This is a genomic window from Rhabdonatronobacter sediminivivens (assembly GCF_013415485.1).
GTDB lineage: Bacteria > Pseudomonadota > Alphaproteobacteria > Rhodobacterales > Rhodobacteraceae > Rhabdonatronobacter > Rhabdonatronobacter sediminivivens.
In genome coordinates, this window is the sequence record NZ_JACBXS010000001.1 from 113098 (window position 1) to 169268 (window position 56171).

General features: G+C 67.0%; 52 protein-coding genes, 1 tRNA gene and 1 pseudogene (2 of these 54 only partly in view). 23 read left to right on the plus strand and 31 right to left on the minus strand.

The window, feature by feature from the left end:
* A protein-coding gene (queA, locus tag HUK65_RS00515) for a tRNA preQ1(34) S-adenosylmethionine ribosyltransferase-isomerase QueA (protein ID WP_179904163.1) crosses the window boundary here: on the minus strand, positions 1-118 show its 5' portion. 953 nt of this gene lie to the left of the window's left edge; 118 of the gene's 1071 nt are visible here — the first part of the coding sequence; its start codon is at positions 116-118; the stop codon falls past the left edge of the window.
* A 96-nt stretch (positions 119-214) separates the two neighbouring features.
* Between queA and HUK65_RS00520 the strand changes: the two genes are divergently transcribed.
* Positions 215-676, plus strand: coding sequence for a peroxiredoxin (locus tag HUK65_RS00520; RefSeq protein WP_179904164.1), 462 nt, complete (start codon positions 215-217; stop codon positions 674-676).
* Between the two features lie 144 nt (positions 677-820).
* Here HUK65_RS00520 and HUK65_RS00525 read toward each other — a convergent pair whose 3' ends face one another.
* Positions 821-1084, minus strand: a complete 264-nt coding sequence (locus HUK65_RS00525) for an FAD assembly factor SdhE (RefSeq protein WP_327787005.1) — start codon at positions 1082-1084, stop codon at positions 821-823.
* Positions 1081-1512, minus strand: coding sequence for a helix-turn-helix domain-containing protein (locus HUK65_RS00530; protein WP_179904240.1), 432 nt, complete (start codon positions 1510-1512; stop codon positions 1081-1083). Before HUK65_RS00530 ends, HUK65_RS00525 begins: the two co-directional genes overlap by 4 nt.
* A 184-nt stretch (positions 1513-1696) precedes the next feature.
* On the opposite strand from HUK65_RS00530, the gene HUK65_RS00535 reads away from it, so the two are divergent.
* Entirely contained in the window at positions 1697-2899 is a 1203-nt protein-coding gene (locus tag HUK65_RS00535) for a pyridoxal phosphate-dependent aminotransferase (protein ID WP_179904165.1), read from the plus strand.
* A 123-nt stretch (positions 2900-3022) separates the two neighbouring features.
* Here HUK65_RS00535 and aroQ read toward each other — a convergent pair whose 3' ends face one another.
* From aroQ to fabG, 4 genes are all read right to left on the minus strand, one after another.
* Complete coding sequence (gene aroQ / locus HUK65_RS00540) at positions 3023-3475, minus strand: type II 3-dehydroquinate dehydratase (protein WP_179904166.1); 453 nt, start codon at positions 3473-3475, stop codon at positions 3023-3025.
* A 162-nt stretch (positions 3476-3637) separates the two neighbouring features.
* Positions 3638-4171, minus strand: coding sequence for a hypothetical protein (locus HUK65_RS00545; protein ID WP_179904167.1), 534 nt, complete (start codon positions 4169-4171; stop codon positions 3638-3640).
* 267 nt (positions 4172-4438) lie between these two features.
* Entirely contained in the window at positions 4439-4672 is a 234-nt protein-coding gene (locus HUK65_RS00550; RefSeq protein WP_179904168.1) for an acyl carrier protein, read from the minus strand.
* A 206-nt stretch (positions 4673-4878) separates the two neighbouring features.
* Positions 4879-5616, minus strand: a complete 738-nt coding sequence (gene fabG / locus HUK65_RS00555; protein WP_179904169.1) for a 3-oxoacyl-[acyl-carrier-protein] reductase — start codon at positions 5614-5616, stop codon at positions 4879-4881.
* 146 nt (positions 5617-5762) lie between these two features.
* Here fabG and HUK65_RS00560 point away from each other — a divergent pair, with 146 nt between their 5' ends.
* Positions 5763-7019, plus strand: a complete 1257-nt coding sequence (locus HUK65_RS00560; RefSeq protein WP_235441674.1) for a glycerate kinase type-2 family protein — start codon at positions 5763-5765, stop codon at positions 7017-7019.
* A 185-nt stretch (positions 7020-7204) separates the two neighbouring features.
* On the opposite strand, the gene HUK65_RS00565 is transcribed toward HUK65_RS00560, so the two are convergent.
* The 10 genes from HUK65_RS00565 to HUK65_RS00610 form a co-directional block, all read right to left on the minus strand.
* Positions 7205-7822 carry an aminotransferase class IV gene (locus tag HUK65_RS00565; RefSeq protein ID WP_407692403.1) on the minus strand — a complete coding sequence of 206 codons (618 nt, stop codon included), beginning with the start codon at positions 7820-7822 and terminating at the stop codon, positions 7205-7207.
* A complete protein-coding gene (locus HUK65_RS00570; RefSeq protein WP_179904171.1) occupies positions 7780-8922 on the minus strand; it encodes an aminodeoxychorismate synthase component I in 1143 nt (380 codons plus the stop codon). Before HUK65_RS00570 ends, HUK65_RS00565 begins: the two co-directional genes overlap by 43 nt.
* A 118-nt stretch (positions 8923-9040) precedes the next feature.
* Positions 9041-11476, minus strand: coding sequence for a GcvT family protein (locus tag HUK65_RS00575; protein WP_179904172.1), 2436 nt, complete (start codon positions 11474-11476; stop codon positions 9041-9043).
* A 10-nt stretch (positions 11477-11486) separates the two neighbouring features.
* Entirely contained in the window at positions 11487-12389 is a 903-nt protein-coding gene (locus HUK65_RS00580) for a homocysteine S-methyltransferase family protein (RefSeq protein WP_179904173.1), read from the minus strand.
* A complete protein-coding gene (locus HUK65_RS00585; RefSeq protein ID WP_179904174.1) occupies positions 12386-14848 on the minus strand; it encodes a GcvT family protein in 2463 nt (820 codons plus the stop codon). The genes HUK65_RS00580 and HUK65_RS00585 overlap by 4 nt, the downstream gene beginning before the upstream one ends.
* A 13-nt stretch (positions 14849-14861) precedes the next feature.
* Positions 14862-15422 (minus strand): helix-turn-helix domain-containing protein, encoded by a 561-nt coding sequence (locus HUK65_RS00590; protein WP_179904175.1) that lies wholly within the window; start codon positions 15420-15422, stop codon positions 14862-14864.
* A gap of 82 nt (positions 15423-15504) precedes the next feature.
* Positions 15505-16491, minus strand: coding sequence for an NAD-dependent epimerase/dehydratase family protein (locus HUK65_RS00595; protein ID WP_179904176.1), 987 nt, complete (start codon positions 16489-16491; stop codon positions 15505-15507).
* A gap of 190 nt (positions 16492-16681) precedes the next feature.
* On the minus strand, positions 16682-18871 hold the full coding sequence (locus HUK65_RS00600) for an ATP-binding protein (RefSeq protein WP_235441675.1): 2190 nt from the start codon (positions 18869-18871) through the stop codon (positions 16682-16684).
* 153 nt (positions 18872-19024) lie between these two features.
* Positions 19025-20182 (minus strand): RsmB/NOP family class I SAM-dependent RNA methyltransferase, encoded by a 1158-nt coding sequence (locus HUK65_RS00605; RefSeq protein WP_179904177.1) that lies wholly within the window; start codon positions 20180-20182, stop codon positions 19025-19027.
* Positions 20179-20604: a PaaI family thioesterase gene (locus HUK65_RS00610; protein WP_179904178.1), complete on the minus strand. Its 426-nt coding sequence runs from the start codon at positions 20602-20604 to the stop codon at positions 20179-20181. The genes HUK65_RS00605 and HUK65_RS00610 overlap by 4 nt, the downstream gene beginning before the upstream one ends.
* A gap of 59 nt (positions 20605-20663) precedes the next feature.
* Between HUK65_RS00610 and HUK65_RS00615 the strand changes: the two genes are divergently transcribed.
* The 7 genes from HUK65_RS00615 to HUK65_RS00645 all read left to right on the plus strand — a co-directional run bounded on the left by HUK65_RS00615 (position 20664) and on the right by HUK65_RS00645 (position 26881).
* On the plus strand, positions 20664-21458 hold the full coding sequence (locus tag HUK65_RS00615) for an enoyl-CoA hydratase (RefSeq protein ID WP_179904179.1): 795 nt from the start codon (positions 20664-20666) through the stop codon (positions 21456-21458).
* An 18-nt stretch (positions 21459-21476) separates the two neighbouring features.
* On the plus strand, positions 21477-22031 hold the full coding sequence (locus HUK65_RS00620) for a thioredoxin family protein (protein WP_179904180.1): 555 nt from the start codon (positions 21477-21479) through the stop codon (positions 22029-22031).
* Between the two features lie 179 nt (positions 22032-22210).
* Complete coding sequence (locus HUK65_RS00625) at positions 22211-23356, plus strand: acyl-CoA dehydrogenase family protein (protein ID WP_179904181.1); 1146 nt, start codon at positions 22211-22213, stop codon at positions 23354-23356.
* Complete coding sequence (locus HUK65_RS00630; protein ID WP_179904182.1) at positions 23357-24421, plus strand: enoyl-CoA hydratase/isomerase family protein; 1065 nt, start codon at positions 23357-23359, stop codon at positions 24419-24421.
* Positions 24418-25290, plus strand: a complete 873-nt coding sequence (gene mmsB, locus HUK65_RS00635) for a 3-hydroxyisobutyrate dehydrogenase (protein WP_179904183.1) — start codon at positions 24418-24420, stop codon at positions 25288-25290. Before HUK65_RS00630 ends, mmsB begins: the two co-directional genes overlap by 4 nt.
* Positions 25291-25377: 87 nt before the next feature.
* Positions 25378-25848 (plus strand): methyltransferase family protein, encoded by a 471-nt coding sequence (locus tag HUK65_RS00640; protein WP_179904184.1) that lies wholly within the window; start codon positions 25378-25380, stop codon positions 25846-25848.
* A complete protein-coding gene (locus tag HUK65_RS00645; RefSeq protein WP_179904185.1) occupies positions 25838-26881 on the plus strand; it encodes a patatin-like phospholipase family protein in 1044 nt (347 codons plus the stop codon). The genes HUK65_RS00640 and HUK65_RS00645 overlap by 11 nt, the downstream gene beginning before the upstream one ends.
* A 497-nt stretch (positions 26882-27378) precedes the next feature.
* Here the strand turns inward: HUK65_RS00645 and tig are convergent, their stop codons facing one another.
* Complete coding sequence (gene tig, locus HUK65_RS00650; RefSeq protein WP_179904186.1) at positions 27379-28710, minus strand: trigger factor; 1332 nt, start codon at positions 28708-28710, stop codon at positions 27379-27381.
* A 25-nt stretch (positions 28711-28735) separates the two neighbouring features.
* Positions 28736-28820: transfer RNA gene (locus HUK65_RS00655), tRNA-Leu, on the minus strand.
* A 230-nt stretch (positions 28821-29050) separates the two neighbouring features.
* On the opposite strand from HUK65_RS00655, the gene HUK65_RS00660 reads away from it, so the two are divergent.
* The 6 genes and pseudogenes from HUK65_RS00660 (at position 29051) to HUK65_RS00685 (ending at position 36217) form a co-directional block, all read left to right on the plus strand.
* Positions 29051-29581, plus strand: a complete 531-nt coding sequence (locus tag HUK65_RS00660; protein ID WP_179904187.1) for a Hint domain-containing protein — start codon at positions 29051-29053, stop codon at positions 29579-29581.
* A 345-nt stretch (positions 29582-29926) separates the two neighbouring features.
* Positions 29927-30292, plus strand: a pseudogene (locus tag HUK65_RS00665) (MerR family transcriptional regulator); the annotation flags it as partial.
* Positions 30293-30417: 125 nt separating this feature from the next.
* Entirely contained in the window at positions 30418-32193 is a 1776-nt protein-coding gene (locus tag HUK65_RS00670) for an acyl-CoA dehydrogenase C-terminal domain-containing protein (protein WP_179904189.1), read from the plus strand.
* Positions 32194-32241: 48 nt separating this feature from the next.
* A complete protein-coding gene (locus tag HUK65_RS00675; protein WP_179904190.1) occupies positions 32242-32454 on the plus strand; it encodes a hypothetical protein in 213 nt (70 codons plus the stop codon).
* 340 nt (positions 32455-32794) lie between these two features.
* A complete protein-coding gene (locus tag HUK65_RS00680) occupies positions 32795-34006 on the plus strand; it encodes an acetyl-CoA C-acetyltransferase (RefSeq protein WP_179904191.1) in 1212 nt (403 codons plus the stop codon).
* Between the two features lie 15 nt (positions 34007-34021).
* On the plus strand, positions 34022-36217 hold the full coding sequence (locus HUK65_RS00685) for a 3-hydroxyacyl-CoA dehydrogenase NAD-binding domain-containing protein (protein WP_179904192.1): 2196 nt from the start codon (positions 34022-34024) through the stop codon (positions 36215-36217).
* Here HUK65_RS00685 and HUK65_RS00690 read toward each other — a convergent pair.
* Entirely contained in the window at positions 36187-36894 is a 708-nt protein-coding gene (locus HUK65_RS00690) for a Hint domain-containing protein (protein ID WP_179904193.1), read from the minus strand. The genes HUK65_RS00685 and HUK65_RS00690 overlap by 31 nt on opposite strands.
* Before the next feature lie 243 nt (positions 36895-37137).
* Between HUK65_RS00690 and HUK65_RS00695 the strand changes: the two genes are divergently transcribed.
* The 3 genes from HUK65_RS00695 to HUK65_RS00705 all read left to right on the plus strand — a co-directional run bounded on the left by HUK65_RS00695 (position 37138) and on the right by HUK65_RS00705 (position 40917).
* Positions 37138-38766 carry an AMP-binding protein gene (locus tag HUK65_RS00695; protein ID WP_179904194.1) on the plus strand — a complete coding sequence of 543 codons (1629 nt, stop codon included), beginning with the start codon at positions 37138-37140 and terminating at the stop codon, positions 38764-38766.
* A gap of 203 nt (positions 38767-38969) precedes the next feature.
* On the plus strand, positions 38970-40007 hold the full coding sequence (locus HUK65_RS00700; RefSeq protein ID WP_179904195.1) for a hypothetical protein: 1038 nt from the start codon (positions 38970-38972) through the stop codon (positions 40005-40007).
* A 76-nt stretch (positions 40008-40083) separates the two neighbouring features.
* Positions 40084-40917: an MBL fold metallo-hydrolase gene (locus HUK65_RS00705; protein WP_179904196.1), complete on the plus strand. Its 834-nt coding sequence runs from the start codon at positions 40084-40086 to the stop codon at positions 40915-40917.
* On the opposite strand, the gene HUK65_RS19070 is transcribed toward HUK65_RS00705, so the two are convergent.
* The 5 genes from HUK65_RS19070 to HUK65_RS00730 form a co-directional block, all read right to left on the minus strand.
* The gene (locus HUK65_RS19070; protein WP_179904197.1) at positions 40896-41342 is read right to left on the minus strand and encodes a DUF2484 family protein; all 447 of its coding nucleotides are present in this window, start codon (positions 41340-41342) and stop codon (positions 40896-40898) included. The two genes, HUK65_RS00705 and HUK65_RS19070, sit on opposite strands and share 22 nt — an antisense overlap.
* Positions 41339-42754 (minus strand): UDP-N-acetylmuramate--L-alanine ligase, encoded by a 1416-nt coding sequence (gene murC, locus HUK65_RS00715; RefSeq protein WP_179904198.1) that lies wholly within the window; start codon positions 42752-42754, stop codon positions 41339-41341. Before murC ends, HUK65_RS19070 begins: the two co-directional genes overlap by 4 nt.
* Positions 42751-43848, minus strand: coding sequence for a UDP-N-acetylglucosamine--N-acetylmuramyl-(pentapeptide) pyrophosphoryl-undecaprenol N-acetylglucosamine transferase (locus HUK65_RS00720; RefSeq protein WP_179904199.1), 1098 nt, complete (start codon positions 43846-43848; stop codon positions 42751-42753). Before HUK65_RS00720 ends, murC begins: the two co-directional genes overlap by 4 nt.
* A gap of 1 nt (position 43849) precedes the next feature.
* A complete protein-coding gene (locus tag HUK65_RS00725; RefSeq protein ID WP_179904200.1) occupies positions 43850-45019 on the minus strand; it encodes a peptidoglycan glycosyltransferase FtsW in 1170 nt (389 codons plus the stop codon).
* A 137-nt stretch (positions 45020-45156) separates the two neighbouring features.
* A complete protein-coding gene (locus HUK65_RS00730) occupies positions 45157-48342 on the minus strand; it encodes a valine--tRNA ligase (RefSeq protein WP_179904243.1) in 3186 nt (1061 codons plus the stop codon).
* Positions 48343-48469: 127 nt separating this feature from the next.
* Between HUK65_RS00730 and HUK65_RS00735 the strand changes: the two genes are divergently transcribed.
* From HUK65_RS00735 to HUK65_RS00750, 4 genes are all read left to right on the plus strand, one after another.
* Entirely contained in the window at positions 48470-49183 is a 714-nt protein-coding gene (locus HUK65_RS00735; protein ID WP_179904201.1) for a DUF3592 domain-containing protein, read from the plus strand.
* A gap of 62 nt (positions 49184-49245) precedes the next feature.
* Positions 49246-49986, plus strand: a complete 741-nt coding sequence (locus HUK65_RS00740; RefSeq protein ID WP_179904202.1) for a ZIP family metal transporter — start codon at positions 49246-49248, stop codon at positions 49984-49986.
* 41 nt (positions 49987-50027) lie between these two features.
* Entirely contained in the window at positions 50028-50720 is a 693-nt protein-coding gene (locus HUK65_RS00745) for a M48 family metalloprotease (RefSeq protein ID WP_179904203.1), read from the plus strand.
* A 102-nt stretch (positions 50721-50822) separates the two neighbouring features.
* Positions 50823-51254, plus strand: coding sequence for a Fur family transcriptional regulator (locus HUK65_RS00750; RefSeq protein ID WP_179904204.1), 432 nt, complete (start codon positions 50823-50825; stop codon positions 51252-51254).
* Positions 51255-51415: 161 nt separating this feature from the next.
* Here HUK65_RS00750 and HUK65_RS00755 read toward each other — a convergent pair whose 3' ends face one another.
* From HUK65_RS00755 to hydA, 6 genes are all read right to left on the minus strand, one after another.
* Entirely contained in the window at positions 51416-52405 is a 990-nt protein-coding gene (locus tag HUK65_RS00755; RefSeq protein WP_179904205.1) for an ABC transporter substrate-binding protein, read from the minus strand.
* Between the two features lie 35 nt (positions 52406-52440).
* Positions 52441-53328: an ABC transporter permease gene (locus HUK65_RS00760; RefSeq protein WP_407692405.1), complete on the minus strand. Its 888-nt coding sequence runs from the start codon at positions 53326-53328 to the stop codon at positions 52441-52443.
* Positions 53329-53591: 263 nt separating this feature from the next.
* Positions 53592-54485 (minus strand): ABC transporter permease, encoded by an 894-nt coding sequence (locus tag HUK65_RS00765; RefSeq protein ID WP_179904206.1) that lies wholly within the window; start codon positions 54483-54485, stop codon positions 53592-53594.
* A 123-nt stretch (positions 54486-54608) separates the two neighbouring features.
* On the minus strand, positions 54609-55397 hold the full coding sequence (locus HUK65_RS00770) for an ABC transporter ATP-binding protein (protein WP_179904207.1): 789 nt from the start codon (positions 55395-55397) through the stop codon (positions 54609-54611).
* Complete coding sequence (locus HUK65_RS00775; RefSeq protein ID WP_327787006.1) at positions 55394-55804, minus strand: VOC family protein; 411 nt, start codon at positions 55802-55804, stop codon at positions 55394-55396. The genes HUK65_RS00770 and HUK65_RS00775 overlap by 4 nt, the downstream gene beginning before the upstream one ends.
* 5 nt (positions 55805-55809) lie before the next feature.
* On the minus strand, positions 55810-56171 hold the final stretch of the coding sequence (hydA, locus tag HUK65_RS00780; protein ID WP_179904208.1) for a dihydropyrimidinase. The gene runs 1090 nt beyond the window's last position; 362 of the gene's 1452 nt are visible here — the last part of the coding sequence; the start codon falls outside the window, past its right edge — the gene reads right to left on this strand; the stop codon is at positions 55810-55812.

Here is a 56171-nt window from a genome sequence, read left to right on the forward strand (position 1 = left end):
GGCGGTTGGTTATCCGCGCCCCTTCGGCCACAAGCAGCCGCGCCGCCGGGCGCGGACGCACCGGGCGGGTGGCAATCAATTCCTCGGGCAGGTCAAAATCGAAATCCGAAAGTTTCATCGCGCCGTTCCGCCACCATGGCCATCGCAGGGCTTTATCTTTGCGGCCCAGCCACTACAACCACCCACGGATAACCCCGTAGTGAGGAGACCGATCATGGTCGATACCGGCGACGCCGCCCCCGATTTCACCCTGCCCCGTGACGGTGGTGGCGAACTGACGCTTTCAGCCCTGCGCCCGTCAAAGGTGGTGCTGTATTTCTACCCCAAGGATGACACATCGGGCTGCACCAAGGAGGCGCTTGGCTTCACCGGGGCCGCCGTGGATTTCGCCGCCGCCGATACGGTCGTGGTGGGTGTATCCAGGGACAGCGTGGCCAAGCATGACAAATTCATCGCCAAACATGACCTGAAGGTCGCGCTGGTTTCGGACACCGAGGGCGCGGTGTGCGAAAGCTATGGCACCTGGGTCGAAAAATCCATGTATGGCAAGAAATACATGGGTATAGAGCGCGCCACCTTCCTGATCGACGCCGAGGGAAAGATCGCCCGGGTCTGGCGCAAGGTCAAGGTGCCCGGCCATGTCGATGAGGTGCTGGCCGCCGCCAGGGCGCTCTAACATCTGCCACCCCGCACCCTGCCCGGCGCCCGCGCCGGGCAGCGCCGCCGAGGCGCGCAGGGTGGGTGGGTGGGCGCGGCTCGGCGGCGCTTCCCGGCCCAAACACAAGAGCGCCAGCCGAAGCCGCGCGCTTCCGTGCAGCCGTCAGCCCGCGCGCAACCCCGCGCCCCGGGCAATTCGCGCCAGCATCGCGGCATACTCTGGCGGCCCCTCGGACGCGCCGGTGACCCACAGGTAAAGGTCCTGATCATTCTCGGTCAGAAGCCGCTCATAGAGGTCCAGATCACCCGCATCCAACTGCGTGATCTCGCGGTCGGCAAAGGGTCCCAGGATCAGGTCCATCTCCTTTGTGCCACGCCGCCAGGACCGCATGCGCAGCATCTTCAACCGGTTCTCCGGAACGCTCACAGCGCGTCCTTCATCACGGCGCGCAACCGCTTTTCCAGCATACCCAGCCGGTCGGACAACTGACCCATCTCAACCCGAACCTGGCGCAGGTCCCCCATCAGGTCCCGCGCCGTGGCCGCCAGTTCGGCATCGGCCGCAGGTTCATGCAGCCCGTCACCCTGCCCCGTCAACAGCCAGCGAATGGACACATTCAGCACCCCCGCGACCATCTGCAGCTTGTTGGCACGGGGTTCCGAGACATCGTTCTCCCACCCTTCGACCGTCTTGAGCTTCACCCCCATGCGCCGGGCAAGGGTGCGCTGATCCATGCCCGCGGCTTCGCGCGCGGCGGTCAACCGGTCCCCGAATGTGGCGGCATCGCCGCTGAACCACTCGGCCCCTGGCGCGGCCCCGGCTGCGGCTGCCGCAGCTTCGCCGGTCGGTTCCATGTTCTCATCTGACGGCATGTGCCTGTCCTCCGTTCTTTTACTTCTGCCGAAGCCCGCGCCAACCCTGCCGTTGCGGCCAGCCGTGATGCGGAGTCGCCGCCGGGCCCTGGTCTGCCGGGGTTGCCTGTGTCCCTTCCGAACCCTAGAAGATCGACGTCACAGTTGCAAACCGGAGCCTTGGCCCATGTCCTTTCTGTCGCAGCGCCTGTCGCGGGTCAAACCCTCGCCGACCATGGCGATCACGGCGCGCGCCGCCGAGTTGAAGGCCGCCGGGAAGGACATCATCAGCCTGAGCGCGGGAGAGCCCGATTTCGACACCCCGGCCCATATCCGCGCCGCCGCCAAGGCCGCCATCGATGCCGGGCACACCCGATACACCACCGTGGACGGCACACCCGCGCTGAAGGCCGCGATCTGCCGCAAGTTCCGGCGCGACAACGCGCTGGAGTACACGCCCGCGCAGGTGAGCGTCAGCAGCGGCGGCAAGCAGGTGCTGTGGAACGCGCTGATGGCCACGCTCAACCCCGGCGATGAGGTGATCATCCCCGCGCCCTATTGGGTCAGCTACCCCGATATGGTGCTGATGGCCGGGGGCACGCCCGTGGTGGTGCCCGCAGGCCCCGAAACCGGCTATCGCATGACCGCCCAAGCGCTGGAGGCCGCGATCACGCCGCGCACCAAATGGCTGATCTTCAACTCGCCTTCAAACCCCACCGGGGCGGGCTATGACGCGGCGGCATTGCGCGCACTAACCGATGTGCTGCTGCACCATCCGCAGGTCTGGGTGATGTCGGATGACATGTACGAACATCTGGTGTTCGATGATTTCCGCTTCGTCACCCCCGCGCAGATGGAGCCGCGGCTGATGGATCGGACCCTGACCGTGAACGGGGTGTCCAAGGCCTATGCCATGACCGGCTGGCGGATCGGCTATGCGGCCGGGCCCGAGCGGCTGATCCGCGCCATGGGCAAGGTGCAGTCGCAATCGACCTCGAATCCCTGCTCGGTCAGCCAGATGGCGGCACTGGCGGCGCTGGACGGCCCGCAGGAGTATCTTGAAGACAACAAGGCCCTGTTCCAGCGGCGGCGGGATCTGGTGGTCTCGGCACTGAATGGCTGCGCGGGGGTGCACTGCCCTGTGCCCGAAGGCGCATTCTATGTGTATCCTGACATATCGGGGTGCATCGGCAAGCGCTCGGCCAAGGGCACGCGGATCGGCACCGATGAGGATTTCGCCACGGCGCTTCTGGATGAAACCGGGGTGGCGGTGGTGTTTGGCGCCGCCTTCGGCCTGTCGCCGGCGTTCCGGGTCAGCTATGCCAGCGCCGATGACACCCTGCGCGATGCCTGCGGGCGGATCGCGCGCTTCTGCGCCGGGCTGCGGTAGCTGGCGGAAGGGGGCGCTCCCGCCCCCGGACGGCGCGGCCCGGGGGCCGCTTGCCGGCGTTGGGCCGGGCGCGCGCAAGCGCGCGCCGCTGGCCTTGTCTGGCAGATGCTGCGCCCGGGGGGATCAGGCGTCAGGGCGGGCGCCGAGGAGTTGCGCCAGTCGGCGCAGGGCAAGCTCATAGCCCTGCACACCGCAACCCGCGATCACCCCATCCGCCCGATACGAGACATAGGAGTGGTGCCGGAAGGTTTCGCGGCGGTGAATATTGGAAACATGCACCTCCATCACCGCGCCGTCAAAGGCGTTGAGCGCATCAAGGATCGCAACCGATGTATGGCTGTAGGCGCCCGGGTTGATGACGATCCCCGCCATCTGTCCGCGCGCCTGCTGGATCAGATCGACCAGGGCGCCTTCGTGGTTGGTCTGCGCGGCGGTGACCTCCAGCCCCAGGGCCGTGCCGGTGGCCCTGGCGGCGGCCTCCACATCCGGCAGCGTCTTGGCGCCATAGATTTCGGGTTCACGCGTGCCCAGGAGGTTCAGATTGGGGCCGTTGAGCAGCAGGATGCGGGTGGGCATGGCTTGGATCTCCGTTCACCGGGCACTGTTGCGCCGGTGCGGCCGAAGGTCAAGCAGGAGACGGGTCAGCGCCCTGGGCTCTGCCGGGCGGGGGATCGCTTTGGCTGATCCGCGAAGGCCCTGTCACCTCCGCTGCAGAATCGAAGGGCAGCGGGGCGGCGCTCAGTAGAGGCGGTCGAACCCGGGGGCGGCGGCAGTGCTGTCCCCCCCTTCGGAGGCTGCGGCACCAGTTGGCTGTCCGGTGGAAGCGGTGCTGCCCGAATCGCTGTCCCCGCGCATGGCTGGCGCAGGTGCAGGCGCGTCTTCGTGGCTATCGGCAGCAGGACCCTCAGCCCTGAATTCAGGCGCGCGGTCCTGGCCCGGCTCCAGCACCTGTTCGGGCGGGGGGCTGCGCAGTTCCTCGCGCAGGTTCTCCAGCAGGGTGATCTTGAAGCTTGGTTTTGGACCAAAGAGGTCCGCCGGCACCGGCGACAGGGCCAGGCGTGCGTTGAAGAGCGGCCCCGCAGTCGATGCAACCGTACCGGCCTGTTCGACGGCGATGATGGTTTCCGAGGCCGCAGCCGGAGCGGCGGCATCGGGTCGCCCTGGCTGGCTGGTTGCATCCACGGGCGCCGCGCGCAAGGCGCTGGCGTCACGGGTCACGGGCTGTGGCTGAGAGGTGGATTGCGCCACCGCCGAGGGCATGGGCTGAAGCATAGGTAAGACCTCCGAACCGGAACCTGCCCCAGGGGGCTGAATTGGATGACAGCATCCGGCCCCGGGGTTCCCCATGCACGAAGTTGCCGGATCAATCCGGCCCAACGCATGCAGCACCCACCAGCCGCCTGCCCGACCATGATAGCGTGAAGCTCTTAATCCCGGGTTAACGCGGCCCGCATTCCGTCACGGCCTGAAAACCCGCAAAAAGGCAAAAGGGCGCCCGCAACTGCAGGCGCCCTTGCCGATACCGTCAATGGACGGGTTTTACTTGGCTTCCGAGATGAACTTCACCGCATCGCCAAAGGTCTGGATGTTCTCGGCGGCATCATCGGGGATTTCGATGCCGAACTCTTCCTCGAACGCCATCACCAGCTCGACCGTATCCAGGCTGTCGGCGCCCAGATCGTCGATGAACGAGGCATTGTCGGTGATCTTGTCTTCCTCGACGCCCAGATGCTCGACAACGATCTTCTTCACGCGATCTGCGATATCGCTCATGTCAGTTCCTCTGTCATTTCCGGGGCGGACCCGGGTTGTGGTATCCCTCGCTCAACCGAGCGACGTTTGGAGCCTGTCAGGTGCGCCCTGCCACAGGCCGACCATCGCGCAAGTGCTGCCCCGGCGCGATCCGAGCCGCCTATAGCATATGCAGGCGGGTTGGCAAACGCTTTCGCCACCTGCGCAGAGAACGGCACGCGCCTGCGTCACAACATGGCCATACCGCCATTGACGTGCAGAGTGGCGCCGGTCACGTAACCGGCCACGGGGCTGGCCAGATACAGCACGGCCCCGGCAACCTCGTCGGCCTCACCCATCCGGCCGGCGGGGATCTTCTGCATCAGGCCCGCGCGCTGGTCTTCGGTCAGTTTCTCGGTCATGGCGGTGCTGATGAAACCCGGCGCCACGCAATTGACGGTGATGTTGCGCGCGGCGACCTCATGGGCCAGGGCCTTGGACAGGCCCACCATCCCGGCCTTGGCGGCGGCGTAATTCGCCTGGCCGGGGTTGCCGATCGCACCAACGACGGACCCGATATTGACGATCCGCCCCCAGCGCGCCTTCATCATGCCCCGGATCGCCCCGCGGCACAGGCGCATGGTGGCGGTCAGGTTCACATCGATCACCGCGTTCCAGTCGTCATCCGACATGCGCATGAACAGGTTGTCGCGGGTGATCCCGGCATTGTTGACCAGAATGTCCAGGCTGCCCATGGCGGCGCTGGCGGCCTTTGGCAGGGCATCGACGGCCTGCGGATCGGACAGGTTGCACGGCACCACATGGGCGCCCTGTCCCAGCTCCCCGGCCAGGGCGCGCAACGGATCCTCACGCGTACCCGAAAGCGCCACCTGCGCCCCGGCGCCATGCAAGGCGCGCGCAATGGCGGCACCGATCCCCCCCGATGCCCCGGTCACCAGGGCCGATTTTCCTGTCAGATCAAACATGCTGCTTCACGTGCCTCCCCTTGTCGCAAACGCGGGTATTCGTCTCCTATGCGGTCAATAACAGGGATGCCGCGCGCCCACCATATATGTGCAAAGATTTACCTTGCTTCGGCGCGGTTCAGCCATGACAAGAAACAGCCACCCCGATGGAGACGCCAATGCCGATGGAGCGCGCCGAGATCATTGCCCTGTTCCAGGTCGGCGTGCGCGCGGCAGACCCCGGCGCCGCCGTGGAGCGGGCGCTGGCCGCGCATCCGCTCAGCACTGGCGGGCGGCTCGTCGTGCTGGCCCTGGGCAAGGCGGGCCTGTCGATGATGCGCGCCGCCCTCGCCGTGCTTTCACCGCCCGCACAGGCGCTGGTGGTGACCAATCATGAAAACGCAGGCGATCTGCCCGGCGCCCGCGTGCTGGCGGCAGGGCACCCGGTGCCCGATGAGAACGGGTTGCGCGCCGGGCAGCAGGTCTTGCAGATGCTGGCACAGGCCGGGGCCAATGACACCGTGCTGGTGCTGGTCTCGGGCGGCGGTTCGGCGCTGCTGCCCGCGCCGGTGCCCGGGCTGACCCTGGCGGACAAGGCCGCGGTGAACGAACTGCTGCTGGGCGCCGGGCTGGACATCACCGAGATGAACGCCGTGCGCCAGCATCTCTCAGCGCTCAAGGGCGGGGGGCTGCTGCGCGCCGCCGCCCCCGCCCGGGTCACGGCGCTGATCCTGTCGGATGTGATCGGCGATGACCTGCGGGTGATCGCCTCGGGGCCGACGGTGGCGCCGATTCGCCCGCGCGCACAAGTGGTGGCCGGGCTGAAGGAACGCGGGTTGTGGGCCAGGCTGCCCGCCGCGGCGCGCGCGGCGCTGGAACGGCCCGAGGCGGAGGAACCGCTGCCCGCCGCCACCAACCGGCTGATCGGGTCCAACCGCATGTCGCTGGATGCCATGGCCGGTGCCGCGCCCGAAGCCAGGATCCTCTCGGACGCCCTGACCGGAGATGTCGCCGAAGCCGCGCAGGCGATCTGCGATGCCGCAGCGTCCACGCCGCGCGGAACCGGCCTGCTGGCGCTTTTCGGGGGCGAAACCACGGTGCACCTGCACGGAACAGGCCAGGGCGGGCGCAATCAGGAACTGGCGCTGCGGGTGGCCCAGGGCCTGAGCGCAGCACTGCCCCCGGATCGCGGCTGGCGCTTCCTCTCGGGCGGGACCGATGGGCGTGACGGTCCCACCGATGCCGCTGGCGGCGTGACCGACCCGCACACGATCAACCGCATCACTGCCGCCGGTGGCGACCTGCAGGCGCTGCTGGCCAATAACGACAGCTATCACGCGCTGGGGCTTTCCGGGGACCTGCTGCGGATCGGGGCCACGGGGACGAATGTGGCCGATCTGCAGGTCCTCTCGCTTGACCCCTGAGCGCAGGCGCCAGACATCCCGCCCGCCCCTCGCGCGCATCGCGCGCGCCCGGCCCAACGGGACGCGCCGCGCTTGCGCGGCAAGGACGGGCGGGAGGGCCGGTCAAACCACCCCTCCGCCCGGGCAAGTAAGTGCGGGCCAGTCAGCGCTGGTCGGTCAGTGCGTGGCCGGTCAGAGCAGGCCGGTCAGTGCGTGGCCACCCACTGCGCCGGGATCAGCCCGCGCAGGGCGTTGCCCACCCATAGCCGCACATCCGGCAGGTCCCCGCCCCGCAAGACTTCCTCGGGGACATCCAGCGCCGCGCGCAGGACCCCGGGCAGCAACCCGCAGGCCAATGGCGGCGTCCGCATCCCCGCGCCCCGGTCAAAGAACACAGTGGTGATGGTCCCGTCGCAGACCTCGCCGCGCTCATTGAGGAACACCACCTCGTCCACCCCCTCGGGCAGCGCGGCGCGGGCGTCATCATAGACCGCGCGGCGGGTGGATTTGATCCGCAGCCAGGGATCGTCTGACCGCAACCGCGCCGCCGCCAGCCCCACGCGCCAAAGCGTTGCCTCGGGCGGCAGTGGCCCATCCGTCACCTCCACCCGGCCCCTTGCGTCCAGCGTCAGGCGCAGACGCGCGGGCACGCCCTCGGGGCCGCGCGGCGCAACCTCGGGCACCGCCCAGCCCAGCGCCGCCGCCCCTGCGCGCAGCCGTGCCAGATGCAGCGGCCAATGCGCCACCCCCGCGCCATCCCAGCGCATGGTTTCGATCAGTTTCAGCCCGGGCGCGTCAGCCCCTGCATGTAGCGTGCTTTCCACAGCGCCTCCTCCCATTCGCCCTCGGCGGTGCTGTCCTGCACCACGCCGCCCCCCACATTGGCCAGAACGCCCCCGTCCGGATACAGCCGCAGCGTGCGGATCGCCACCGACCAGCACTGGTCCCCCCCGGGTGCCGCCCAGCCGACCGCCCCGCAATAGACCCCGCGCGATTGCGGCTCCAGCTCGGCGATGATCTGCATGGCGCGGATCTTCGGCGCCCCGGTGACCGAGCCGCAGGGAAACAGCGCCGCCATCAGCGCGGTCAGCCCCGTCCCGGCCTGCAACCGGCCCCGGATGCGGCTGCTCATCTGGTGCACCGTGGCGAAGCTTTCGACCGCAAACAGCTCCGGCACCGAGACCGAGCCGATCTCGCTGATCCGTCCGATATCATTGCGCAACAGATCCACGATCATCAGGTTCTCGGCCAGCACCTTGTCGCTGTCCGAAAGCGCAGCGGCAAGGCGCGCATCCTCGGCCGGGTCAGGGCTGCGCGGGGCGGTGCCCTTCATGGGGCGGCTTTCGATCACCCCGTCGCGGACGTCAAAGAACAGCTCGGGGCTGCGTGAGATGATCACCGGCCCCACGCCCAGATCCACGAATGCGCCAAAGCCCACGTCCTGCCGCGCGCGCAACGCCCCATAAAGCCCCAGCGCCGAGCCCGCCGCCAGCCGCGACCCCATCGGAAAGGTCAGGTTCACCTGATAGCAATCCCCGGCGGCGATATACTCCAGCAGCCGGGCCATGGCGGCGTCATAATCGGCGCGCGACACCAGGGGCACAGGCGGGTCCAGCCGCACGGCATCTGCGGCGGCGGTGGCCTGGGCCTGGATTGCAGCGGCGGGTTCGGGAGCGTCGCAGATGGCCAGCAGCACCAGCGGCTCTGCCCCGGAATCGGGCTTCAGACAAGGGCGCAGGCGCGGCTCAAAGGCGTAGCCCGCCTCATAGGCCAGATAGCCCGCGACCCAGGCACCCGCGCGGCGGGCAGCCTCGGCGCGCTCCAGCACCGGGGCGACCTCGTCCAGACTGCGCGCGCAGAGAACCTCGCGCGGGGGCCCAAAGGCCGACGCCTGCCCGCCAGGTCCATGTTCGATGACAATCACTGCCGCTTCCCGTTGCCCCGAGTCGGTTGCGCGCCCCGTGGCGCATCGGGCCGGTTAGCATGTTTGCGGGTGGGCTGGTAGAGTGCGCGGCACGGCCCACCCCGCCAGCGACCGCGCACTATGCGCGCATGCGCGCACTGGTCGGATCATACATCGGCTTGAGGCTGGCCCGGGCACCGATGCGGCGGCCCGCCACCTCGATCTGCCAGTCCGAGGCCAGCAGCGCCGCCGCATCCTGATCCTTCGCGGGCACATAGCCCATGCCCACCGCAGCGCCCAGATGATGGCCATAGGCGCCGGAGCTGAGGTAGCCCACAACCTGCCCGTCGCGCAGAATCGGCTCCTTGTGATAGAGCATCGGGTCCGGGTCGCTCAGCAGGAATTGCAGCATCCGGTATTCGGGGCCGCTTTCACGCCGCCGCAGAACCGCATCACGGCCGATGAACCCGGGCTTGTCGGTCTTTACGGCAAAGCCCAGGCCTGCGTCGATGACATGGTCTTCGCAGGTGATGTCATGGCCGAAATGGCGGAAGGCCTTTTCGATCCGGCAGCAATCCATCGCGTGCATGCCGCACAGTTTCAGACCTGCCTCGGCGCCGGCTTCCATCAGGGTTTCAAACGCATGCACCGCCATGTCGGTGCTGACATAGACCTCCCAGCCCAACTCGCCCACATAGGACACGCGGTGCGCGCGCGCGAGGCCCAGGCCCAGCTCGATCTGCCGCGCGGTGCCGAAGGGGAAGCGGTCGAAATCGTCCGGGCTGGCGGCTGCCATGACCTCCCGCGCGCGGGGCCCCATGACGGCCAGCACGGCTTCGGCTGCGGTCACATCGACGATGGCCACGCGGTCCTCACCCCGGTGACGGGTCAGCCAGTCCTGATCGGCGGGGCGGGTGGCGGCGGGGGTGACGACGATATAGGCGTCCTCGGACAGGCGGGTGACGGTGACATCGGCCTCGATCCCGCCGCGCGCGTTCAGGAACTGCGTATAAACGATCCGCCCCGGTGGCACGGCCACGTCATTGCCGCAGACGCGGTTGAGGAAGGCCTCGGCATCCGGCCCTTCGACCCGGATCTTGCCGAAGCTGGACATGTCATACATGCCGACCCCGCTGCGGATCGCCGCGACCTCGGCCGCCGTGTTGGAAAACCAGTTCTGGCGGCCCCAGCTGTAGCGATACGCGCGCTCCTGCCCCGGGTTCGCATACCAGTTGGCGCGCTCCCAGCCTGCGGTCTCGCCCATGACGGCGCCGTGGGCTTCCAGCAGATGATGCAGCGGTGTGCGCCGGATGCCGCGCGCCGTGGCCTTCTGCCGATAGGGGAAATGGTCAGCATAGAGCAGGCCCAGCGCCTCGGTCGCGCGGTCCTTCAGGTAGCGGCGGTTGTTCTGGAAGGGCTGCACCCGGGCGATGTCGATCTCGCCCAGATCGAAGGGGCGCGCGCCATCCTCCATCCATTGCGCCAACGCCATGCCCGCGCCGCCTGCCGACTGGATGCCGATGGAGTTGAACCCGGCGGCCACCCAGACATTGGCCGTCCCCGGCGCCAGGCCCAGGTGATAGGCATTGTCCGGGGTAAAGCTTTCGGGGCCGTTGAAGAAGGTATGGATGCCCGCCTCGGCCAGCATGGGCAGGCGGTGGGTGGCTTTCTCCAGGATCGGTTCGAAATGGTCGAAATCGGGGGGAAGCTCGTCGAATTCGAAATCCGCCGGGATACCGTCCAGCGCCCAGGGCTTGGCCACGGGTTCGAAGGCGCCCAACATCATCTTGCCCGCGTCCTCCTTGTAATAGGCGCATTCATCGGGCACGCGCAGGACCGGAAGCTGCGTCAGCCCCGCAATCGGCTCGGTCACGATGTAGAAGTGTTCGCAGGCCTGAAGGGGCACCGAAACGCCCGCCATCAGCCCGACCTCACGCCCCCACATGCCGGCGCAGTTCACCACATTGTCGCAGGCGATATGGCCCTGCGCGCCCTCTGCCGCCCAGTCCACGCCGGTCACACGGTCGCCCGAGCGCCGGATGCCGGTCACGCGCGTATTCTCGAACACCTGCGCACCGCGCATGCGCGCGCCCTTGACCATGGCCAGCGCGATATTCGCCGGGTCCCCCTGCCCGTCCGTGGGCAGCCAGACGCCGCCCACCACGCCATCGAGGTTCAGATGCGGGTAGCGCTCGGCGATCTCAGAAGGGCCGACCTCCTCCACCGGCACGCCAAAGGCGCGGGCCATGGAGGCAAGGCGCAGCAATTCTTCCTGCCGCTCGGTGGTCAGTGCCACGCTGATGGACCCCACCTGCCGGAAGCCGGTGGCGATGCCGGTCTCGGCCTCCAGACTGCGATAGAGGTCTGCGGTATACCGCGCCAGCTTCGTCATGTTGGACGAGCTGCGCAACTGCCCGATCAGCCCCGCCGCGTGCCACGTGGTCCCCGAGGTCAGGCGCTTGCGCTCCAGCAGCACCACATCGGACCAGCCGAGTTTCGTCAGGTGATAGGCGACGGATGCGCCGATGACACCGCCGCCGATGATCACGGCGCGGGCGTGGGAGGGAAGGGTCATGTCGGTCCTTTCAGACGATGGTATGCCCGGCAGCGCGCAGGCGGCGGGCGATTTCGGCAATATGGGCGGGGCCGGTTTCACAGCAGCCACCGACCAGCGTGGCCCCGGCGGCCACCCAGCCCAGGGCGTGATCGGCGTAACGCTCAGGCCCCATGTCGCGCCGGGCGGTCAGCGCGTCGGCAGTGGGTTTCTCGCGCAGGAAATCCTCGGTGATCTGCTCGAACCCGTTGGCCAGCGCGCCAAAGGGGCGGCCAAGGGCAGCCAGATGCGGCATGGCGGTGTCCATCGCCTCGGGCGCGGAACAATTGGCCAGAAGGCTCTCCACCGGCCCCAGCACCGGCGCCAGCGCGGCGATCGGCTCGCCCGAGCGCAGCACGGTGCCGTCGGTGTCGCTGAGCGTGACCGCCAGCCACAGCGGGATGCCATGGCGCGCGGCGATTGGCGCGGCGGCCTCGATGAAGGCGCGGGCATGGGCGACCGAGGCCACGGTTTCCGCCAGCAGGATATCGCAGCGCGGGGCCAGCAGGTTGGCGACCTCGGCATAGATCGCCACCGCCCTGTCATGCGGGGGCATCTTGTCGGGGCGGTAGCTTTGCACCAGCGGGCCGGTGCTGGCCGCGATCCGGCCCCCGCCATGGGCGTCACGCGCAGCACGGGCGGCATCGAGCGCCTGCGCAAGCAGCGCCTCGAACCGGTCGGCAAAGGGGGTGCCCGCCAGCCGGTCGCGGTGCACGGCATAGGTGTTGGCGGTGGCGACCGTGGCCCCGGCAGCGAAATAATCCGCATGGATCGCCTGCACCAGTTCGGGGCGGTCCAGCATCACCTGCGTGGCCCAGAGCGGTGTGGGACGGTCCCCGGCGCGGGCGAGCAACTCCTGCCCCATGCCGCCGTCCAGAAGGGTGATCGCACTCATGCCCGCAGCCTTTCGTTTTCGGGGTCCCAAAGCGGCGCGTCGCCATGCACCGTGGCCGGGAAGCGCTGGCCGAAGATTTCCACCTCCAGCCGCTGGCCCGGCACCACCAGATCGGCGCGCAGCATCGCCTGCGCCACCTGCGCGCCGACGCGATAGCCCCAGGCCGCCGAGGTCACCTCGCCCACCAGCGCATCGCCGGACCACAGGTTCGCCATATAGGGTGCGTCGGCCTCGGCCCCGTCGATGGTCAGGATAGTGAAGCGCTTGGCGGGACCGGCCTGCCTTTCGGCCAGCAGCGCGGCGCGGCCCGGGAAGTCGGGCTTCGACCAGTCGATGAACCGCTCCAGCCCGGCGCCGAGCAGGCTGTAATCGGTGGACAGGTCCTGCTTCCAGGCGCGATAGCCCTTTTCCATGCGCAGGCTGTCAAGCGCCCACATGCCAAAGGGCTGCGCGCCACCTTCCATCACCGCCGCGTGGACCTTTGGCCCGTCCTCGGGTGCGCAATGGATCTCCCAGCCCAGTTCCCCGGCAAAGGACACCCGCGCCAGCATCGCCCGGCACCCGGCCACCGTCACGCCTTGCTGCACCGACAGCCACGGACGCGACAGGTCGGCATCGGTCAGCGGCGCCAGCACGTCGCGCGCCTTCGGCCCGGTGACCAGCAGGCAGGTGGCGTCCTCGGTCCAGTCCTCGAAGGTCACGCCTTCGGGCAAGTTCGCGCGCAGCACATCGGCGTCATGCCATTGCGCCACGGCGGCGGTGATCAGGCTGATGCCATCCTCGGCTTCGGGGATGACGCTCATTTCGGTGACGATCCGCCCGCGGGCATCGGCGAAATAGGCCAGCCCCATGCGCCCCGGCTGCGGCAGGCGCGAGGGCGTCAGCCCGTCCAGATACGCCCGCGCCCCCGGCCCCGACAGCCGGAAGCGCGAAAACCCGCAGATTTCCAGCACGCCGCAGCCATCGCGCACGGCCTCGGCCTCGGCCCGCACGCGCGGCTCCCACGGGCCGTTCCGCTCCCAGATATGCGTGCTTTCCTCGGAGGTATCGTCGCCCGGGGCGGCGAACCATGTGGCGCGTTCCCAGCCGTTATAGGGGGCGAATTGCGCGCCCAGTTCCTTCAGCCGCCCGTGCAGGGGCGAGACCCGCTGATCCGCCCCCGCAGGCCAGCGGTGGTGCGGGAAGTGGATGGCGTATTCATGGCCATAGATTTCCACCGCCTTGGCCAGCGCATAGGCGTCATCGGCATGTTCGGTGAAGCGGCGCGGATCGCAGGACCACATGTCCCATTCGGTGCCGCCCTCGGTGATCCATTCGGCCAGCACCTTGCCCGCGCCGCCCCCCTGCGCGATGCCGAAGGTGAAGACGCAGGCCTCGAACGCATTGGGCACGCCGGGCATGGGGCCGATGAGCGGGTTGCCGTCGGGGGCATAGGGGATGGGGCCGTTGATGACCTTTTCCACGCCGACGCTGCCCAGAAGCGGCACGCGGGCCATCGCATCTTCAATATACCATTCCAGCCGGTCCAGATCATCGGGGTAAAGCTGGAAGCTGAAATCCTGCGGAAAGGGATCATCCGGCGTGACCCAATGCGCGCGGCAGTTGCGCTCATAGGGGCCCAGGTTGAAACCCGCCTTTTCCTGGCGCAGGTAATAGCTGCTGTCCACATCGCGCAGAAGCGGCAGCTTGTGGCCGACCTCGGCCGCCCAGGCCGCGATTTCGGGGATCTGTTCGGTCAGCAGATACTGGTGGCTCATCACCGCCATGGGCACACGCCGCCCGCCATAGGGGCGGAACCATTCGCCCACCTGCTGGGCATAATATCCGGCGGCATTGACCACATATTCGCAGCGAATTTCGCCCTTTTCGGTCAGCACCACCCATTCCCCGTTTTCGCGCCGCACGCCGGTGGCGGGCGTGTGGCGCAGGATGCGCGCGCCGCCCATCCGCGCCCCGCGCGCCAGGGCCTGGGTCAGTTGCGCGGGGTCGATATCGCCATCCGCCGGGTCATAAAGCGCGCCTTCAAGATCATGGAGTTCGATGAACGGGTAACGGTCCCGGATTTCCGACGGCGCCAGCAATTCCAGATCCATCCCCTGCGGGCGCCCCATGCCCACGGCGCGGGCGAATTCCTGCACCCGCTGGCGCGAATGAGCCAGCCGGATGGACCCGGTGACATGGTAGTTCATGGGGTAATCGACCTCATCGCCCAATCGGCGATACAGCTCGGTCGAATAGCGCTGCATGTTCATGATCGACCACGAGGCCGAGAAGGTCGGGCAATTCCCCGCCGCATGCCATGTGGACCCTGCGGTGAGTTCGTTCTTTTCCAGCAGAACGCAGTCACGCCACCCGGCCTGCACCAGATGATAGAGCGCCGAGGCGCCCACCGCCCCCCCGCCGATGATCACCACTCGCGCGGTTGTCGGAAACGCGGCATTGTCCTGCGGCTCGGTCATGGTCAGGCTCCTTTCAATACACGGGCGGAGAGATGACCCAGACGGCAACCGCCGGGGCATCATGGGGGTTTTCCCAGCGCAGCGCCTCGCCGCGGGTGCGGAAACTGTCGCCGGGGCCGATCTCGAACCGGTCGCCGTCCAGCCAGATCACCAACCGCCCCGAGACCATATGCACGATTTCCGTGGTGTGGCGGACATGGGCATCAGGACGGCGCGCGCCGGGCGCGAAGGTTGAGAGAATCACCTCGAAGTCATCGGTCAGATCGGGCGAAAGAAGTTCCTCATGCAGCCCGGTGCCGGGGTCCGAGATCATCCGCCGCGCGCCCCGCCGCACCACGCGCCCGGCCTCATGCTCGGGCGCCTCGGCGGTGCCGAAGAACATGGCCAGCGGCACATCGTAAAATGTTGCGAAAGCGCGCAATTCGGTGATCGAGGGCGAAGAGATGTCACGCTCCACCTGGCTGAGCCAGCCGACCGAACGCCCCATGCGCGCGGCCAGGTCCTGCAGCGTCAGCTTGCGCGCCCGGCGCAGCGCGCGCAGATCGGCACCAAGAGAGCGGGAATGAGAAGACATGGCGGCCCTTTCGACTGAGGGCAGCCTATCGCGGCTCATGAAAAAATCAAACGGAATTTCACGTAAAGGGCGCCAGCGCGCGTCATTCCGTCTCGAACACCGGTGCGTCAGGGTCGGGGTTCAGGAACTCGGATTGCAAGGTATGCTCCAACCCGTCGGACAGGGTCATGACGGGCGCGAAGCCCTCCAGATCATGGGCGGCGCTGGCAAAGCTGCTGTCGGCGCAGAACTTGCGCACGCGGATCGAACTGATGGGCAGGCGTCGCCCGCTGACGGCCGCCACCGCATCGGCCACATACCCCCCGGCCAGCCCGAACCAGTAGGGCACCCGCGGCCCCACCCCGGATTTCCCGCGCACCCGCTGGCGCACCAGCGAGACCAGCGCGTTCATGTCCAGATCCGGCTTGTCCACATAGTTGAACAGATGTACCCCGGGGCCAAGGGTGGTGGCATGGTGCAGGAAGGCCGCGAGGTTTTCCACATAGGCCATGGACTTGCGGTTGCGCCCGGCCCCGATCATCACGAACCGCCCCGACCCTACGAAGGACAGCAGATTGTAGACATTGCCCCTGTTGCCGGGGCCAAACACCACCGTAGGCCGCACGATCGTCAGGCAGCGCCGGTCGGGGGCCTCGGCCTGCCAGGCGCGCAGCACCTGCTCGGCCTGGTATTTGGTGCGGCCATAGTCATTGAAGGGTGCGATGGCGCCATCTTCGGCAGTGCCCGGCGGAGCAAAGCCATAGACAGCCACCGTGCTGGTAAAGACGATCCGGTCGATCCCCTTCTCTCGCGCCACGGCGGTCAGGGTTTCGGTGCCGCCCACATTCACCGCATGATACCGTTGGCGCGGGCGGACATCATCGCGGTGCTCGGCGGCCAGATGGATCACGGTCTCAGCCGCCAGATGGGTGCGCAACGCGTCGGCATCGCAGATATCGCAAGCGGTGGCGCGTTCCGGAAACAGGGGCGAGGGCCGTGTGTCCAGGATCCGAAAGCCCGTCTGGCGCTGCGCCAGCCGCGTGCAAAGGGTGCTGCCGATGAACCCGCTGCCGCCCGTGATGGCGATCATCCCCGCCTCCTTCATGAATGTCCCCGGATCGCCCGGTCTGCAGGCATCCGGGGTCGGTAACGGGTCTAGAGCATCGAGATCGGGCGATAAAGGGCACAATCGCAAGGCACGCGCGGCGGGTCACCGCCGCGCCAGTTTCTTCACATCGGCCAGGGACCTGGCTGCCGCAGGCGACCCTGCCGCAGTGCCGTCAGGGTCTGATCACCGGGCGCGCGGCGGCCCCCTGGCGGCCCAGTTCGCGTGACACCAGACCGGTCAGGTCCTGCAAGCTGTAGGGTTTGCCCAGAAAAACCGAGTCCGGAACATCGGCGCTGCCCTGCGGCAGATGCTCTTCGGCATAGCCCGAGATGAAGATGGCCGGGACATCGGGGCGCTCTTTCCGAGCCTGCTGCACCCAGGAGGGGCCATCCATCCCGGGCATGACCACATCGCTGACAAACAGGTCCACATGCAGGTCAGGATCCTCGAGGATGCGCAGGGCCGCCTCGCCACAATCGGCCTCGATCACCGAATGGCCGCGCATCTGCAGGGCACGGGCCGTGAAGGCGCGAACGGGGGCTTCATCCTCCACCAGCAGGATGGCGCCGATGGTCGCGGGCTCGGGCGGCTGCTGGCCGGGCCGCGGGGCATCCGGATCAGGGTGTGCTGCGACCAACACGCCGGTGTCCGGTGCAGGGTCAGCGGCGTCTGTCGCGGGGTCATGGACCGCGAAATAGAGCGTGAAACTGGTGCCCTTTCCCAGCTCGCTGTCGACAAAGATGAATCCGCCGGTCTGCTTGACGATTCCATAGACGGTGGACAGGCCCAGTCCCGTGCCCTTGCCCGGCGACTTGGTGGTGAAGAACGGCTCGAACACCTTGGAAAGATGTTCGGGGGCAATCCCGGTGCCTTCGTCCTGGACGATGATCTGGGCATAGGTCCCGGCGGGCACCCTGGCCTTGTCGCGCAACAGATCCCTGTCAAGCGTCACCATGCGCGATTCGATCCGGATCTCGCCGCCCATGGGCATGGCATCGCGGGCATTGACCGACAGGTTCATCAGCACCTGTTCGACCTGCCGCCGGTCGGCGCGGATATGGCCCATGTCCACGCCATGAACAAGCGTCAGCGTCACCCGCTCTCCCAGCAGCCGGTTGAGCAGATGCGCCAGTTCACACAGGGTCTCTTCGACGTCCAGAACCTCGGGCTCCATCCGCGTCTTGCGCGAGAAGGCCAGCAACTGCCGGACCAGCCCCGCGGCGCGGTTGGCATTCTGCTGGATCTGGATCAGGTCCGGGTAATCCGGATCAAAGCGGTCATGGCGCAGCAGCAGAAGGTCGCAATACCCCAGGATCGCCGTCAGCAGGTTGTTGAAATCATGCGCCACGCCCCCTGCCAGCTGCCCCACGGCGTGCATTTTCTGGCTTTGACTGAAACGGTCTTCAAGCTCCTTGAAGTCGGTGGCATCGGACAGGACCATCAGCAGCCTGTCCGCATCCTCGCGGCCCAGGCGACGCAGGGTCACCTGCAGGAAGGTCGAATCGCCCGAGCGTGGTGCCCGCAGGATCTCGGAACGGTTCGGCGCCTTGCCTGCGCGCATGTCCGCCAGCCAGTCGCCAAGCGGACGCCCGGGCCCTTCCAGCACCCGGGTCAGGTCCAGGGCTTCGTCCCTGGCCAGCCCCAGCAGGCGCCGTCCCTCGGTGTTGATCCGGGTCACCTGATCCGCTTCGTCCAGCAGGGCCAGCCCCACGGGCAGGCCATCGAAGCCCGGCACGCTCTGTGTAGACCCTGCATCCTGCGGCCTGTTGTCCTTTGGGTCCTGCTGCCCCGCCCCCGGTTCCGGGCCGCGCAGCGGCGTGGTCTCGGTGGGCTGCGCACCCTGCACGCGCCACAGGACAAGGCCCGAGGCGGCCTCGGCCAGGTCGAACAGAAGTTGCCCGGTGCCGGTGTCGATCTGCAGGTCAACCCGGCCCAGGGCGCTGACCTGATCATGCAGCCTGCCCGCCCGTTCGGCCGGAGCCACGATCCAGGGGCGCAGGATGGCAGCGCAGGGATCGCCGGACGCCACGCCCAGCCGGGCGGCGGCGGCAGGATTGGCCCACACCACCTGGCCCAGGCGCGGATCCGCCAGAAGGCAGGCGCAGGGATCGCGGGACAGGACCGCCGCCATGGCCCGCACCGCCCGATCACGCCGCGCCGCCCGGACCGCGTGCTGGACCGACAGCCCCGCCCCGACCAGCAGCACCGTGCTGCCCGCCGCCAGCAGCACCAGCCCCGCCAGCGGCACCACCGGCAGCAGGCCCAGGCCCGTCAGCATGGCAGCCAGAGCGACCAGACCGAACCAGAGACCGGGCCATGCGCGCAACAAGGCCCCGGACCGGGGTGCCGGATGATCGCTCATGCGGGTTTCCGTTGTGGCAAGCATGGCATGCACGGGCGCGTTCCCTCCTGTCGGCACATCTGGCAGCGTTCTCCTTCTGTCCATAAGGCAACATGGTGAACCGAAGGTTAACGCCGGAGCGCCACCGAAGCGACCCGCTATCACGCTACCGCGTCAGGTTTTTCGCCTGCAAGTTGCAAGAGAGAACCCGTCGCCGCCGTCCAGAGGGGTCAAGCGCAGCGTGGATTGCACCGTGAAATCCGGGCTCCGATCCAGGAACTGCCTGATGCTGCTCTCATTTTCGGCGTCCAGCAGGGAACAGGTGGCATAGGCCAGCCATCCGCCGGGCGCGACCAGGGGCGCGGCCTGCGCCAACACCTCTGCCTGGGTCTGCGTCAGCCGGTCCAGCCCGGCGCGCGTCAGGGTCCATTTGCCCCAGGGGTCCCGGCGCCAGCTTCCGGACCCGGAACAGGGTGCGTCCACCAGCACCAGATCAAAGGCGCCCGCCGGGTGTGCGACCCGCTCCACCCGCACGCCGGCGCGCTGCGCCCGGGCGGGGATGTCCTGCATCCGGGCGGGGGCGATGTCATGGGCGTGGACCTGCGCGCCCAGCGCGGCCATGGCCAGCGCCTTGCCGCCTCCACCGGCGCAGAAATCCAGCGCCGTCAGCCCGTCAAGCGGCGGCAGCGCCTCAACCACAGCCTGCGAGGCGGCGTCCTGCAACTCCACCAACCCGGCGCCAAAGGCCCGCGACTGGCGGACCCGGCGGGCGTTGCGGGTGACCTCGATCGCGGTGGCGGCCAGCGGATGCGGACGGGCGCCGATATCCTCGGCCGCCAGTGCGGCCAGGGCGCCATCGCGGTCAGTGCGTGCCAGGTTGGCGCGCAGGAACACCGGCGCGCGATGGCGCAGCGCCGCCATCACCGGGGCGAAATCCGCACCCAGCGCGGCGCGCAGATCGGGCATCAGCCAGTCAGGGCAATCCAGCGCCTCGGCCTCGGACAGGTCCGGATCCGCGGCCAGATGCGCGTTTTCGGCCGCGGTCAGGGGCGCGGGGGCATGGCGGGCGCCATCGAAGAGCGAAAGATCGCCCCCCCGCCCGCGCAGCAGACCCAGCACCAGCGCGCGCCCGCTGTCCCCGCCCCCCAGCGCCGCACAGGACCGCCAGCGCCGCAGCACGTCATAGACATGGTCGCGCACCGCGGCCCTGTCCTTTGATCCGGCAAACCGGCTGGCGCGCGCCCAGTTGGTCAGCGCGACCTCGGGGGCCGCACCCGCCTGCACCCGGTCCAGGACCTCGATCGCCGCTTGCAGCCGCGCGCCCGGGGTCATGCCCGGTCCGGCGGGATGGAATAGGTCAGCCCCGCCCGCGCCACCGGCGGCGCCATCCCGTCCGAATACAGCAGCGCATCCCCCACCGCCAGCACGCGCCCCAGCTTGTGCAGCCGCGCGTCGGCGATGACATCCACCCCGGACGCCGGCTTGCGCATGAAATCGATGGAGCAGTTGGTCGTCACCGCCAGCCCCTTCGGCCCGACCATGGCCAGCACCGCCAGATAGATCGCCACATCCGCCAGCGCGAACATGGCCGGGCCGGACACGGTGCCGCCGGGGCGCAGGTGGCGCTCATGCGCCAGCAGCCGCACGCGCACGCGCATGGGGGCCACCTCCTCGATCATGAAGTCATCGTTGACCTGCTGAAACTCCCTGCGCAGGAAATCGCTCAGCGCCGCGCGGTCCATTTTCAGTTCCATGCCCTTCCCCTCGGCTGTCTGCGCGCATAGGTTTCCCTCAAACGGGGATGGAGGACAAGATGAGCGACGATCTGGTGCAATGTGACGTCACGGCCGGGGTCGCCGTGCTGACCCTGAACCGGCCCGCGGCGCTGAATGCGCTGTCGGATGCCCTGATGGCGGCGCTCAAGGCGCGGCTGGAGGCGCTGGCCACGGACCCCGAAGCGCGGGTCATCATCCTGCGCGGCGCCGGCAAGGCCTTCTGTGCGGGCCATGACCTGAAGGAAATGCAGGCCGGGCGCGCGGCCGAGGACAAGGGCGCAGCCTATTTCGCCGACCTTTTTTCCCGCTGCTCTGAAATCATGCAGCTGATCCCCACCCTGCCGCAGCCGGTCATCGCGCAGGTCCATGGCATCGCCACCGCCGCCGGATGCCAGCTGGTCGCCAGCTGTGACATGGCCGTGGCATCCGAAGAAACGCGCTTCGGGGTCAATGGCGTGAACATAGGGCTGTTCTGCTCCACGCCGATGGTGGCGCTGTCGCGCAACATCCCGCGCAAACAGGCGTTCGAGCTGCTGACCACCGGCGCCTTCATTAACGCCGGGCGCGCCGCCGAACTGGGGCTGGTCAACCGCGTGGTCGCCCCCGAGGCGCTGGAGGCCGAAACCCGCGCCCTGGCCGACACGGTCGCCGCCAAGCTGGGCGCCGCCGTGCGCATCGGCAAACGCGCCTTCTACGACCAGATCGACATGACCCTGCCCGAGGCCTACGCCCATACCGGCGCGGTCATGGTCGAAAACATGCTGCTGCGCGACACCGATGAAGGCATCAGCGCCTTCATCGAAAAACGCAAACCCGACTGGGCCGCTGAATAGACGCAACAGGAGGATACCATGGCCGCCACACCCCCCGTCTGTGATTTCGGCTGGAAGGCGCCGGGTTTCACCCTGCCCGCCACCGATGGCCAGAGCTACAGCTTCAACCAGATCGCCGGGCCAAAGGGCACGCTGGTCATGTTCATCTGCAACCACTGCCCCTATGTGCTGGCGGTGCTGGACCGGATCCTGCGCGATGCGCGCGACCTGCAACCGCTTGGCATCGGCGTGGCGGCCATCTGCTCCAATGACGCCACAACCCACCCCGCCGACAGCTTCCCTGAAATGCAGCGGATGGCCCGCGACCACGCCTTCCCCTTCCCCTATCTGCATGACGAAAGCCAGGCGGTGGCGCAGGCCTGGGGCGCCGCCTGCACGCCGGATTTCTTCGGCTTCAACGCCGCTGGCGCGCTGCACTACCGCGGCCGGCTGGACGCCTCGGGCAGTCGCCCCGCCGCCCCCGATGCCCGGCGCGAGCTCTTCGACGCCATGGCCCGGATCGCCGAAACCGGCGCAGGCCCGCGCGAACAGACCCCGTCCATGGGCTGTTCGATCAAATGGCGCGCCGCCTGACCCCCTCGCGCAGCCGCAGCGCGGGCCTGCCCGCGCTGCCCGGCCCAACCGAAGGTGGCGGATTTCCAATCCGCCGCCTTTGGGCGGGAGCCCCCCGCTTGCAAAACTCTGGCAAGATTCGGCAATTAAACACCCGTTCAAATCAGGCCCCGCATGGGCCGTTGCCGGAGGAGACGCGCATGGATTTCGCCCTGAGCGAGGAACAACAGGCCATATTCGACATGGCCCATGCCGTGGGCCAGGCCGAAATCGCCCCCCACGCCCGCGCATGGGAGGCCGAAGGCACCATCCCGCGCGACCTCTGGCCCAAACTGGCCGAGCTTGGCTTCGGCGGCCTCTATGTCTCCGAGGATTCGGGCGGCACGGGCCTCACCCGCCTTGACGCGACCCTGGTGTTCGAGGCCCTGTCCATGGCCTGCCCCTCGGTCGCCTCCTTCCTGTCGATCCACAACATGTGCGCCGCCATGCTGGACAAATTCGCCAGCGAGGACCTCAAGGCCCGCATCCTCACCCCCGCCATCGGGCTGGAGACGGTGCTCAGCTACTGCCTGACCGAACCCGGCGCAGGCTCGGATGCCGCGTCCCTGCGCACCAGGGCCGCCCGCACGAACGAGGGCTACACCCTCACCGGCACCAAGGCCTTCATCTCGGGCGGGGGCTATTCGGATGCCTATGTGGTCATGGCCCGCACCGGCGAGCCCGGGCCAAAGGGCATCTCGGCGCTGCTGGTGGAAACCGGCGCGCCGGGGCTCAGCTTCGGGGGGCTTGAAGACAAGATGGGCTGGCGCTCCCAGCCCACCCGGCAGGTGCAGTTCGACGATTGCCCGGTCCCCGCCGCCAACCTGATCGGCGACGAAGGCGCGGGCTTTCGCTACGCCATGAACGGGCTTGATGGCGGGCGGCTCAACATCGCCGCCTGTAGCCTCGGCGGCGCGCAGGCGGCGCTGGATGCGACCATCGCCTACATGGGCGAGCGGCGTGCTTTCGGCAAACGGCTGGACGAGTTCCAGGCGCTGCAATTCCGCCTTGCCGACCTGGAGATCGAACTGCAATCCGCCCGCACCTTCCTGCGCCAGGCGGCGTGGAAACTGGACACCGGCGCCCCCGATGCCACCCGCTTCTGCGCCATGGCCAAGAAGCTGGTCACCGAAACCGGCAGCCGCGTGGCCGATCAATGCCTGCAACTCCACGGCGGATACGGCTATCTGGCCGATTACGGGATCGAAAAGATCGTGCGCGACCTGCGCGTGCACCAGATCCTTGAAGGCACGAACGAGATCATGCGCCTGATCACCGCGCGCGCACTTCTGGCCGAGAGGGGCTGAATGGAACCGGAACTGCTTGTCCGCACCGAGGGCCGCGCCGGGCGGCTAACCCTGAACCGCCCCAAGGCGCTGAACGCCCTGACCCATGCGCAATGTCTGGAAACGACCGAGGCCCTGACCCGCTGGCGCGATGACCCATCGGTGGCGCTGGTGATCCTGGACGCCACCGGGGACCGCGCCTTCTGCGCCGGCGGCGATATCGCCTATATGTATGAACAGGGCCGCGCGGGAAATTTCGACGCAGGCCGCGCCTTCTGGCGCGATGAATACCGCATGAACGCACTTCTGGCGGATTATCCGAAACCTGTGGTCAGCTTCCTGCACGGCTTCGTCATGGGCGGCGGCGTGGGCTATGGCTGCCATGTCGCGCATCGTGTGGTGGCCGAGGATACGCAGATTTCCATGCCGGAATGCGGCATCGGGCTGATCCCGGATGTGGGCGGCACGCTGCTTCTGGCCCGCGCGCCCGGGCGCCTGGGGCTGCATCTGGGGCTGACGGGCGCGCGTATGGGGCCGGGCGATGCGGTTCACATGGGCTTTGCCGACCATTTCATCCCCCGCGCCGACTGGCCCGACCTCATGGCGCAGCTCTGCCAGACGGGCGATGCATCGCTGCTTGCCACAGCCGCGCAACCCGCACCCGAAAGCCCGCTGGCGGAAGCCGCAGACACGCTGAACGCCGCCTATGGTGCCACAGGCGAAGGCGGGGCGCAGGTGGCGGCAATCATGGCCCGGCTGGCCGAGACACCCGGCGACACCGCCGCCGCGGCACTCAAGGCGCTGAAACGCAACAGCCCGCTCAGCCTGGCCTGCACGGCGGCAATGATCGGCGCGCAGGACGGCGCCGATATCCGCGCCGCCCTGCGCGCCGAATTTCGCTGGGTCTGGCGCAGCATGGACCGGGGCGATTTTCTGGAAGGGATCCGCGCCGCAATCATAGACAAGGACCGCAGCCCGCGCTGGCGCCATGACGGCATCGACGCCGTCACCGCCGCCGAGGTCGCTGAAATGCTGGCGCCGCTGGGCGCGGATGACCTGACATTCGAGGAGGAGGAGCAGGCATGAAGATCGGATTCATCGGACTGGGCAACATGGGCGGCCCCATGGCCGCCAATCTGGCCCGCGCAGGCCACGCGGTGACAGGCTTTGACCTGGCCGCCCCCATGCCCGAGGGCGTCACCCCTGCCGACAGCGCCGAAGCCGCGGCCGAGGGCGCCGAGGTGGTGATCACAATGCTGCCCAATGGCGATATCCTGCGCAAGGTGGCCGCACAGGTGATCCCGGCCATGCCCCCCGGCGCGGTGCTGTGTGATTGCTCCACCGTCGATGTGGAAAGCACCCGCGCGGTGGCGCATCAGGCTGAAGCCGCAGGAGTGGGCGCGCTGGACGCGCCGGTGTCCGGCGGCGTGGGCGGGGCGGCGGCCGGCACGCTGACCTTCATGGTCGGCGGGTCGGATGACGCCTTTGCCACGGTGCAGCCGCTGTTCGAGATCATGGGCCAGAAAGCCGTGCATTGCGGCGCCCCCGGCGCGGGCCAGGCCGCCAAGATCTGCAACAACATGATCCTGGGCGTGACCATGATCGCCACCTGCGAGGCTTTTGCCCTGGCCGACAAGCTGGGCCTGGACCGCCAGAAGATGTTCGATGTGGTCAGCACCTCCTCGGGCTACAGCTGGAGCATGAACGCCTATTGCCCGGCCCCCGGGGTTGGTCCGCAATCGCCCGCCGACAACGGCTACACACCCGGTTTCGCGGCCGAGCTGATGCTCAAGGACCTGCGCCTGAGCCAGATAGCCGCCGAGGCCGCCGACGCCGACACCCCCATGGGCGCCCGCGCCACCGAGCTTTACACCCAATTCGTCGAGGCCGAGGATGGCAACGGGCGCGATTTCTCGGCCATGCTGCCCCGGTTCGAAGGGCGCGGACGGGGCTGACCGGGCCGTCGCGCGCGGCATCCCGTCGCGCGCGCCACGCCGCGCTTCGCTCTTGCCATTCGCGCGCAGGCAGGGTTTCGTCGGGGGATGCTGCGTGTTCTGGATTATCCTCCGATCTGGTTGCTGGCCGCCCTGGCGCTGGCTTGGGCCAGCACGTTTGTCTGGGCGGCTCCGGGGGCGATGATGGTGGCGGCGGGCTGGGCGCTGGTGGCGCTGGCCGCGGCGCTGATGGCCATCGCCGCAGGCCGCTTCCTGCGCCATCGCACCACCATCGTGCCCCATCGCGTCCCCGATGCGCTGATCACCGACGGCATCTTTGCCCTCAGCCGCAATCCGATCTATCTGGCCGATGTGATCCTGCTGGCCGGGTTCATCCTGATCTGGGGCGCGCATCTGGGCTGGCCGCTGGTTCCCGCGCTGGCCTGGGTGCTGCAACGCCGCTTCATCCTGCCCGAAGAGGCCCGGCTGCGCGCCGCCTTCGGCCCGCAGGCCGAGGCCTATTTCAACCGCACCGGACGCTGGGTGCACCTGCCGCAGGGAGGCCGCAATGCGATATGAGGTCAAGCGGATCAATCTGGCACTGCAGGGTGGCGGCGCGCATGGGGCGTTCACCTGGGGTGTCCTGGACCGGCTGCTGCAGGAACGTGATATCGAGATCGCGGGCGTTTCGGGCACCTCGGCCGGGGCGCTGAATGCGGCGGCGCTGAAGGCCGGGCTGGTCTCGGGCGGCCCCGAGGAAGCCCGCCGCGTGCTGGACCGCATCTGGCACCAGGTCGGCGCGGTGCGTGACATGCGCATGACCGGGTGGTTCGCGAGCTTCCTGCCGCCGGTGGGGGCGCTCAATTCCCTGGCCGAAACCTTCATGCCGCTCAACCCCATGGAGGTTGCCACCCGGCTGGTCAGCCCCTATGCCTATGGCCCGCTCTACCGCAACCCGCTGGAGGGTGTGGTCCGCAGCCTGCGCTTCGATCAGGTCTGCGCCCATGAGGGCCCGGCCCTGTTCATCGCCGCCACCAATGTCCGCACCGGCAAGATCCGGGTGTTCGAGCATGAGGAAATCTCATCCGAGGCGATCCTGGCCTCGGCCTGCCTGCCCACAGTGTTTCAGGCGGTGGAATTCGAAGACCCGAAGACCGGGCAAGTCGAGGCCTTCTGGGATGGCGGCTATACCGGAAACCCGGCGCTGTTCCCGCTCTTCGACCCTGAGTTGCCCCGGGATATCGTGATCGTCAACATCAACCCGCTGTTGCGCGACATGGTCCCGCAGACGCCGCAGAACATACAGAACCGCGTCAACGAGATCAGCTTCAACTCCTCGCTTCTGCGGGAGTTACGCGCCATCGGCTTCGTCAAGCGGCTGATCGGCGAGGGGCGGATCCCCGAAGGCGCCATGAAGGACGTGCTGGTGCATATGGTCAGCGATGACAACCTGATGAACTCATTGTCGGTCACCAGCAAGCTGGCGCCGACCCCGTATCTGCTGCATGAGCTGAAAGAGGCGGGGCGACGCGCCTGCGGGGGCTTTCTGGAACAGCACAAGGGCGCGCTGAACACCGAGGCGACGGTAGATCTCGCCGCGCTCTTCAACTGAGCCCTGCGCCCAATAACACACCGGAGCACCCTGCGCCCGGCACGCCTCCCACCCACCCACCCCGGCGCGCCGGGCGCAGGGTGCGCGCCAATCGATCGATGCTCCAATGCATAACCGCGCGAACTGCGCGGAGGGCGCATCGGATTTGCAAGCGTCCTCACATGCCCAGATGTGGGAGGCATACACGGACGCAAACACCGTTTTTGGCCTGACTTTTCCTTGATGTCGGAGAGCGTCCAGACGTCGCAACAATCTCCCTGTCCAGTGCGCTCGCGCGCTGGGCAGCGCCCCCGAGGCGCGCGGGCGGGTGGGTGGGGCGCGGCTCGGGGGCGCTTGCAACATCTGCAAGAAATGAAGCGACCGGCGCATCGGGGCGCGGTCGACAACCGCGCCTCCGGTTGCGGCGCAGCAGTTCACGCAATAACGAATTGCTCCAATAAGAGAAGGCGCCCACGAGCGGGGCGCCTTCTCGCAAACCAAATCCTGGAACCTGTGGCTCAGTCTTCGTCCAGCGCCTCTACAGCCTTCTGCAGCGCGTCCTTGTCGATCTCCTTCTCGGTCACGCTCACCTGTTCGACCACGTGATCGACAACCTTGTCCTCGAAGATCGGCGCGCGCAGTTGTTGCTGCATCTGCGGGTTCTGCTGGATAAACTCGAAGAACTGGCGCTCCTGACCGGGATACTGGCGGGCCTGCTGGATGACCGCCTGGGTCATTTCCTGATCGCTCACCTCGATCTCGGCCTTCGAGCCGATCTCGGCCAGCAGCAGGCCCAGCTTCACCCGGCGCTCGGCCAGTTTCACATGTTCCTCGGTGGGTTCGATCTCGCCATGGCTGTGATCGTTGGGATCGGTATCCTTGTTCTCGTCATGCCAGAGCTGGTGCGCGATCTGCTTGGCCTCGGCCTCCACCAGCGAGGGCGGCAGGTCGAAGGTCACGGTTTCATCCAGTTGATCCAGCAGGCCGCGCTTCATCACCGCGCGGGCGGCCTGGGCGTATTCGGCCTCCAGCCGCTCACGGATCTGGCCCTTCAGCGTGTCCAGATCCTCCACCCCGAAGCGCGTGGCCAGTTCGTCATCGATCTTCGCTTCGGCGGGGGCCTTCACGGCCTTGATGGTGCAGTCGAACACGGCTTCCTTGCCGGCCAGATGCTCGGCGCCGTAATCGTCGGGGAAGGACACCGTGACGGCCTTCTCCTCCCCGGCGCTGGCGCCGACCAGCTGCTCCTCGAAGCCCGGGATGAACTGGCCCGATCCCAGCACGAGGGCGAAATCCTCGGCCGCGCCGCCCTCGAACGGCTCGCCGTCGATCTTGCCGACGAAATCGAGGGTCAGCTGGTCGCCATCTTCGGCGGCGCCGTCCTTGTCCTCGAAGCTCTGGGCGGATTTGGCCAGGTTCTCCAGCGCCTCATCGACGGCGACGTCATCGGCCTTGACCACCAGCTTTTCCAGGGTAATCCCGCTCAGGTCCGGCAGCTCGATCTGCGGCAGGGCCTCGTAGTTCAGGGCCACCACCACGTCATCGCCTTCGGACCAGTCCTCGTTGGTCATGGTCACATCGGGGCGCATGGCGGGGCGGTCGCCGCTGTCCTCGAAATGCTTGTTCATGGCGCCGTCGACGGCTTCCTGCATGGCCTCGCCCAGCAGACGCTTGCCGAACTGGCGCTTCAGGAGCGGCATGGGCACCTTGCCCTTGCGAAAGCCCTTCATCTCGATCTCGGGCTGCGCTTCGGACAGTTTCTCATCCACCTTGGCATCCAGCTCGGCGGCGGTGACGGTGATCGTATACCCGCGCTTGAGGCCTTCGTTCAGGGTCTCGGTGACCTGCATTCTGTTGTTTCCCTTCGCTTCGATCTGGTGCGGGTGGAGGGACTTGAACCCCCACGCCTTGCGGCGCCAGAACCTAAATCTGGTGCGTCTGCCAATTTCGCCACACCCGCAATACCTGTGCCGGGCCTCCGCGCGCGGGGACCCGAAATTTCGCGCCTTCTAGCAAATGGCCAAGTCGGATGCGAGAGGAAAAGCGCACCAGCCGCCACGCGTGCTGCCCCCCGGGGTCATGGCCAGACCCATGGCCGCAAACCGCCATGATTTCGTCATGTTTCCACGCCATCGTTTACCTGTTGGAAACAGTCCCAGTGCAATAGTCCCGGAACGAGTGAGGTTTGTCATGCCGGTTCAAAGCATCTCCCTGCCCCGCCCCCTGCCCGCCGAAGCACCCTGCGCCAAAGCGGGGCGCAGGACCGGTTTCGCACCGGGAACGCTGGTCCGCACACTTGCCGGAGATCGACCGATCGACTCACTGCTGGCCGGGGACACGCTGATCGATGCCACGGGCCGGATTACAGTGCTGCGCGGCCGCCAGATGCAGCGGTTGGCACGCGCCGAACTGGTGCGCATTGCGCCGGGCGCTCTGGACCCGGCGGCCCGGCTGGACCGGGACCTTCTGGTCGGCGCGCAGCAGGAGATCCTGCATGAAGACTGGCGCACCCGCCTGCTGGCCGATGGACCCGCCGCGGTTGCGGCCTGGCGGTTGGTCGATGATGCGCTGATCACCCGCGAATCGCGGCGCGATGCGGTGCTCTGGTCCCTGGTTCTGGATCGCCCGGCGGTGTTGCGCGTCAACGGTCTGCGCGTGGCCGTTGCAACCACACAGGCGACATCCGGCGCCTCCCCTGCACCACGGCAGATGGCAGCCTGACGGCTCTGCAGCTTTTGCGGGCGCAACGGACCCGTGTCAGCGCACACCACCGCAGAGCAGCCCCCGGCACCTGCAATCGCCCCTCGGGCCAGAGCGCGCATATGCAGGGCGGGGCGTCCTGCTCGTACCGCTCTGGCCTGATCCGCCGCTATCCGCCTAAATTCCCGGGCAATCCTGCACGGGATGCACACCGCCTCAGCCGCGCCCATCCCGCAATGTCACGCAAGGTCAACCGGCCCGGGGACGCTGCGTCGCTATTTACGTTCACGTCAACTTCCTCTTGTATGCGATGCACGGCGCGACCACCTTCAGGACAGAAGGACCGCATCAGATGCCGAGGGGATCATGGACGAAGATCAATGGACAATCCGCCAGATGTGCGCTGCGTTCGATGTGACGCCACGCACCCTGCGCTTCTATGAAGCCAAGGAACTGCTGTTCCCGGAACGCAGGGGCCAGCACAGGCTGTTCACCCGCAAGGACCGCGCCCGGCTGAAACTTATCCTGCGCGGAAAGCGCTTTGGCTTCAGCCTGGAACAGATCCGGCAACTGCTGGAAATGTATGACCGCGATGACAGCGAATTGCGGCAATTGCGCAAGACCTATGCCATCGCCATGGACCGTCTGGCCGACATGGAACGCCAGCGTGATGAACTGAACGAGGCCATCGCCGACCTGCGCCTTGAACTGGCCTGGGGCGAAGGCGTCCTGAAGCGCGCCGGCATTGACCTTGACCGCGATTCCCTGACCCGCGCCCCCCGTGGCGGCGACAGCGCCCGTCACGGGACGACATCAACATCCCCGGCCCACGCCTCGCAAACCGGAAAGGACTTCTGATGACCAGCTACACCCCTCCGATCCAGGACCTGCAATTCGTCCTGCAGGACATGCTTGGCGTGTCCGCCTGCGGCATTACCGGCTTCGATGACATGGATGCCGACACCACGGCGGCCATCCTGACCGAGGCCGGGCGCCTCGCGGCCGAGGTCCTTGCACCGCTGAACCAGGTGGGCGACGCGCAGGGCTGCCGGCTGGAAAACGGCATCGTCTACACGCCCGAGGGGTTCAAGGCCGCCTATGATCAGCTGTGCGAGGGCGGCTGGACCGGGCTGGACATGGACCCCGAATATGGCGGTCAGGGCATGCCTTATGTGATCCACACGGCCGTGGGTGAAATGCATTGCGCGGCGAACATGGCGCTGAACATGTATTCCGGGCTGACCCATGGCGCCGCCTCGGCCATCTACGCCCATGGCACCGAGGATCAGAAACGCACCTGGCTGCCCAACATGATCTCGGGCGCCTGGGGCGGGACAATGAACCTGACCGAGCCCCATTGCGGCACCGACCTCGGCCTCATGCGCACCAAGGCCGAACCGCAGGAGGATGGCAGCTACAGCATCACCGGGCAGAAGATCTTCATCTCCGCCGGGGAACATGACCTGACGGACAACATCGTGCATCTGGTGCTGGCCAAGGCCCCGGGCGGCGGCGCGGGCACTAAGGGCGTGTCGCTCTTCATCGTGCCGAAGGTCCTGGTGAACGAGGATGGCAGCCTGGGCGCGCGCAACGGGGTCAGCGTCGGCAGCATCGAGCACAAGATGGGCATCCACGGCAACGCCACCTGCGTGATGAATTATGACGGTGCCAAGGGCTGGCTGCTGGGCGAATTGCACCGCGGCATGCCCGCCATGTTCACCATGATGAACGAGGCCCGCCTGGGCGTCGGCCTGCAGGGCTATGCCCAGGCCGCGCTGGCCCACGAACAGGCCGCCGCCTATGCCCGCGACCGCCTGCAGGGCCGCGCCGTCACCGGCGCCGAAAACCCTGACGGCCCGGCCGACCCGCTGATCGTGCACCCGGATATCCGCCGGATGCTGATGGATCAGAAAAGCTTTGTCGAAGGCGCGCGCGCACTCACGCTCTGGGGGGCGCTCCAGCTGGACCGCGCCCACCGCGAAGGCGACGCGGAAGCCGAGGCCCTGGTGTCGCTGCTGACGCCAGTGATCAAAGGCTTCCTGACCGACAAGGGCTTCGAGATGGCCGTGGCCGCCCAGCAGGTCTATGGCGGGCATGGCTATATCGAGGAATGGGGCATGTCGCAGATCGTCCGTGATGCGCGCATCGCCATGATCTACGAAGGCGCCAACGGCATCCAGGCGCTGGATCTGGTAGGTCGGAAACTGGCGCTCAACGGCGGCAAGCAGGTGATGGCCTTCTTCGAGCTGGTGGGCAGCGCGTGCGAGGACCTCAGGGCCGACGAGCGCCTGGCACCCCTGGCCGAACCGCTGGAGGGCGCACTCAAGCGACTGCAGGCCGCCACGGGATACTTCGCCGAACGCGGGATGAAGGCCCCCAATGATGCGCTTTCGGGGGCCACGGATTACATGCATCTGTTCGGCCATGTGGCGCTGGGGCTGATGTGGGCACAAATGGCGCGCGCATCCAGCGCCGCGCTGGACGCCGGGACCGGGGCGCGTGACTTCCACGACGCCAAGATCGCCACGGCGCGCTACTACATGGCGCGGCAGCTGCCCGCCACCTCGATGCATCTGGCCCGCATCCACGCCGGAGGTGAGACGATCATGGCGCTTCCGGCCGAGGCGTTCTAGGCTGCGGCCAAAGGCCCCTATCCCGGAGCTTCCCGCCAGGAGGATCGAATGCCAAAGCGCCTGCGCCTGACCCGCCGCTTCAACATCGCCATGACCGAAGACGCCTATCGCCGCCTGCGCCGCTTCGCACAGGAGGCCGGGCTGGAGGAAGGCGAGGCGCTGAGCTTCCTGTTCGAGAATTTCGAGTCCGTCACCGATGCGGATAACCTCGGCCACCGCTTGCGCCTGTTCAATGCGGAACTGGAGGCGCGAAAACGATGATGGCGGTGCCTGTTGACAGGTCGGATGCCTCCGGCGGGAGTATTTTCAGCAAGAAAATGCAGGCAAGAGAAACCCCACCCGACCGGCGGCCCATCTTTGAAACAACACGGTTCCGGGCGGTCGGCGGGTGGAGCATTTCCTTGCACGGTCATCGGCTCTCCAGCCTGTACCGTTTTCACAGGATGGCACTGGAAGGTTAAGAAATGGTTAGCAGCGCAATACACCATTTTCTTGCCAAAAATACTCAAACTGGCCCGCCACCCGGGCCGGGCGATCCATGCAAGCGGCGCGCGCCGTCACGGCCACGCCTTGCCCCCAAGACACCCCACGGGAGGACCCCATGACCGAAGCTTTCATCTATGACGCGATCCGCACGCCCCGCGGCAAGGGCCGGGCCGATGGCAGCCTGCATGAAGTGACCGCAGTGCGGCTGTCGGCGGGGGTCCTGAATGCGCTCAAGGCGCGCAATGACCTGGACACGCGCGCGATCGACGATGTGATCTGGGGCAACGTGACCCAGGTGGGCGAACAGGGTGGCTGCCTGGCGCGCACGGCGGTCATGGCCTCGGATTTTGACGAGCAGGTGCCCGGGCTGGCAATCAACCGATTCTGTGCCAGCGGGATGGAGGCCGTGAACCTTGCTGCCAATCAGCTGCGCGGTGGCGCCGGCATGGCCTATATCGCAGGCGGGGTCGAGATGATGAGCCGCGTGGCCATGGGCTCGGACGGGGCGGCGGTGGCGGTGGACCCCTCGGTGGCGATGGAGCGGTATTTCGTGCCCCAGGGCATTGCCGCCGACATCATCGCCACCGAATATGGCTTCACCCGCGACATGGCGGATGCCCTGGCTGTGGAAAGTCAGAAGCGTGCAGCGCAGGCCTGGGAGGACGGGCGCTTTGCGGGATCGGTCGTGCCGGTGACCGATATCAACGGGCTGACGATCCTGGAGCGGGATGAACATCTGCGCCCGGACACCGACATGCAGAGCCTTGGCGCGCTGAACCCTGCCTTCAGGGAGATGGGCGAGGTGATGCCCGGCTTCGACAAGGTGGCCCTGATGAAATACCCGCATCTGGAGCGGATCGAGCATATCCACCATGCAGGCAACTCCAGCGGCATCGTCGATGGAGCCGCCGGGGTTCTGATCGGCAACAAGGCCTTCGGCGAGAAGCACGGGCTGAAGCCCCGCGCGCGCATTCGGGCCACGGCCAGGATCGGCACCGATCCCACGATCATGCTGACCGGCCCCGTGCCGGTGACCGAGAAGATCCTGCGCGAAACCGGCATGGCGATCTCCGACATTGATCTGTTCGAGGTCAACGAGGCCTTTGCCTCGGTGGTGCTGCGCTTCATGCAGGCGTTTGGCGTGGACAGCGACCGGGTGAACGTGAACGGTGGCGCCATTGCCATGGGGCATCCGCTGGGCGCCACCGGCGCCATGATCATCGGCACGTTGCTGGATGAGCTGGAGCGCACCGGCAAGGGCACGGGGCTGGCGACGCTTTGCGTGGCCTCGGGCATGGGTGCGGCCACGATCATCGAGCGCGTGTAAGGGGAGGCAAGGACAATGAGCGATTTTCACTATTCCGTCGATGCCGATGGCGTGGCCACCATCACCTGGGACATCGAAAACAGATCCATGAATGTGCTGTCGATGGAGGGGCTGGCCGAACTGGACGCCCATATCGACACCGCACTTGGGGATGACGCCGTGAAGGGCGTGATCGTCACCTCGGGCAAGCCGGATTTCGCCGGTGGCATGGACCTGAATGTCATCGCCAGGATGAAGGAAATGGCGGGGGACCAGCCCGAGAAGGGGTTGTTCGACGGCATCATGTCCATGCACGCGACGCTGCGCAAGATCGAGCGCGCGGGGATGGACCCCAAGAAGCTGAAAGGCGGCAAGCCGATTGTCGCGGCGCTTCCCGGCACGGCGCTGGGGATCGGGCTGGAGATCCCGCTCGCCTGCCACCGGATCATCGCTGCCGACAACCCGAAGGCCAAGATCGGCCTGCCCGAGATCATGGTCGGCATCTTCCCCGGCGCGGGTGGCACCACGCGGCTGGCCCGCAAGCTGGGCGCCATGGCCGCCGCGCCCTTCCTGTTGGAGGGCAAGCTCTCGGAGCCGAAGAAGGCCAAAGGCGTGGGGATCATCGACGAGGTGGTGCCGGGCGATGACTTGTTGGCACGCGCGAAAGAGTGGGTTCTGAACGCCACCGACGCTGATCTGGTCAAGCCCTGGGATGCCAAGGGCTACAAGATGCCCGGCGGCGCGCCCTATCATCCAGCGGGGTTCATGACCTTCGTGGGCGCCTCGGCCATGATCAACGGCAAGACGCAGGGCGTCTATCCGGCGGCCAAGGCGCTTCTGTCAGCGGTCTATGAGGGCGCCTTGGTGCCGTTCGATACGGCGCTGAAGGTCGAGGCGCGCTGGTTCACCCATGTGCTGATGAACCCCTCCTCCAGCGCCATGATCCGGTCGCTCTTCATCAACAAGGAGGCGCTCGAGAAGGGCGCCAACCGCCCGCAGGTGGAGGATGAGAAGGTCGCCAAGCTGGGCGTTCTGGGCGCGGGGATGATGGGCGCGGGCATCGCCTATGTCGCTGCCAATGCGGGGATCGAGGTTGTTCTGATCGACGCGCAGCAGGAGGCCGCCGAGAAGGGCAAGGCCCATGCCGAGGGGATCCTGGACAAGGGCATGAAGCGCGGCAAGGTGTCTGAGGCCAAGAAGGCCGAGGTGCTGGGCCGGATCACCCCCACCACGGATTACAGCGCGCTGGAGGGCTGCGATCTGGTGGTCGAGGCGGTGTTCGAGGACCCCAAGATCAAGGCCGAGGTGACCGCGAAAGCCGAGGCCGTGCTCCCCGAGGATGCGATCTTCGCCACCAATACCTCCACCCTTCCGATCAGCGATCTCGCCAGGGCGTCCAAGCGCCCCGAGCAGTTCATCGGCATCCATTTCTTCAGCCCCGTGGACAAGATGCTGCTGGTGGAGATCATTCGCGGCCAGCAGACCGGCGACCGGGCCGTGGCCAAGGCGCTGGATTTCGTGCGGCAAATCCGCAAGACGCCGATCGTCGTCAACGATGCGCGCTTCTTCTACGCCAATCGCTGCATCATTCCCTATATCAACGAAGGGATGCGGCTGGTGCGCGAAGGGGTGGCGCCCGCGCTGGTGGAAAACGCCGCCAAGCTGATGGGGATGCCGCTGGGGCCGCTGCAACTGGTGGATGAGACCAGCCTCGATCTGGGGGCCAAGATCGCCAAGGCGACGCGGGCCGCGATGGGCGACGCCTACCCCGATGGCGATGTCGATGAGGTGGTGTTCTGGATGGTCGAGCAGGACCGACTGGGCCGCAAGGCGGGCGCGGGCTTCTATGAGTATGACGCGAAGGGCAAGCGCACGGGGCTGTGGTCCGGGCTGGCCGAGAAATTCCCCCAGGCGGAAGTGCAGCCAGATCTGATCACCGTGCAGCACCGGCTGATGTTCGTGCAGGCGCTGGAGGCCGTGCGCGCGCTGGAACAGGGTGTGCTGACCGATATCCGCGAGGGCGACGTGGGCGCGATCCTGGGCTGGGGCTTTGCGCCCTGGTCGGGCGGGCCGTTTTCCTGGCTGGACATGCTGGGCGCGGGCTTCGCGGTGGAGGTCTGTGACCGGCTGGAGGCCGACCACGGCCCCCGCTTCCAGGCCCCGCAGATGCTGCGGGGCATGGCCGAGGGCGCAGGCAGCTTTTACGAAACCAGCCGCGGCCGGGCGGCCTGAGCCGACCCCCATGGCTGCGCCGGGGCCGCAACCATCCCGCCATCGCCCCGGCGCAGCGATGCGACAAGCTGAGCCTCGTGCTGCGGTGAGAGCTGCCTGTAGCCGGGACGGTCGGGGTCCGTCGCTGCTGCGCTGTCCGGGGTCGCGGGGCAGTGCAGCACCGCTGCACCTTCGGCAAAGACCAGAAGCGCGCGCGCAAAGCGCAGCTTGACGGCCAGGGCGCTGCCCGGCGCCGCGCTGATCCCCTTGTAACCGACCAGGGCCTGCGCCGTGACCAGCACGAACGGATCACCGATCAGGCCCTCGGCGAGGCCGGTGTCGATCAGCAGGCGCTGACTCGGCAGCACATGCAGGGGCGCGCGATTGCCCAGCGCGCCCTTCGGCACATGGATCAGCTTTGGCGTCCCGCCCTGCGGTGATGCAGGGTTCATGGTGACAGAGACAACGCCTTGCAGGCCTTCATCGAAGGTCAGCACGCGGTCTCCGGGCCGCAGGGTTTCGACCGCGCGCCAGCCGAATTCAGTGGACACCCGTGTTCCGGCAACCAGCCCCGCCGCAGGACGCAGATGCGGCGGCACGCCGTGGCGCAATCCATCGCCGATGGGCCAGACATCGCCGCGATCGGTGATTCCGGTCACAGGCCGCCGGCGTGCGATTTCCGTCAGCACTCCAGTCATGATCACAGTCTCCCCTTGCCAGGCCCATCCGGGCGCCAGGGACAGGTAGCCTCGGCGCAGGGGCGAAATGCAGGAAGAATTGAGGCAAATTCAGGACAAACTCTCCGCACCTGGCCGGGCGCGCCGGAGTCTCGCCATGAAAACCGGCGCCTGTCAGCACCCGGACCTGCAGAAATGCATTGAAATCATGCTGTGCAGGACAATACTTCTCCCCCGGACCACCCGACCAGAGGAGGCGCAGGTATGGGCTGGATGGCAGACGAGACCGGGCTGGAGAAATGCGCGGCCAACCATGTGGCGCTGACGCCGCTGTCGCATCTGCGCCGGGCTGCGGATGTCTTTGCCGGGCGCGATGCGGTGGTCTATGGCGATATCCGGCACAGCTATGCGCAGTATCATGCCCGCGTGTCGCAGCTGGCATCCGCCCTTGCCGCCGAAGGGATCGCCCCCGGCGATGTGGTGGCCACCCTGCTGCCCAATATCCCCGCGCAGGTCGAAGCGCATTTCGGCGTTCCCGCCTGCGGGGCGGTGCTCAACACCATCAACACGCGGCTGGATGTGGATACCGTCGGCTATATCCTGGCCCATGGCGGGGCAAAGCTGGTGCTGGTGGACAGTGCCGTCCTGGACCTGGTCGAGGCCGCCTGCGCCACACTTGACACGCCCCCCACCGTGATCGAGGTGCCCGACCCGGTGGCGGGCATCGCGGCCTCGGGGCGGCACCGCGACTATGAGGCGTTCATCGCCGGGGGCGATCCGGGGTTTGACTGGATCATGCCGCAGGATGAATGGGAAAGCCTGGCGCTGAACTATACCTCGGGGACCACGGGACGGCCAAAGGGCGTGGTCTATCACCACCGCGGCGCCTATCTGATGACCATGGGCACCGCCGTCGCCTGGCAGATGCCGCTGCATGCGCGCTACCTGACCATTGTGCCGCTGTTCCATTGCAATGGCTGGAACCACAGCTGGATGATGCCGATGCTGGGCGGCACCGTCATCTGCTGCCGCGACATCACCGCGCGCGCCATCTATGACGCCATCGCCGACAATGGCGCCACCCATTTTGGCGGCGCGCCCATCGTGCTCAACACCATCATCAACGCGCGTGACAGCGACCGGCGCCCCTTTGACCATGTGGTGCAGACCTATACCGCCGGCGCCCCGCCCCCGGCGGCCACCCTGCGCGCCATCGAACCGCTGGGGTTCCGGGTGACGCAGGTCTACGGCCTGACCGAAACCTATGGCCATGTCACCGAATGCCTGTGGCGCCCCGAGGACTGGGACGATCTGCCCGATGACGACCGCTACGCCATCAAGGCCCGCACCGGCGTGGCCATGCCGATGATGGAAAGCATCACCGTGCTGGACGCCGACACCATGACCCAGGTGCCCCGTGACGGCGCCACCCTGGGCGAGGTGATGCATCGCGGCAATTGCGTGATGAAAGGCTACTACCGCAACCCCGAGGCCACGGCCGAAGCCTTCAGGGGCGGCTGGTTCCACTCGGGCGACATTGCCTATCAACACCCCGATGGCTGGATCAAGATCGCCGACCGCGCCAAGGACATCATCATCTCGGGCGGCGAGAATGTGAGCTCGGTCGAGGTCGAAAACGCGCTGATGCACCACCCCGCCGTGCTGCTGGCGGCGGTGGTGGCCAAACCGGACGAGAAATGGGGCGAAGTCCCCTGCGCCTTTGTCGAGGTCAAGGACGGCGCAGACGTCACCGAGGCCGATCTGATCGGCTTCTGCCGCGAACGGCTGGCCGGGTTCAAGACGCCGAAGACGGTGGTCTTCCAGGAATTGCCCAAGACCTCAACCGGCAAGATCCAGAAGTTCGAGCTGCGCAACGCCGCCCGCGCGCTCTGATCCCGGCCCCGGGGGGCGGCGGCGCCCCCTTTGCTGCCCCGCTGTCCCCCACAGGCATGGTTGGCGATTGCCGCCCCCCGCTGGCTCCTGTAATGTCGCGCCAGCGCGGGGGATAACCGCATGAACAAAGCGCATGGGCAGGGGCTGGACCAACAGATGCCGGATGCACTGGCACGGCAGCAGGACAGAGCAGGGTCCGCCACATGACGGCATTCGACAAGTATCAGCGGCTTGAAGGGCCGGGCCTCTGGGCGGCCGGCCAGGGGATGCAGCGCCGCGATGTCGTGATCCGTTTCGGCAAGGCAACGATGGTGATCGTCGACAGCCGTTCGGACATGGTGCTCAGCCATTGGTCGCTCTCGGCCATCCGGCGCCTGAACCCGGGCCAGACCCCGGCCCGCTTCATCCCCGCCGATGCCAGCCGCAGCCATGACACCGAAACGCTGGATATTGACGAACCCCTGCTGCTGGAAGCGATGGAAACCCTGACCGCCGCGCTGGCCGCGCCCCGCAGCAAGGGTGAAATGCGCCGCCGCTTCACCCTGGGGGCGGGCGCGATCCTGCTGGCGGGGCTGCTGGTGGTCTGGCTGCCCGGCGCGGTGGTGCGCCATACCGCGGGCGTGGTGCCGCTGGCCAAACGGGTGCAGATCGGCCAGATGATCCTTGCGGACATGACCACCGACCCCGCCCGCAGCATCTGCCGCGCCGAATGGGGCAGCGCCGCCCTGCAAGTGCTGGGCAACCGGCTCTTCGCCGCCCCGCGCAGCATCGTGGTCATTGACGCCTTCCCGCCCGGCGCGCCCGCCACGCTCAACCTGCCCGGGCGTCACATTCTGGTGGACAACCGCCTGATCCTGAACGCTGAAACCCCCGAAGAACTCGCCGGCTTCCTGCTCGCCGAGGCCGAGCGCGCCAGCCGCACCGATCCTCTGCAAGGGGTGCTGCGCCACGCCGGCCTGACTGCCACGATCCGCCTATTGACCCAGGGCGACCTGCCCGCCGATACCGTGACCGGCTACGCCAGCACCCTGTTCTCGACAACCGCCGCCATGCCCGACAGCACCGCCCTCGGCGCCCGTTTCGAGGCCACGCGTCTGGATCCGACCCCCTGGCTCTCAAGCCTCCTGGTCCAGGACCGACCGCACGGGCTCAGCGCCGACGCGCTGAACCTGCCCAATCCCCTCTCCCCGCTGATCACCGACAATGACTGGATCCGGATCCAGACCATTTGTGACAGTTGACCAGAGCGCGTTGCCAGCAGGCCCCTGCCCCGCTACCCTTGGCCCTGATGACACCCCACTCAGGCAGGAGGCTCCCATGCCCCACAGCGTGACCCGCAAGATCGGCACTGCCGAGATCAGCATCATCACCGATGGTGCCACCGAATTCCCCACCGACCTCTTCCCCGAATCCGACCCCTCCCATATCGGGGACATGCTGGCACAAGCCGGGCAAGACCGCATCCGCACCAATTTCAACGCCGTCCTCCTGCGCGAGGGCAACCGGACGATCCTGCTCGATGCCGGTCCGCGGGACCTCTTCGGCCCCAGCTGCGGCAACCTGCCCGCCGCCCTGGACGAACTCGGCGTCACCCCGGATCAGGTCGATACACTCTTCGCCACGCACCTGCACCCCGACCATATCGCCGGCATGATCACCGCCGAAGGCGCAGCCGCCTTCCCCAATGCAACCCTCATCCTCCCCGAAGCCGAACGCAGCTTCTGGGGCCAGGAAAGCAATTTCACCGGCGCCCTGGCCAGCGCCGCCGATTGGGCCACCCTCGCCCGCGCGGTCATGGAAGCCTATGCCGACCGGCTCCATCCCATCGCCGCCGATGCCCCGATTGCCCCGGGGCTGACCGCCCTGCCCCTGCCCGGTCACACCCCGGGACACAGCGGCTGGCGCCTCGAATCGGGCGGCGAGATGCTCCTGCATGTCGGCGATATCGTCCACGCCCCGGATATCCAGTTTGCCGATCCGGATATCGCCATTGCCTTCGATATCGACATGGATACCGCGCGCAAGACCCGGCACGCCCTGCTCGACGAACTCGCCACCGACGGCGCGCTCGTCACCGGTGGCCATCTGCTGCAACCCGCCCTCGCACGTGTCGAACGCAGCACCAAAGGTTACCGCCTGACCCCACCCTGACCCAAAGCGGTCTTCATCCTTGCAGAAATATCCTCAGGGGGTGAATGCGCGGCACGCGCAGAGGGGGCAGAATGCCCCTTCCCCGCACGCAGTGCCAGAAGACCTGCGCGCGCCTCGCGCGCACCTTTTGCCAAAGACCGAAGACCCGCGCCCGCCTCACCGGGGAAAACCCGGTCACGGGCGCCCTGCAACCGCTGTGCGATCCATTGCGCCGCCCGCAACGCCGGCCAGCGCAGCACCGAGATGCCACCCGCCAGCGCCACCAGCCCCCAGACCGGCCCCGCCTGCAATGTGACCAGCCCCAGCAAAGGGATCCCCAACCCGATCAGCACCGCCGCCCCCGGCCAGTGGAAGCGCCGCGGCATCATGGCGATGACACTGGCCAGCACAACCCAGATACAGAACAGGACCAGCGCCAGGTTCATGCCGCCACGCGCTCCAGCCGCGCCGGCAGCCCCCGCGCCCAGGCCGAGATCGTCCCCGCGCCCAGGCAGACCACCATGTCCCCGGGCCGGGCATGGGCGCGGATCAGCGCCTCCAGCGCGTCCTCGCTGTCGATGGCATGGGCGGCGCGGTGGCCATGGCGGATCAGCCCCGCCACCAGATCATCGCGCCCCGCCCCGGGGATCGGGTCTTCGCCCGCGGCATAGACCGGGGCGATAGCCACCAGATCGGCCTCGTTGAAACAGTGACAAAAATCGTTGAACAGCGAAGAAAGCCGCGTGTAGCGGTGCGGCTGGTGCACGGCGATCACCTTGCCCCCCTCATCGCCCAGCGCCTGGCGCGCGGCGCGCAGCACGGCGGCAATCTCGACCGGGTGATGGCCGTAATCGTCGATGACACTCACGCCATTGGCCTCGCCAACATGGGTGAAACGCCGGTTCACGCCGCCGAAATCCGCCAGCGCGGCCCGGATATCCGCGCCCTTCATGCCCAGATGGCGCGCCACCGCCACCGCGGCCAATGCGTTCGAGACATTGTGATCCCCGGGCATGGGCAGGGTGCAACCCTCGATCCGCTTTTCCTCGGCCTGCAGCGCGATGTCGAAATGGGCCACGCCCTTGACATAGCGCAGGTTCACCGCGCGCACATCGGCCTGCGCATTGTAGCCGAAGGTCACAACGCGGCGGTCGGTGATCCGCCCCACCAGGGCCTGCACCTCGGCGTGATCGGTGCAGCAGACCGCCAGCCCGTAGAAGGGGATGTTCGACACGAAATCATGAAACCCCTGCCGCAGCGCATCGAAACTGCCCCAGTGCTCCAGATGCTCGGGGTCGATATTCGTCACCACGGCGATGGTCGCGGGCAGGCGGTTGAAGCTGCCGTCGCTTTCATCGGCCTCGACCACCATCCATTCACCGGCACCGGCCCGCGCGTTGGACCCATAGGCATGGATCACACCGCCATTGATCACCGTGGGGTCCAGCCCGCCCCGGTCCAGCAGCGTCGCCACCAGGGTGGTGGTGGTGGTCTTGCCATGGGTGCCCGCGATGGCGATGTTCGAGCGCAGCCGCATCAGTTCCGCCAGCATCTCGGCCCGGCGCACCACCGGCAGGCCCGCGCGCCGCGCGGCCAGCAGTTCCGGGTTGTCCGGCTTGATCGCAGTCGAGATCACCACAACCTCGGCCGCGCCCAGATTGTCCGCCCGCTGGCCGATGAAGATTTCTGCCCCCAGCCCTTGCAACCGGTCAGTGATGGGCGAGGCCTTCAGGTCCGACCCCTGCACCCGGTAGCCATGGGTCAGCAGCACCTCGGCGATGCCGGACATGCCGATCCCGCCGATGCCGGTGAAATGGATCGGCCCGATATCGGTGGGAAGTTTCGTTGCCGCGTTCATGTCCGCTCCTGTGCCAGGGTTTCGACCATCTCGGCCAGTTGTTCGGCAGCATCCGGGCGCCCGCAGCCCAGCGCGGCCTGCGCCATCTGCGCCGCACCTTCGGGGTGGCCGAAAACCGCCATCATGCTGTCGCACAGGGCCTCCGGCGACAGTTGCGATTCGGGGATCACCACCGCCGCGCCCGCTTCATAGAGCATCCGGGCATTCGCCGCCTGATGGTTGCCCGCCGCCGCCGCAAAGGGGATCAGGATGGCCGGGCGTCCGATCACGGCGATATCGGCCACCGAGGACGCCCCTGCGCGGCTGATCACCAGCTGCGCCTCGGACAGGCGGCGCGGGATATCGGCAAAGAAGGGCGCGACCTCGGCCCGGATACCGGCGGCATCATAGGCGGCGACCACGCGGTCCATATCTTCGGGCCGGGCCTGGTGCGAGACGCTGAGCTGGTCGCGCACGGTCTCGGGCAGGGCGGCCACGGCCTCGGGCACCACATCCGACAGGATCCGCGCCCCCTGGCTGCCCCCCATGACCAGCAGGTCCATCGGGTAATCCCCGGGCGCGATATAGCCCGCCCCCGCACGGTCCAGCACCGCGTTGCGCACCGGGTTGCCGGTATGCAGCGCCACCACCCCCGGTGGCAATTCGGTGGGCCATGTCCCGCAAGCGACCCGCTGCACCCGGCGCGCAAAGACCCGGTTGACCTGCCCCAGCACCCCGTTCTGTTCATGGATCATGCGCGGGCGGCGCAGCAGCCAGGCCGCCCCCAGCGCAGGGATCGACGGATAGCCGCCGAAGCCCACCACCACCGAAGGGCGGTCCAGCACCATCCGCCACGCCGCCGCCAGCACCCCGGCGCCGATCCGCAGCGGCACCATCAGCTTCGCGGCCAGCCCGCCCCGCGCGAATGTGGCCGAGGCCACCTGTTCAACCTGCACCGCATCCGGAAACCCGTCCGTGTAGCGCGCGCCCCGGGCATCCGTGGACAGCTTCACCCGCCAGCCGCGCGCCAGCATCACCTCGGCCAGGGCCTGCGCGGGGAACATATGCCCCCCGGTGCCCCCCGCAGCGATCAGCAGAAGCGGTGCCTTGGCCATGTCAGCCGCGCCCCCGACGTGTGAGAATGTCTCCGATCTCGCCCTGCGGACGGGTCCGGGTCAGCGCCAGCAGGATACCGATACCGATCCCCGCTGCAACCAGCGAAGAGCCACCATAGGACACGAAGGGCAGCGTCATCCCCTTGGACGGCAGCAACCTGACCGCCACACCCATGTTGATCATGGCCTGCGCGGCGAACATGGTCACCAGCCCCGTGCCCGCCAGCCGGATGAAGATGTCGCGCTCACGCATCAGCCGGAAAAGCGAGCGCAGGACGATCGTGGCGAAAAGGAAGATGATCAGCAGCACCAGCACCAGGCCGTATTCCTCGGCGGCCACCGCGATGATGAAATCCGTATGCGCATCGGGGAGCGACCATTTCACCTGCCCCTCGCCCACGCCCACGCCGAATATGCCGCCCTCCTGAATGGCGTTTGTGGCAAAGCCCATCTGCGTGCGCGGGTCGACCTCGGGCGCCAGAAAACCGTCGATCCGGCGCGCGAAATGTTCCGAGCTGTTGTAGAAGAACACCCCGCCAAAGACCACCATCCCGCCCAGAACCAGCAGCAGCAGGATCGGCGCGCCGCCCACGAAATACATGATCATCCAGGCAAAGCCGACCAGCGCCGCCTGCCCGAAATCCGGCTGGATCACCAACAGGCCCACCACCAGCAGCACAAAGCCCAGCGACAGGCTGCGCCCCGGCGGGCCGTTCACCTCATGCCCCGCCGCCAGCAACCAGGCCGCAAAGACCGCAAGGAAAGGTTTGAGGAATTCCGACGGCTGGACCGAGGCAAAGCCCAGCGAATACCAGCGCACCGCCCCCTTGCCGAAATCGGTGCCGGCAAAGGGCAGCCCCGCCAGCGCAAGCAAGGCCAGAAAGAAGCCGAACACCGCCAGTCGGCGGATGCTGTCAGGTGACAGCATCGAAGTCACCAGCATCGCCGCAATCGCCAGCGCGCCAAAGAACAACTGCCGTTGCACGTAAAAGAACGGGTCCAGCCCGTTGCGCGTGGCCAGGGGCGGCGATGACGCCAACCCCAGCAGCAACCCCACGCCAAACAGCATCACGATACACCCGATCGCCCAGCGATCCACCGTGCGCCACCAGCGTGGAAGCACAGGCTCACCCGCCCGGATGGGCGCGGTGCCATAGACCATTTCCGTCATGTCACTGCCTCGATAGCCTGCTCATGGCGCCCGTTTGCCGGGTCTGTCCACCAGCATACCCCATATCGCGCACGTATTCCAGCACGCTCGCAGGGACACGCGGCAAAGCAGGCACAAAAACCCGTGTGTGCCGGGTATCAGGCGGTATCGGCCAGTTGCGCAAGGGCGGCGCGCAGGCGCGCAGCGTCGGCGCCCAGGGCGGCGGCCTTCTCGCGGGTTTCGGCTACAACCTCCTCGGGGGCGCTGTCGGTGAATTTGGGGTTGCGCAGCCGCCCCTCCAGCCCGGCCAGCTCCTTCTCGGCCTTGGTCACGGTTTTTTCCAGCCGCGCGCGTTCGGCGGCAATGTCGATGACATCCTCCAGCGGCAGGGCAAAGGTGCCGCCTTCGACCGTCACCGTCACCGACCCGCGCGGCGCCGCCTGCGCAGGCTCCAGCGAGGCAACCCGCGCCAGCCGCCGGATCATGGCCTCGTTGCGCGCCCAGGCCGCCTGCCCGGCCTCATCAAGGTCGATCTGCAGCATCTCCAACCACAGGCCCACGGGCACCCGCAACTGCGTGCGGGCCGAGCGGATGCCCTCGATCAGGGAAATCACCCAGCGCAACTCACGCATGGCGGCGTCATCCACCAGATCGGCGCCATATTCGGGCCAGTCGGCATGGGCGCAGAGCTTGTCACGCTGGCCGGTCAACTGCCACAATTCTTCGGTGATGAAGGGCATGAAGGGATGGAGCAGCACCATGCACTGGTCCAGAACCCAGGCCATGGTCTCGCGCGTCTCGGCCGCATCCGCGCCATCCAGCAACGGTTTCGAGAATTCCACATACCAGTCGCAGACCCTGCCCCAGACAAAGGCATAGAGCGCCTGCGCGGCGTCGTTGAAGCGATACTCGGCCAGCGCGGCATCGACCGTTTCGCGCACGCGGGCGGTCTCGCCGATGATCCAGCGGTTGACGGTGGCCTGCGGCTGCGGCGGCGCGGCTTGCGTCGCGTGCCCCTCCCAGACGCCGTTCATCTCGGCAAAGCGGCAGGCGTTCCACAGTTTGGTGGTGAAGTTGCGATAGCCGGCAATGCGCTGGGTATCCAGCTTCAGCACGCCCCCAAGGCTGGCCATCGCCGCATTGGCAAAACGCAGCGCATCGGCGCCGAATTCATCGATGATGGTCAGCGGGTCGATGACATTGCCCAGCGATTTCGACATCTTCCGGCCCTTGGCGTCGCGGACGAGGCCGTGCAGGTAGACGTGTCTGAACGGAATGTCGTTCACCACGGCAAGCTGCATCATCATCATCCGCGCGACCCAGAAGAACAGGATATCCTGCCCGGTGACGAGGACCGAGGTGGGGAAGTAGCGCTGCATCTCGGGCGTGTCTTCGGGCCAGCCCAGCGTCCCGATGGGCCAGAGGCCCGAGGAGAACCAGGTGTCGAGGACGTCGGGGTCGCGTGTGATTTCAACTCGCTGTTTATCGAGTTTGCCGCCACTTGCATCTCCGACCGTTGTAATCCCGATCCGCTGACGCTCTTCGCCTTTACGGCTGTGATAAAAGCGGTCCTCGGCAACTGCGACTTCAAAAGCATCGCCATAATACTGCTTCGCGAGAATTAACGCCTCTTCTGTTGATGCCGCGCAGAACATGTTCTTGTCGTTCCGCTGTATAACTTCAGTCGCACGCTTTACTTCGTCGGGCATATCGAAATGTGTACGGTCAGAACCCGTTTCTTGTAGGTTGGACCACAGAAAGAAAGTCTCTTTTGCTTTAGCGTTCTCGATAGTTGGCCCATACCAGACCGGAATCCGATGCCCCCACCACAACTGCCGCGAGATACACCAGGGCTCGATATTCTCCAGCCAGTGATAATAGGTCTTCTCGCCGCTCTCGGGGATGATCTTCACCTTGCCCGAGCGCACCGCATCCAGCGCCGGGCCGACGATCCTTTCGGCATCGACGAACCACTGGTCGGTCAGCATCGGCTCGATCACCACCTTGGACCGGTCGCCAAAGGGCTGCATGATCGCCTTGGCCTCGACCAGCGGCACCTCGGCCTCCGGGTCGTCATCCGCCCCCAGCTTCCGCCCCAGCCGCGCATCATCGGCCCGGGTCATCACCGCCAGCCCCTCGGCGGTGATCATTTCCACGATACGTTCCCGGGCTTGCGGCTCTTTGTCCTCTGGCCGCTGGAAACGATGCAAACCGCGCAGTTCATCCGGGACGAGGTTAAGCGCATCTGTCTCTGCCTCAGATAGCGTCCGCTCGCCGCGCGCCACTTGGCCCGCGATAGCCGCAGCTTCCTCGTAAGGAGCGCCATCAACACGCATGTTCGCCTTGGTATCCATCAGCCGGTAGCAGGGGATGGGGTTGGGCTTGGCCCGCTTGGCCACGCCATAGTCGTTGAAGTCATGCGCCCCGGTGATCTTCACCGCGCCCGAGCCGAAATTCGGGTCCGGGTAGTCATCGGTGATGATCGGAATCAGGCGGCGATGCTCCTTTGGCCCCACCGGGATTTCACAGAGTTTCCCGACGATTGGCGCGTAACGCTCATCCGATGGATGAACCGCAACCGCCCCGTCGCCCAGCATGGTTTCCGGCCGCGTGGTGGCGATGGAGATGTAATCGCGCGTCTCGCGCAGGGTGACATTGCCATCCTCGTCCCGCTCCACATACTCATAGGTCGCCCCACCGGCGAGCGGGTATTTGAAGTGCCACATATGGCCGTCGACCTCGGTGTTCTCCACCTCCAGGTCGGAAATCGCGGTCTCGAAATGCGGGTCCCAGTTGACCAGCCGCTTGCCGCGATAGATCAGGCCCTTGTTGTACATGTCCACAAAGACCTTGATCACGGCATCGTGGAAATTGCCCTCCTCGCCCGCAGGCGCACCGGGGGCGCCGGACATGGTGAAAGCGTTGCGTTCCCAATCCAGCGAACAGCCCAGCCGCTGCAACTGGCCGATGATCGTCCCGCCCGATTGCGCCTTCCACTCCCATACCTTGGCCAGGAAATCCTCGCGGGTGAAATCGGTGCGCTTCTTCTGCTCAAGCGCCAGTTCCCGCTCCACCACCATCTGCGTGGCGATACCCGCGTGGTCCTGCCCGGGCTGCCAAAGCGTGTCGAACCCCTGCATCCGCTTCCAGCGCACCAGAATATCCTGCAGCGTGTTGTTGAAGGCGTGGCCCATATGCAGTGACCCGGTCACATTGGGCGGCGGGATCATGATGCAGAAGCTCTCATCGCGCGTGGCGTTGGCGCCCGCGCGGAAGGCGCCGCGCTCTTCCCACAGGCGGGCGATCCGGGCCTCGGCGGTGGCGGCGTCGAATGTCTTGTCCATCATCGTGCATCACTCCTTCATCGGCGCCGGTTTAGCCTTCATCTTGTCCAAGGAAAAGACCGCTATGCCATGTCACAGCGGCGTGAACTGCAGTATCCTTTGCGCGCCACAACACAGGAGCCCGCCGATGCAACGCAAGGAAATCAGCTATCCCCGCCTGTTGTGGCGCATGGGCGCGCTCTGGGCGCTGTTTCCGGTGGTGTTTGCGGTGGCGTTCGGCACCATCGGCGTACTGAGCGTGCAGAAGGCGCGGCTGCTTGATCGCCACGGGGTCGATGGTATCGCCACCATCGACGACAAGTTCACCCGCACCACCCGCGATTCCGAAGGGCGCAACCGCACCACGCATTACCTTGCCTATACCTTCACGCCGGAGGGGCGCGCGCCGATCTCGGACCGTGACAGCGTTGGGCGCAGCTTCTACACGCAGGTGCGCGTGGGCGATGACGTGCCCATCCGCTACGTCCCCCACCGCCCCGAGGTGCACGAGATCGACCCCGGCGCCAACGCATTGATGGGCTGGGTCTTTGGCGCCATCGGGCTGGGGGCGGCGGGGGCGTCGGTCGGCGTGGGGGGCTGGATGTGGCGGCGCAAGCAATCCGTCCTGCGCGCCGCCCGCCATGGCGAGGTGCGACAGGCCCGCGTCACCGGGCTGCGCCGCACCAATGTCCAGAAGAACAAGCGCCCCATGCATGTGCTGCAGTGGGTTGATGCCAGCGGTGACCGCGGCGAATCGCGGATGGGCCCGCAGGAGGGTTTCGCCCCCTACCCCGAAGGCAGCGTCATCGTGGTCTATGTGGACCCGCAGACCGGCCAGGGCTGGTGGGAAGAGGATTTCTGAAAAGGGTTGCCACAGGCGCCGACTGAGCATAGATTAGAATCATTCTAAGTTCAGGCGCCGCCATGTCCGATCCCACCGTCACCCTGGTCTTTGTTGCCGCGTTGATCACCGCGCTGGCGACGGGGCTGGGCGCCCTGCCGCTGTTGGCCATGAAATCGGTGACCGCGCGGATGCTGTCGCTGGGCAATGCAGTTGCGGCGGGGCTGATGCTGGCCGCCTGTTTCAGCCTGATCGTCGAGGGGTTCGAATTCTCGGCCCCGCGCACTCTGGCCGGGCTGCTGGCCGGGCTGGCGGGCATCTGGCTGGCCAAGCGGCTGTTCCAGAATGGCGAGGGGCTGGCCGTCGCCGGGGCCAGCGGCGCCGATGCCATGAAGATCCTGCTGATCATGGGCGTGATGACGGTGCATTCGGCGGCCGAAGGCATCGGCGTCGGCGTCGCCTATGGCGGCGGGCGCGAGCTGGGCGATTTCATCACCATCGCCATCGCGCTCCATAACGTCCCCGAGGGGCTGGCGATCGCGCTGGTCATGGTCCCGCGCGGGGCGGGCGTGGGCAAGGCGGCGCTGTGGTCCATCGCCTCGTCGCTGCCGCAGCCGCTGCTGGCGGTACCAGCCTTCCTGTTCGTGCTGACCTTCACGCCCTGGCTGCCGGTGGGGCTGGGGCTGGCGGCGGGGGCGATGCTGTGGATGATTTTCTCGGAACTTCTCCCCGAGGCCTCGGAGGGCGTGGAGCACAGCACCATCGGGCTGGTGGTGACGCTGGCCTTCACCGCCATGCTGGGTGTGACATTGCTGCTGGGCTGAGGGTTATTGCCATGGCCGCGCCCCTGCCCCATATCTTACCCATGTTGAAGCTGACCCCCATTCTGCTGGCCGTGGGCTATGCCCTTCTGGTCTACTGGTTTTCGGCCTGGCGCACGTCGAAGGAGCTTGATGCGAATTCGACCCTGCTGGCCGATGCCCGGCTGAAGGACCTGACCGACCGCATGGCCCGGGCGCTGCAGATCGACCAGGTCCGCGTGCATCTGTACGAGACCGAGACCGTCAACGGCCTTGCCGCGCCGGACGGGCGCATATTCATCACGCGCGGTTTCTACAACAAATACCGCAAGGGCGAGGTATCGGCCGAGGAACTCTCCTCGGTCATCGCGCATGAACTGGGGCATGTGGCGCTGGGCCATTCGCGGCGCCGGATGATCGATTTTTCCGGCCAGAATGCCATCCGCATGGCGCTGGCCACGGTGTTCAACCGCTTCCTGCCCGGGCTGGGGGTGCTGATCGCCAACGGGATCACCACGCTTCTGGCCGCCAGCCTCAGCCGCGCGGATGAATATGAGGCCGATGCCTATGCCGCGGCCCTGCTGGAAAAGAGCGGGATCGGCACCGAGGCGCAGAAATCCATGTTCCGCAAGCTGGAGGCATTGGTTGGCGCGCGCGGCGGCATGCCCGTCTGGCTGATGAGCCACCCCAAGACCGCCGACCGCATCGCCGCCATCGAAAAGCTGGAGGCCGGCTGGCGCCGTCTTCCGGACAGCTGAGCCTGACGCGCCATTTCCATTGCCCGCCCCGAACCGGCGCGATACCCTGACCCGGGGCCGGCAGAAGCGCTCCGAAGGACGAAACGGCAAGGGCGATAAAGCGTGACGAACAGTCTGATCTCGCGGATCGAGGCGCAAGGCCTGCGCATGACCGACCAGCGGCGCACCATCGCCCATGTGCTGGCCGAGGCACAGGACCACCCCGATGTTGAGGAACTGCACGCCCGCGCCGCCGCACGGGACCCGCGGATCTCCATCGCCACGGTCTATCGCACGGTCAAGCTGTTCGAAGAGGCCGGGCTGCTGGATCGCCATGAATTCGGCGATGGCCGCGCGCGATTCGAGGACAGCCAGCGCGAACACCATGACCACCTGATCGACATGCAGACCGGCGCGGTCATCGAATTCTGCGACCCCGAGATCGAAGCCCTGCAGGAGCGCATCGCCGCGCGCCTCGGATACCGGCTGAAGGGGCACCGGCTGGAGCTTTATGGCGTGCCCGCAGGGCGTGACGGCAAAGGGTCCGGCGGCTGAGCGACCGCGCGGACGCCAGGGGCGCCTTCTGGCCACAGAGGGCAGAATCACCGCGACCCTCAGGGGCATTGCCTGCGCGTCCGGTCCTGGCGGATAGGGACCAAACGAAAAACCCCGGCAGTGCTGCCGGGGTTCTCTGTCACGCTGCCGACCACAATGGATCAGTCAAAGGCCATGTCGGTGACCGCGTGGGTCCAGGCAGCATCGCCCGGGTGGTCGGTGATCACCGGATCAGACCCGCCGCCCAGCAGCGTCTGCACCGTGCGCTCGAAATCCTCGGGGTCCAGGGTGCCGTTGGAGCCTTCGAGCAGAAGCGCCACCTCGCCCATCATGCGGATCTGATGCTCTTCGGTCTGCGCGCCGGTGTCATCGTAATCCAGCACGATCATCGCCGCGTCCTCAGCGTTCTCGGCCGCCCATTCCCAGCCGCGCATCGAGGCGCGCACGAAGCGGGCCATGCGGTCCACGAAATCGGGATCCTCAAGGTTCTCTTCCAGCACATAGAGGCCGTCTTCGAGCGTGGCGACACCCTGATCCTCATACTTGAAGTTGACCAGTTCATCCTCGCCGATGCCGGCGTCGATGACCTGCCAGAATTCGTTATAGGTCATGGTGCTGATGCAATCGGCCTGACGCTGCAGCAGCGGGTCCACGTTGAAACCCTGACGCAGCACTTCCACACCATCATCGCCGCCCTCGGTCGGAATGCCCAGCGTGCTCATCCAGGACAGGAACGGGAATTCGTTGCCGAAGAACCACACGCCCAGGGTGCGGCCGGGAAAATCCTCGGGGCCGGTGATGCCGGTATCGGCCAGACAGGTCAGCATCATGCCCGATTGCTTGAACGGCTGGGCGATGTTGACCAGCGGCAGGCCCGCCTCGCGCGCGGCCAGCGCGGCGGGCATCCATTCCACGATCACATCAGCCCCGCCGCCTGCGATCACCTGCGGGGGGGCGATGTCCGGACCGCCGGGGCGAATGGTGACATTCAGCCCTTCATCGGCGTAATAGCCGTTCTCCAGCGCCACGTAATAGCCGGCGAATTGCGCCTGTGTGACCCATTTCAACTGAATTGTCACATCATCGGCAAGGGCCGTGCCCGCCACCAGGGAACCCGCAAGGGCGAGAGCTGTCGTTCTTGTCTTGTGCATGTTTTCACCTCCGTGTTGGCCCCATGCGCGGGGCATTATCTGGCCCGCTGGGACGGGTGCCAGAAGGTCACCCGTTTCTCCAGCAGCGCCCAGAATCCATAGAACAGCGATCCGGCGAGCGCCGCCACCGTGATCTCTGCCCAGACCATATCCAGTTGCAAGCGCCCCACCTCGGTCGAGATGCGAAAGCCCATGCCCCGGGTGGGCGAGCCGAAGAACTCAGCCACAATTGCGCCGATCAGCGCCAGAGTCGATGAAATCTTCAGCCCGTTGAAAATGAAGGGCATGGCCGCAGGCAGATGCAGCTTGCGCAGCCCCTGCCCCCAGGACGCGCTGTAGGTGCGCATCAGATCGCGCTGCATGGCATCGGCTGCGGCCAGCCCCTGCACGGTGTTGACCAGCATGGGAAAAAACACCATGGCCACCACCACCGCGGCCTTGGATGGCCAGTCAAAACCAAACCACATCACCATGATCGGTGCGGTGCCAACGATCGGCAGCGCGGCCAGGAACCCGCCCACCGGCAGCAGCCCCCGGCGCAAGAAGTCATAGCGGTTGACCACCAGCGCAAAGACCAGCGCCGCCGCCACCCCGATGGCAAAGCCCGACAGCGCACCCTTCACGAAGGTCTGCACGAAATCCACCCAGAGCGTGGGCGCCGAGGTCGAAATCCGCGCCCCGATGGCCGAGGGTGGCGGCAGGATCACCCGCGGCACCGACAGCACGCGCACCAGCGCCTCCCAGAACCAGATCAGGGTCAGCCCGAAGACCACCGGCGCCAGCAGCGCCTGCGCCCGGCCCGCCCAGCCCGATGCACGGGGCAGATCGGCCAGGAAGGACACCAGCATCCATCCGCCCAGCCAGATGCCGACCATGGCCCAGCCGAAGGCCGCACCCTCGGCCCCGGTCTGCGCGGTGGCCATCGACCACGCGGCAACGCCCAGCCCGGCGGCAATCCCGGTCAGGTTCAGCGCCATTGGCACGGCATGGCCCCGCGCGCGCAGTTTCGGCTGGAGCGTCCACAGAAGAACCGCCAGCGCCACACCCAGCAACGCCGCCCCGCCCGGCTGCGCGGGCGCCCCCCCCTGCGACAGCACCGCCGCCACGATCAGCGACAGCGACATGCCAAAACCCTGCCAGAACCCGGCATGCATGCTGGCCATCGTTTCGCGCAGAACCTGGACGATCATTGCGCCATTCCCATGCGTTTGAGCGTGACCCTCTGGATCAGGCTGATAATCCCCACCAGCACCGCCGCAAGGATCGCTGCCGCGAACAGGGCCGACCATATCTGCACCGTCTGGCCGTAATAGCTGCCCGAGAGCAACCGCACCCCAAGCCCGCCCTGCTGGACCGGCAGTTCCCCCACGATGGTCCCCACCAGCGCCGCCGCAATGCCGATCTTCATCGACGCAAACAGATAGGGCATCGACGAGGGCAGCCGCAGCTTGGCGAATGTCTCCCATCCGCTGGCGTTCCAGGTCTTCATCTGGTCAAGCTGCATCGCATCCGGCGCACGCAGCCCCTTGACCATGCCAACCACCACCGGAAAGAAGCTGAGATAGGCGGCGATGATCGCCTTTGGCAGCAGGCCCGCAATGCCCATGGAATTCAGCACCACGATTATCATGGGCGCCAGCGCGATGATGGGGATCGTCTGGCTGGCAATGGCCCAGGGCATGACAGAGGCATCCATCGCCCGGTTGTGCACGATCCCGATGGCCAGCACGAAGCCAAGCCCCGTGCCGATGGCAAACCCGAGGAAGGTGGCCGACAGCGTGATCCAGCCATGATGGATCAGCGAGCGGTTGGACAGGGTGCCCGTACTCCACCAGCCCCGCCGCCCGGTCATCTCCTCGACCACGGTGCTGTCCCACAGTTCCACCACCACCTGATGCGGGGCGGGCAAGCGCGGGCGGCTTTGGGACATGGTGTCGGCCACCAGTTCGGTGAAACTGAGTTCCACCCCCGCCCGCGCAGCGCGGTCCTCGGTCCAGGCGCGGTTCATCTGGATCGTGGCGGCATACCACAGCGCCAGAATGGCGGCGACGACGGTGAGGATGGGGAGGATGCTTCTCATGTCGGACGGCCGCGCGAGAGGTGACGGCAGAGGGGGGCGCTGCCCCCCGTCGCCTTGCGGCGACTCCCCCCGGAGTATTTGGGGCAAGAAAATGTGGCTGGGAGAGCCGGGAAACAGGCGCGATCAGTCATCGACATGCCCCGCCCTGAGCCCCTCGCGTACGCGGTGGGCGACTTCGATGAATTCCGGGCTGTCGCGGATGTCCAGCGGGCGCTCGCGCGGGAGGGGGCTGTCGATGATGTCGGAGATCCGTCCCGGGCGCGGGGACATGACCACGATCCGCGTGGAGAGGTAGACCGCCTCGGGGATGGAATGGGTCACGAAGCCGATGGTCTTCTCGGTGCGTTTCCACAGCTCCAGCAACTGTTCGTTCAGATGGTCGCGGACGATCTCATCCAGGGCGCCGAAAGGTTCATCCATCAGCAGGATATCGGCGTCAAAGGCCAGCGCCCGGGCGATGGAGGCGCGCTGCTGCATGCCCCCCGAAAGCTGCCAGGGAAACTTGCGCCCGAAACCCGCCAGATCCACCAGTTCCAGCACCCGTTGGGCGCGTTCGGCCTGTTCGGCGCGGCTGAAGCCCATGATCTCCAGCGGCAGGCGGATGTTGCCCTCGATCGTGCGCCAGGGATAGAGGCCGGCGGCCTGGAACACATAGCCATAGGCGCGGGCCTTGCGGGCGGCTTCGGGGGACATGCCATTGACGGTGATGGTGCCGGCGGTCGGCTGTTCAAGGTCGGCGATCACGCGCAGGAAGGTGGTCTTGCCGCAGCCCGAAGGACCGATGAAGCTGACGAACTCGCCCTTGCGGATGCTCAGGTCCACATCCTTGAGCGCATGTACCGGCCCGTCGGCGGTCTGGAAGATCAGGTTGAGGCCCTGTGCATCGATCACGGGCGCGTCGGCTTGTTTCATTCGGTCAGACCCCATAATTCGGCGGCAGCGAATTCGACGGAGTTTCCCGCCGGATCGCGCACATAGATGGATCGCGGACCATGCGGCCAGCGGAAATCGGATTCGATGACGATGCCCGCATGCTCCAGCCGCGCCGCCATGGCGTCCATGTCGGCGCGCGCCACACGCAGGCAGACATGGCCCGGGCCGTCGGCGCCATGGGACGGCACCGGTAGCGCATCCGGCCCCGGCGGCTGGCGGCTGGCGGCGGGGCAAAAGACCAGCAGCACACTCTGACCGCAGCCGAAGAATACATGACGGCGGTCCTGCGCCGCGACCTCGGGCAGGCCCAGCACGCCGGTGTAGAACCGGCGCGCCGCCTCCAGATCGTCGGCGTAAAGCGCCGCTTCCAGAACGCCCTGAATCACCGGCCTCAGACCCCCGTGGCCGGAATGCCGCTGCGCTCCACCGGGCGCGGAGCGGTCAGCGCCTTCCACTGGGTCAGGGCGCGGTTGACGGGCATGTTCGGTTCGCGCGCGACAAACTGGCCGTGCCCTTCCTTTGCGCGCATCTCACCATCATGGCAGGCCACATGCCCGCGCGTCAGGGTGAACCGGGGCAGGCCCTTGACCTTGTGCCCTTCGAACACGTTGTAGTCGATGGCCGATTCCTGGCGGGTGGCAGAGATGGTCTTTTCCTTTGCCGGATCCCATACCACCAGATCGGCATCGGCGCCGACGGCCACCGCGCCCTTTTTTGGATACAATCCAAATATCTTGGCCGCGTTTGTTGACG

What these genes read in the sequence shown, in the direction of transcription:
- HUK65_RS00575 (WP_179904172.1), bottom strand. Translation starts at nt 11,476, where the DNA reads ATGACCCTTCCCTCCCACGCCCGCGCCGTGATCATCGGCGGCGGTGTC.
- HUK65_RS00645 (WP_179904185.1), top strand. Translation starts at nt 25,838, where the DNA reads ATGCGATATGAGGTCAAGCGGATCAATCTGGCACTGCAGGGTGGCGGC.
- HUK65_RS00545 (WP_179904167.1), bottom strand. Translation starts at nt 4,171, where the DNA reads ATGCTTCAGCCCATGCCCTCGGCGGTGGCGCAATCCACCTCTCAGCCA.
- HUK65_RS00550 (WP_179904168.1), bottom strand. Translation starts at nt 4,672, where the DNA reads ATGAGCGATATCGCAGATCGCGTGAAGAAGATCGTTGTCGAGCATCTG.
- HUK65_RS00630 (WP_179904182.1), top strand. Translation starts at nt 23,357, where the DNA reads ATGGAACCGGAACTGCTTGTCCGCACCGAGGGCCGCGCCGGGCGGCTA.
- HUK65_RS00595 (WP_179904176.1), bottom strand. Translation starts at nt 16,491, where the DNA reads ATGATCGCCATCACGGGCGGCAGCGGGTTCATCGGCAGCACCCTTTGC.
- HUK65_RS00580 (WP_179904173.1), bottom strand. Translation starts at nt 12,389, where the DNA reads ATGAGTGCGATCACCCTTCTGGACGGCGGCATGGGGCAGGAGTTGCTC.
- HUK65_RS00755 (WP_179904205.1), bottom strand. Translation starts at nt 52,405, where the DNA reads ATGCACAAGACAAGAACGACAGCTCTCGCCCTTGCGGGTTCCCTGGTG.
- HUK65_RS00600 (WP_235441675.1), bottom strand. Translation starts at nt 18,871, where the DNA reads ATGAGCGATCATCCGGCACCCCGGTCCGGGGCCTTGTTGCGCGCATGG.
- HUK65_RS00605 (WP_179904177.1), bottom strand. Translation starts at nt 20,182, where the DNA reads ATGACCCCGGGCGCGCGGCTGCAAGCGGCGATCGAGGTCCTGGACCGG.
- HUK65_RS00685 (WP_179904192.1), top strand. Translation starts at nt 34,022, where the DNA reads ATGAGCGATTTTCACTATTCCGTCGATGCCGATGGCGTGGCCACCATC.
- HUK65_RS00760 (WP_407692405.1), bottom strand. Translation starts at nt 53,328, where the DNA reads ATGGCCACCGCGCAGACCGGGGCCGAGGGTGCGGCCTTCGGCTGGGCC.
- HUK65_RS00585 (WP_179904174.1), bottom strand. Translation starts at nt 14,848, where the DNA reads ATGACCGAGCCGCAGGACAATGCCGCGTTTCCGACAACCGCGCGAGTG.
- aroQ (WP_179904166.1), bottom strand. Translation starts at nt 3,475, where the DNA reads ATGCCCACCCGCATCCTGCTGCTCAACGGCCCCAATCTGAACCTCCTG.
- HUK65_RS00770 (WP_179904207.1), bottom strand. Translation starts at nt 55,397, where the DNA reads ATGAAACAAGCCGACGCGCCCGTGATCGATGCACAGGGCCTCAACCTG.
- HUK65_RS00620 (WP_179904180.1), top strand. Translation starts at nt 21,477, where the DNA reads ATGGCCGCCACACCCCCCGTCTGTGATTTCGGCTGGAAGGCGCCGGGT.
- HUK65_RS00705 (WP_179904196.1), top strand. Translation starts at nt 40,084, where the DNA reads ATGCCCCACAGCGTGACCCGCAAGATCGGCACTGCCGAGATCAGCATC.
- HUK65_RS00640 (WP_179904184.1), top strand. Translation starts at nt 25,378, where the DNA reads ATGCTGCGTGTTCTGGATTATCCTCCGATCTGGTTGCTGGCCGCCCTG.
- HUK65_RS00660 (WP_179904187.1), top strand. Translation starts at nt 29,051, where the DNA reads ATGCCGGTTCAAAGCATCTCCCTGCCCCGCCCCCTGCCCGCCGAAGCA.
- HUK65_RS00720 (WP_179904199.1), bottom strand. Translation starts at nt 43,848, where the DNA reads ATGGCCAAGGCACCGCTTCTGCTGATCGCTGCGGGGGGCACCGGGGGG.
- HUK65_RS19070 (WP_179904197.1), bottom strand. Translation starts at nt 41,342, where the DNA reads ATGAACCTGGCGCTGGTCCTGTTCTGTATCTGGGTTGTGCTGGCCAGT.
- HUK65_RS00610 (WP_179904178.1), bottom strand. Translation starts at nt 20,604, where the DNA reads ATGGAACTGAAAATGGACCGCGCGGCGCTGAGCGATTTCCTGCGCAGG.
- HUK65_RS00700 (WP_179904195.1), top strand. Translation starts at nt 38,970, where the DNA reads ATGACGGCATTCGACAAGTATCAGCGGCTTGAAGGGCCGGGCCTCTGG.
- HUK65_RS00670 (WP_179904189.1), top strand. Translation starts at nt 30,418, where the DNA reads ATGACCAGCTACACCCCTCCGATCCAGGACCTGCAATTCGTCCTGCAG.
- HUK65_RS00675 (WP_179904190.1), top strand. Translation starts at nt 32,242, where the DNA reads ATGCCAAAGCGCCTGCGCCTGACCCGCCGCTTCAACATCGCCATGACC.
- HUK65_RS00690 (WP_179904193.1), bottom strand. Translation starts at nt 36,894, where the DNA reads ATGACTGGAGTGCTGACGGAAATCGCACGCCGGCGGCCTGTGACCGGA.
- mmsB (WP_179904183.1), top strand. Translation starts at nt 24,418, where the DNA reads ATGAAGATCGGATTCATCGGACTGGGCAACATGGGCGGCCCCATGGCC.
- HUK65_RS00695 (WP_179904194.1), top strand. Translation starts at nt 37,138, where the DNA reads ATGGGCTGGATGGCAGACGAGACCGGGCTGGAGAAATGCGCGGCCAAC.
- HUK65_RS00735 (WP_179904201.1), top strand. Translation starts at nt 48,470, where the DNA reads ATGCAACGCAAGGAAATCAGCTATCCCCGCCTGTTGTGGCGCATGGGC.
- HUK65_RS00520 (WP_179904164.1), top strand. Translation starts at nt 215, where the DNA reads ATGGTCGATACCGGCGACGCCGCCCCCGATTTCACCCTGCCCCGTGAC.
- HUK65_RS00730 (WP_179904243.1), bottom strand. Translation starts at nt 48,342, where the DNA reads ATGGACAAGACATTCGACGCCGCCACCGCCGAGGCCCGGATCGCCCGC.
- HUK65_RS00625 (WP_179904181.1), top strand. Translation starts at nt 22,211, where the DNA reads ATGGATTTCGCCCTGAGCGAGGAACAACAGGCCATATTCGACATGGCC.
- murC (WP_179904198.1), bottom strand. Translation starts at nt 42,754, where the DNA reads ATGAACGCGGCAACGAAACTTCCCACCGATATCGGGCCGATCCATTTC.
- HUK65_RS00535 (WP_179904165.1), top strand. Translation starts at nt 1,697, where the DNA reads ATGTCCTTTCTGTCGCAGCGCCTGTCGCGGGTCAAACCCTCGCCGACC.
- tig (WP_179904186.1), bottom strand. Translation starts at nt 28,710, where the DNA reads ATGCAGGTCACCGAGACCCTGAACGAAGGCCTCAAGCGCGGGTATACG.
- HUK65_RS00740 (WP_179904202.1), top strand. Translation starts at nt 49,246, where the DNA reads ATGTCCGATCCCACCGTCACCCTGGTCTTTGTTGCCGCGTTGATCACC.
- HUK65_RS00590 (WP_179904175.1), bottom strand. Translation starts at nt 15,422, where the DNA reads ATGTCTTCTCATTCCCGCTCTCTTGGTGCCGATCTGCGCGCGCTGCGC.
- HUK65_RS00615 (WP_179904179.1), top strand. Translation starts at nt 20,664, where the DNA reads ATGAGCGACGATCTGGTGCAATGTGACGTCACGGCCGGGGTCGCCGTG.
- HUK65_RS00530 (WP_179904240.1), bottom strand. Translation starts at nt 1,512, where the DNA reads ATGGAACCGACCGGCGAAGCTGCGGCAGCCGCAGCCGGGGCCGCGCCA.
- HUK65_RS00745 (WP_179904203.1), top strand. Translation starts at nt 50,028, where the DNA reads ATGTTGAAGCTGACCCCCATTCTGCTGGCCGTGGGCTATGCCCTTCTG.
- HUK65_RS00765 (WP_179904206.1), bottom strand. Translation starts at nt 54,485, where the DNA reads ATGAGAAGCATCCTCCCCATCCTCACCGTCGTCGCCGCCATTCTGGCG.
- fabG (WP_179904169.1), bottom strand. Translation starts at nt 5,616, where the DNA reads ATGTTTGATCTGACAGGAAAATCGGCCCTGGTGACCGGGGCATCGGGG.
- HUK65_RS00725 (WP_179904200.1), bottom strand. Translation starts at nt 45,019, where the DNA reads ATGACGGAAATGGTCTATGGCACCGCGCCCATCCGGGCGGGTGAGCCT.
- HUK65_RS00680 (WP_179904191.1), top strand. Translation starts at nt 32,795, where the DNA reads ATGACCGAAGCTTTCATCTATGACGCGATCCGCACGCCCCGCGGCAAG.
- HUK65_RS00560 (WP_235441674.1), top strand. Translation starts at nt 5,763, where the DNA reads ATGGAGACGCCAATGCCGATGGAGCGCGCCGAGATCATTGCCCTGTTC.